Genomic DNA, 53,996 nt, shown 5'->3' with positions numbered 1-53,996 from the left:
AATAAATATGAGTTTTTAATTTATTTTAAAAATCACAACTTTTTGATGTATAAAAATTGGTGCGTTACGCTGCGTTACGCACCCTACATCTTGATTAACTAATTCATCCCAAATACAGAACCAACTGTAGATTTAATCGAGTTTCCGGCATCCTTTAAAGCTTGAGTAAAGGGTTGATTATTCTGCAAAAATACCCTTGCACAATTGCGTCCTGGCATACCGGAAATTGAACCGCCGGGGTGTGTTCCTGCACCTGTTAAAAAGAGATTATCAATGGGGGTTTTATAATTAGCTAATTCTGGCAAAGGTCGGAAAAAGATCATTTGATCCATAGTCATATCAATATGATAATAATTCCCTTTGTATGCGCCTAATCTTTCTCCTAATTCTGCTGGACTTTCCACTCTTCTAGCGATAGTTGCTTTTTTCACATTGGGGGCATAAGTTGCTAATTTGTCAATTACTCTATCTGCAACTTGATTTTTTAATTCATCAGTCCAACCTGTCCCTTTTAAACCTGTGCCGTTTGCATTAGCAATTTGATAAGGTGCAAAAAATTCAATCCATAAAGTATGTTTTCCCGGTGGTGCTAAACTGGGGTCAAGGGCGCTAGGCATGACCACATACATGGAGGGGTCAGAATCGGGAATTTCGCCTAATGTACATTTACTATGAGCCTGTTCTACATGATTCATAGAATCAGCAATTAAAATTGAACCAATGAGATATTCATCTTTATGATCATGATGAGAAAAATGCAAGGGTTCATCTAATGCTAAATCTATTTTGAGGATAGTTTCATTGTTGTTGATAATGCGGCGTTCTAATCTTTCCCATAAATCAGGATCAACGGCATCAATATCACTTTTTTCTGTCATTTGTAAGAATAATCTTTGGGCATCAATGTTAGAAATTACGCCATGTTTAGCCAAAAATTCTTTACCGCCAGCTACCCGGACACCGACAGCTTTAGCATCATTAATTAAAATCTTTTCTACGTGCTGGTCTGTGAGAATTACCCCACCTTTGCTATTAACTAATTTCACCAATGCTTGCACCAATGCACCTGTACCGCCGCGAGGTCTAGCCATGCCAGGATTATGACGCATGGCCATCATCATCACCCCAATAGCGAGATTTTTTTGAGAAGGTGGCGCACCTAATTCAGAAGAGAGTCTAGCTAGGGGTGCTTTGAGAAATTCTTCATCAAACCATTCATTGAGAATATCTTCGGCACTATTAAGCATTGTTCGCACAAAATCAAAGCTTTTTGCGGGAGAACCCACTACAGAAAATAAATCTTTAACCTGTTGAAGATTGTAGTTGCCAAAAATATCTATAATTGATTTGGGTGGAGCATTAAACATGGGTGTCATAGCGTTAATTGCCCGTTGCCAATAATCTGTAAATTCGGCATATTTTTTAGCATCTCTTTCATTGTAACGAGCTATTTCCGCACAGGTTTTTTCTAATGATTTATGAGCTAAGAAATATTTACCGTCGGGGTGAGGACAAAATACAACTGGGTCACATTCTAGATATTCTAAACCATATTTTGTTAGTTCTAATTCTTCTACAACTGGACCTAAATGAATAAATTCATGGTCAATGGCACACAAGTTAAATTTAAAACCTGGTGCTTTGTCTGGAATACATTCTTCTGTTGTGGCTGCACCACCCGGAACAGGACGTTTTTCTAATAGAAGGACGCTATAACCTGCTTTGAGTAAGTAAGCTGCACAAACTAAACCGTTGTGTCCAGCGCCGATGATGATAACGTCGTATTCTTGCATATCTCTTATGATATAAAAACCTGGCTTTTTTATATTATTATATTTAGAGGATGCAAGCAAGTATGGCTCTACCGTTTCCTTTATGTAAAACAATATTTATTGTAGGTTGGGTTAAGGAACGTTAACGAAGTGTGGCGAAGCGATAACCCAACACCCCTGACCATCTTTCTTCTAATGTTGGGTTATGCCTTCGGCACGCTACGCGAACACTTCGTTCAACCCAACCTACAAAAATTAAATTAATATTTTTTCCTATAAGGGTAGTAGTAGAAGCGCAAGTATTAAAAAAATAGATGATAAACCCAGATCCCCGACTTTTTATATGATAATCAGAATTTATTTACAAGATAAAATAAGAAGTCGGGGATCTTAATTGACTAGATTAAACTTTTACTGGTTCTAAATTTGCAGATTTTGGTTGACGAGTATTTTGAATTTCCAAATTTATAGGACTATTTGGACCTGTAACTAACCCCCGTCTTTGTGGTTTGATTTCGTGGGTATCAACTAGTTGCATAGACCATGTTTTCATGACTTTAGCTAATATCAATTTCATTTCCATTTGAGCAAATGCTAAACCTATACAACGTCTAGAACCACCACCAAAAGGTAGAAATTCATAGGGTGAAAATTGTCTTTCTAAAAAACGTTCTGGGTTAAATTTTTCCGGTTGAGGATAAATATCTTCGCGGTGATGAGTTAAATAAATTGAACCCATGATAACTGTACCTGGTTCAAGTTGATAACCACAAATAGAAATAGGCGTTTTAACCTTTCTGGGGAAAGTTAGCATGGCTACAGGATATATTCTTAGTGTTTCGTTGCAAACAGCAGTTAAATATGGCAATTTAAAGATGGTATTAGAATCAGGATTTTCTCCTAAACTATCCAATTCTGTTAATAGCTTTTCCCGAACTTCTGGGAGTTTATGAATCCAGTAAAAAGCCCAAGAAATAGCTGTAGCTGTAGTTTCATGACCTGCGACTAATAAAGTCATTAATTCATCTCTTAATTCTGCATCAGTCATAGGTTGATCATTTTCATCTTTAGCAGACATAAGTAAATTAAGAATATCCGTCCGCTGAGGATCAAAATTTTCTCTTCTTTCTTGAATTTCCTGATAAATGAGTTTATCAGCTTGTTCCTGTTTCTTCATTTGTCGTTTCCAAATTTCTGAAATCCCCAACATCTCTTTGAATTTAGGAAAATACAGAAAAATCACCCTCCAAGGAGTGCTACCCTGTTCTAAAATTTCACAAAGTAAATGTTTAAGTTTTCCTGCTCGTTCTCCTTCATAAATGCCAAAAACAGCTTCCATCATTACCTGAAGAGTGATATCTTGGGTAACATCTCTAGTATTAAAAGCTTGATTTTTTTGCTGCCGATTAAAAACTTTTATCGTAATATTCTCAATTAATTCAGCATAATTTCGCATTCTTTCCCCATGAAAAGGTGGCATAATTAATTGGCGTTGCCGTTGATGTTCTTTACCACTGAGACAAATGACAGAATTTTTGCCAAGTAAATATTCAAAAATACTATTCAATTCTCCTGGTGCTTCCAAGTCTTTATGATCATTACTTAGTATTTGCTGAATAGCTTCAGGAGAATGAACAAATAGAATTGGTGGTAAGTGACTTTGCAATTTTATAGTAAACAAATCACCATACTTTTTAGCACATTCCACCATATAAGGCATTGGTCTGAATATCCAGTTTAAAACTTGAATAGTAGATGGTACTTTTGGTCCTGGTAGTATTCGCATAGATTTCTCCCGGTTTGATTACACAATTAATCATATAATAACTCAACTTCAACTATAAACACTATTGAGGTAATTGAAACTTGTGATGAAACAAAAAACTGAAAATTAATGAATTTATTCTTGGTTTCCAGTTTCTGATGAATTTATTAATGATGACCTTTAAGTACCATCTTCACAGGCGGTTAATTTTTTGGTATCATCCGTGATAATTCTTGGTAATCCGCCTGAATTGCTAATGATAACTATCTTCTTCCTTCTTCCTTCGTGTTCTTCGTACCTTCGTGGTTCATTTAACCTACTTATGGTGATATTGCGAAAAAGCGATTAACTATTAGATCCGCAAAGATGTAAAATTTTGGTTACATTGAACAAACATTTCCGGGTTTTCCGATTTTATTAAGGTACTTATTAGCATGACAGTAATTACGACAAAGGCAGCTTCCGCAGTTCCAAATTTTTGTGAAGGGATACAATATTTTGGGGAAGCATTGCCAGATTTTGAAACTTATGGGGCAACTCCCGTGATAGAATCGGGCAAGAGTGCGATCGCCTCCCCCACAGATGCAAATGCAGTATATCAAACCCTACTCGCCGCTGATGCCCTGCGCTACCTAACGCTACAAGTCACTGGTAGTAAGGCTTCTGGACATCCCGGCGGTTTTGCCAGCCAAGCGGAAGCTTATGCAGCGTTGGTCATGCTGGGACATAAAAACATTATCACCGAAGTAGGACATCACGCCCCCGGTTTTTATAGTGCCATGTTCTTAGACCGTTCTTTAGAAGACATGGGCATTTCTACAGTACAACAATTGCGCGATCGCTTTCGAGAAAAGCATGGATTATTAGGACACCTATCCGGCTACATTCCCGGTATTCTCGCACCGGCTGGACCCCTGGGACAAGGACAACATTTCGCCATGTCTGCTGCCCTCTTGCACCGTGATAAACTCTTCCCCTTCACCGTGGGAGACGGGGGACTGGGTGAACCCTATATCATGAGTTCAATGGCACATTTCAACACCGCTTACCCCACCGTTACCAACTTCTTACCCGTGTTGGTGTGGAACGGTTACAGCCAAGAACACCACAGCATGGTATCATTGAAAACCAACGATGAAATGATCGCCTACTGGAAAGGTAACGGTTTTGCCGAAGTCGTGTTAGTAAATGCTAAAGATTTTGATGATCAAAACCAAGGGGGTGATTATGTTGATAGTACCGCTTTCTCCTTCCAAAAACGGTTAGAATTTACCAAAGCCGTATTAGTAGGCATTGATAAAGCTGCCCGTTCCGCTTTAAGTGGCACATTAACAGTATTTATTATCAAACAACTCAAAGGGGCAGGGGTTCATGCTTTAGGTGCAAAATCCCATAATTTATATCCTAAAGACACCTTAGATTCGCCACATATTGTAACTGCTTTACAAAAGCGGGCTTTATCTGCCCAAGCATGGCAAACAGTCCGCACAAATGCCGAACGGGCCGGAGGTGGACCAGCAGCGAAAACCGCAGTGACAGAATTTGAATTACCCTTAGCAGACATTGGCGAATTACCATTAGAAGAATATGCAATTGGGGGAGAACCAAAAGTTTCTACCACCGCAATGGGAAGGTTAGTAGGAATAGTCGGAAATAAAGATAAAAACTTCCTAGTGACTAACGCCGATGGTAACGAAGCATCAGGAATTGCTAACATTAACCAAGCATTAAAAATCAATCACCCCACCACCGATGATTTATATAATCAAGCCCCAGGAGGTCAAGTTTACGAACCTTTGAGCGAAGATGCTTGTGCAGGTTTAGCCGCTGGTTTATCCTTAATGGGTGCGAGAACTTTGTGGTGTTCCTATGAATCTTTTGCAATCAATGGATTACCAATTTGGCAAACCGTAACCCAAGCAATGGCAGAATTACGCCGTCAAACTCCCTCGACAATTACATTATTTACAGCCGGTGCTTTAGAACAAGGACGCAACGGTTGGACTCACCAAAGACCAGAAATTGAAGCTTATTTTGCTTCTTTGATGAGAACCGGAAATGTCTTCCCATTATTTCCCCCAGATGCTAACAGTATTCAAGTCTGTTATAACTGGGCTTTGCAAACAAAAAATAAGGGCATTGTCATTACTGCTAGTAAGTCTCCTTTGCCAATTCGTAGCACCTTTGCCCAAACTGAAAAAGGCTTAATTGATGGTGCGGTGTTATTACATGAAGTGGCTGGTGGGAAGACTGTTGTATTTGCTGTAATTGGCGATTTGACTTTAATTCCTGTGTTTGAAGCGGCGGCTTTTTTAGAAACTGAAGGTATTGGGGTGAAGATTGTTTCTATTATCAATCCTCGTCGTTTATATCGTCCTCATGATACTGCTTGGGATACTTGTTCTGAACCAGATAACGGTTTTTTAAGTGATGCCGATTTTGAGCAATTGTTTGGTGGAGATGCCTTAATTGGTGTGACAGGTGGCGCTGCGGCGATGTTAGAACCTATCATGTTACGCAGTAATTCAAAACGTGATTCTTTTGCCTGGAAGCGTGGGGAAACTACCGCCAGTGCGGGTGAGTTGATGGCTTTTAATGGTTTGACTGCGGAGGCGTTGACTAAGCGGGCTATTGAGTTGGTGCATTAAGGATTTTTGACCGCAGATGTACGCAGATAAACGCAGATGAACGCAGATGAACGCGGATGATTTTGTGTTTAGTTGCGTAGATTTGCGGTTGTATTATTGGTCAAACTACTAGACTAAAAATATCAAATTAAGCTATACTACTTATAGTATGACTGTGGGTAGGATATGGCTAAAATCTCAATTTCATTGCCAGAGGAACTACTAAATTACATTGACCAAAAAGTTGAAAACCGTAGTGCGTTGATTGAAAATCTCTTGAAACAATGGCAAGAAAAACAACAAGATGAAGCACTAGCCGCAGCTTGCGCTTTGGTTGATGAATTAGAATTAGGTTGGGAAAGTGAATGGCAAAACATAGCGATTACCGAATGGGAAGCATCTGGATAGTAACATTTGATCCATCTGTAGGTACAGAAATTCAAAAAACTCGTCCAGCACTGATAATTTCTGGGACTTTGTTTAACAACCAACGCAGCAAAGTCACAGTTTTACCTTTTACTTCCGTAAAACCGAATAACCCCCGCATTTCACCTGCGGTAGTTGAAGTACCTACATCAGCGCAAAATGGACTTTCTGTGGATAGTCTTTTAATCTGCGTTGAACCCATGACTTTTGACAAAATTCGTTTAACTCAACAATTAGGAGAATTAGAAGCAGAATTACTAGAACAAGCTCAAAATATTTTGCGGAGATATCTTAGTTTAAACAGCAATTAATCATTTTTGATTGATTCAGTTCATATTATCTCACTTAACCATTACTAGTACACTGCGGCGTAAATAAGCCAACCATTCTCAATCACTAAAAAGCCTATGAACTATTATTTTTGACTTTTGACTTTTGACTTTTGACTTCCGCCCTGCGGTGCTAGGGATTAATAGAGCGATTGTGTAAATAAGAGAAGACAATAGAAGCATCACAGATACACCACCGAAACATTCACATCACCAGAGAATTATCACCCGAACAAAATCAAACGCCCTATTGTGGCATAATTACCGGAATAACTTGATTTTTATTGCGCCGATAGATCAGAAAATCACTATCAAAAGTTAATAAAAAACTATCATTATAAAGCTCAGACATCCGCACCAAACAAGCATCTGCTAAAGACATCGGAACAGATTGATAAGTCTTGAGAAGTTCACCAATAATAACGGCTTCTTCATCTAAATTAAAAGGTATTTTAATAACTCCATTCTTCACCAAACCTATCACAGCATCTTGACCACCATAAACATTTCGCAACAAAAAACAAGCCTCAGAAATTACAGCCTCACAAGTTAATAAAGGAGGCTCAATATTATCCCATTGTGATGTTACCCAACCATGTAAATTATCACGACGGTTAATTACAGCCACCAATGGACCAGTATCTAGTAAAACACATCCCCTCATCATGCACCGTAACCATCCATATAATCTTTATTAGTAGATAAATCATCGGCTGCTTCCACACAACCAACGTATTCTTGAGCCATAGCTAAAGCTGAAATACATGATTTTTGGGTTTGATTAGATAGCTCTTGTTTTTGTATTTTAGCCAACAAAAATTCTACAAAATCTAACGCCTCTTGTTGTTTATCAGGAGGTAATATTTTTACCTTATCTATAATTATTTCTTCAACAGTCATTTGATTTCTACTTGAGGATAAATTAATATTTACTGCTCTGCTATTTGTATTTTATCATATCACTCACTTATTACAACCCAAAAACCCTGTATCTGTTCACATCATCTCACCTAAACATCACCAGCTATCATGTAAATAACAGAGGACAATAGAACCATCACGGATACACCTGGAAACATTCACCTCACCTGAGAATTATCACCTGACCATGAGTTATAATTAAGGTTAAAGTCATAACCATAAAATTACTATGACTATCCAAATCCTAGACAAAACCACCACAATTTCCGAACAGCGATTTCTTCTACCTGGTTATTACACCTGGAAAGAATTTGAAATAATAGAAACCTTAACCGCAGATGCAGGAAATTTGCGGATAAGTTATCTTGATGGGTACATCGAATTTATGACGCTTGGTGAACAACACGAAAATATCAAAAAAATTATCGCTATTTTGATAGAAGCATATCTCTTTGAAAAAGGTATAAATTTCATCCCAGTAGGTAGTGCTACTCGTCGCGCAAAAGAAAAAAGTGCTTCCTTTGAACCTGATGAATCTTATTACATCGGAGAAAAAAAGGAAAATCCAGATTTAGCAATTGAAGTTAATATTACCAGTGGCAGTATTGATAAACTAGAAAAATACAAAAGGTTTAATATTACAGAAGTCTGGTTTTGGAAAAATAATCAATTGTCTCTATATCATCTCAAAAATGATAATTATGAGCAAATTAATCAAAGTGAATTATTGCCAGATTTAGATATAGATTTATTAGCGAGTTGTATTTTAATGCCTTCCATTATTGATGCGAGAACAGAATTGATTAAAGGCATTAAAAAGTAGTAGTTTGTAGGTTGGGTTGACGCAAGGAAACCCAACATAACCCACCATTAATAACACTAAATTACAACCCAAAAACCCTGTATCTATTCACATCATCTCACCCAACCATCACCAACTATCATGTAAATAAGAGAAGACAATAGAACCATCTAATTTAGATCCCCGACTTCTTTTCAATATTTTTCTATCAGATAAATAATTAATCTTAGAAGTCGGGGATCTTTGCGGCGTAGTTTATAATAGAATCATACCGAAAAAATTTACTCAACTTAGGAGTTAATAATGGTAATAAAAATTGCCGAAATATCTAAAGATATTGACACTTTACCAGAAGAAGCGCAAATCTTACTACTAGATTTTATTCAATTACTCAAAAAACGTTATCCACAACCAGAAAATCATCATCAAGAAAAAAGTATCTATGAAAAATTTGATGAAATTGGATTAATTGGTTGTTGTGCTGTGGAAGAAAATTTATCAACCACATATAAAGAAGTTTTATCTAATACATTAACGCACAAATATGATCATAGTTGATACAGGATTTTGGTTAGCTCTTATTGATCAAAAAGACACCCACCACGAAACAGCAAAACAAGCTTTCAAAAAATACAATGAACCTTTAATTACAACATGGTGTATTATCACAGAAACCTGTTATCTTTTGCTAACTCGCAAAGGAGTTCAAGCTCAAGTTACTTTTTTAAATAGTCTGGAACAAAAATTATTTACAGTTTTTAATTTAGAACCTCACCATACTCCGCGAATTATTCAATTAATGGAAAAATATGCTAATTTGCCAATGGATTTAGCTGATGCTTCCCTAGTAATTTTAGCAGAACATTTAGGACATGGACGCATTTTTTCAGTAGATCAAAGAGACTTTAACACCTATCGTTGGAAGCAAACTTATCCTTTTGAAAATTTGCTATTTTGAAGTAATTACCTGTATCTGTTCACATTATCTCACTCAAGCATTACTAGGTGTTACTAGGTATTACTAGAGCGAATTATCACCTGAATTAAATCTTAGAAACGCCTTTCCCATTGTTGCGGATCACGTTTAACATGAAAACAACCAATAATAGAAATTGTTTCATCTATAATAATGTAAAGTAATCCATAAGGAAACTTGCGAATTAACTTTTTTCTAACTTGTTCGTGAACAATTGGACAAGCAAAAGGATTACGTTGAATAGTTGAAAAACTAGCATCAACAACACGAATAAATTCAGAACCTAATCCAACAGTATGCTGTTCATACCAATTATAAGCATCCTCTAAATCAAGTTCTGCTTCTGGTGTAATGAAAATTTTGTAAGTCATATATTAACTAACGATTAAATTTTTGTTTCACTTCCTCCCAGCTAGAAACTTGATGAGGATTTTGATAATAAAGTTCTAAACGTCTCTCCAATTCCTTTTTTTGAGCATCACTAATAGTTACATTATCAGCATCTACAGTGATACTATCCCAAATATCTTGGACTAGTTGGATTCTTTCCGCAATAGTTAATTGTAAAATGTTTTGAGGTAGTAAGTTCTCCATAAATCTTCCTATTTGAGTAGACAATATTTTTATTTTAACTCATCATTAACAACTAGTACCGCAAGGCGTTCGTCAAAAGTCAAAAGTCAAAACGAATATACAATGAGCTTTCCAGTAGTTTGGAATGGTCTATTTATTTCCGCCGACCTGTACTAGTCACATTTTTTGAAATTGCTCTGACCCGTTGTACCCAAGGGGCAAAGAATTTATTGGGTGAGAACTTCAGTGGCATTTTGAACTCTGACCGTCATGGGGCTTACAACTGGGTAGACCTGGAACGTCGGCAATTGTGTTGGGCGCATTTGCAACGGGAATTTATCAAAATATCGGAACGGACTGGAGTCTCGGCAGAATTGGGAACTGCACTGGTGAAACAGCAAGAGAAGTTGTTTGAACTTTGGTATCGAGTCCGAGATGGTACTTTGTCTCGTGGTGATTTTGTAGAGTTGGTTCGGGAGAATCGCTCATTCATTAACGCAACTTTACAAGAAGCTAACGAATATGAGATTACAGCACGGGAAAAACTCCCTTAGCAAAAACAGTTCGTACTTGTCGTCAATTACTCAAGGTTGAGTCGGCGATGTGGTTGTTTGTGACAACTGTTGGTGTAGAACCTACTAATAATGCTGCCGAAAGGGCTATTCGCCCTGCTGTGATTTGGCGACGGACTAGTACCGCAAGGCGTTCGTCAAAAGTCAAAAGCAATATTGGGCAAGCTTTTTGGCGATTAAGAATGGTTGATTTATTTACGCTGTGCTGTACTAGTTTTGGCTCTCAAACTCAGGCTAGTAGTGTTTTTGTAGCTCGGATGCTCACGGTGGTCACAACTCTCAAGTCCCAAAAGCGTAATGTTTTGGAGTTTATGACTTGTGCTGTTGTTGCTGCTCGTGGTGGTACAAATGCACCTTCTTTGCTTCCACAAGTTACTGCTGATTCTGATGATTCTGACTTGTTAAAAGCTGCTTAATTTTATTGCTTGATTTGGGGGTGGTTTTTCTTCTTCTTTACACCCCCTGAACGGTTACTAAAAAAGTAGTACATTAAAAGGTGCATCTAGTAACATTAAAATTTTGATTAAATCACCTGTGCGGAAAATCGTTATTGCTGGTAACTGGAAAATGTTCAAAACCCAGGCAGAATCCGCAGAATTTTTAAGCGGATTTTTGCCTCACCTGGAGGAAACCCCCTCAGAACGAGAAGTGGTAATATGTCCTCCCTTCACCGACTTAAGCCTGGTGTCGCAATCTTTACATGGTAGCCGTGTAAATTTGGGCGCACAAAACGTCCATTGGGAAGAAAGTGGAGCATATACAGGCGAAATCGCCGCCTCTATGCTAATAGAAATCGGTGTGCGTTTTGTCATAGTTGGACATAGTGAAAGACGGCAATTCTTCGGAGAAACAGACGTAAGTGTCAATCTCCGTCTCAAAGCCGCCCAAAAGCATGGACTCACACCCATTCTCTGTGTTGGGGAAACTAAACAACAGCGAGACGCGGGGGAAACGGAATCAATAATTAGCACCCAGTTAAAAAAAGACTTGGTAGATATTGATCAAACTCACCTAATTATTGCTTATGAACCAATTTGGGCAATTGGTACTGGTGATACCTGTGAATCTAAGGAAGCAAATCGGGTAATTGGCTTAATTCGCAGTCAATTAACTAATCCCCTCGTTCCTATTCAATATGGCGGTTCAGTCAACCCGAATAATATTGATGAAATTATGGCACAACCAGAAATTGACGGCGCTCTCGTTGGTGGAGCTAGTCTAAAAGCTGATAGTTTTGCCAGAATTGTCAATTATCAATAATGGGGATTGGGGATTGGGGATAAATCAATTAGAAATTAAAAGTTAAAAAATTTCATGTCTAACAACTTAACTATCCGAAATCATTGTTTTGATTGGGGAAAGCGGACTTATATCATGGGGATTTTGAATGTTACCCCTGATAGTTTTAGTGATGGTGGTAAATTTAACACCACCTCAGCCGCCTTAACCCAGGCAGAAGCCATGGTGGCTGCTGGCGCTGATATCATTGATATTGGTGGACAATCCACCCGTCCAGGGGCGGAGCAAGTCTCCCTAGAAGCAGAACTGGAGCGGGTGCTATCTGTTTTGGAGTTGCTGCGTCCAGTAGTTGATGTCCCTATTTCTGTAGATACAACTAGAGCAGAGGTAGCCAAAGCAGCGATTATTGCTGGAGCAGATATAGTCAATGATATTTCAGCGGGGACATTTGACCCCCAAATGTTGCCAACTGTGGCTAGTTTAAATGTGCCGATTGTGTTAATGCACATCAAGGGAACTCCCCAAACTATGCAAAAATGTACTGATTATGAGGATTTAATTTCTGATATTTATAAATTTTTATTTGAGCAAATTACAAATGCTAGGCTTTTAGGAATTGATCAAAGTAAAATAATTATTGATCCTGGTATTGGTTTTGCTAAAAACCATCAGCAGAATTTAGAAATTTTTCGCTGTTTAGAATCACTAAAAACTCTTAATTCTCCAATTTTGGTGGGAGCATCTCGTAAAAGTTTTATTGGTAATATTCTTAATCAACCAGATCCAACGTTACGGGTTTGGGGAACAGTCGCCGCTTGTTGTGCGGCTATTTTTAATGGTGCAGATATTCTCCGAGTTCACGATGTTCGAGAAATGCAAGAAGTTACTCTGGTAGCAGATGCTATTTTTCGTGAAGAGTAGGGGCGCGGGCACCGCGCCCAGTCAGGAGTCACCGCGTTAGGAGTCACCCAGTCAGGAGTCACCCAGTCAGGATGAAGAAGAAAGAAGAAGAAAAAAAGGAAGAATATATTAAAATTTAGGCGTTGCTGATTAAGGGTATGAATTTTAGTCTCACGCAAAGGCGCAAAGACGCACTGAGGTTTGAGTTTTAAAGATTCAATTTGGGAATTTCATACCTCAATTCAGCAACGCCGAAAATTTAATGGTATCAAACCTAATTAGATCCATTGCCATTGCCATTTCCTTTGCCATTACCGGTTCCATTGGCGGGATTTTTGCCATGATTTTCTTGTACTGAATCAGAAATCAATTCCTGAAACATTTCTGTTGAGTTAGCAGGATCTACAAATACAATTTTGGCATTATTGCTTTCACCTAGTTTTTGACTCGCATCTACATAATCTTGGGCAACAAGATACCTTAAAATATCCTTACTTTCAGGGTGAGAACGCAAGGCTTCAGAAATTATTTCTATTGATGTTCTAGTTCCTTCGGCTCTTTTAACTGCTGCTTGTCGCTCTCCTTCGGCTGCTTCTATTGCTGCCTTTTTTTTAATTTGTGCATTTTGTTGTTCTTCCATTGACTTGCGTACAGTCTCCGGTGGGGTGATCCGCTGAATGTCTAAACGGATAATTTCAATTCCCCATGCGGATGTAATTGGATTTAATTCAGCTAATATACTTCTGTCCATCTCGTCTCTGGACATATTAGTATCTTCTAAGGAATTTTGAGCGATATTTTCCCGCAGGGTTGTTGTAGCTAAGTTCGCTAAAGCTGTTTGTAAATCATCAATGGCATAAAAGCTTTTTTCAATGTCTTTGATGCGCCAGTAAATAATTGCATCAACTTCTAAGTAAACTCCGTCCTTAGTAATTACATTTTGCGGTTTAATATCTAATAACTGCTCTCTGGTTGTATCCTCCATCACAATTTGATCGAGAATGGGAACTATGAAACTCAGTCCAGGATTTAGTTTGCGATGATACCGCCCCAAGCGTTCAACTAAGGCGACATTCCCTTGATTTACCATCTTTGCAGATGCGAAGGCATAACCTACTAGAGCTAAAAATATGATAAAAATTATTGGATCCATTCAGTTATTCTCCTCTTTCAGCTTTGGGTAGAATTGATTGTTAGAGTTATGGCTGGCATTAACTGTAAATTAAAATGGGTTAAGTGCGTAATTTCCCGATTGTTAACTATAAAAATGATAAACCTGCGATCGCATTATAGGCGATCGCTATACCTCTAATCATGAGTTGCCGAAAAAAATAACCTAAGATGTATAATAATTATGTTTTGGGTCTAGATTTTTTGAGTGGAAACCTAGAAAACCAATCTTTCGACTTAAGCTAAAATCCAGTAGTAAATAGTCTGATAATCCCCAAGATAGTACCTAAAGGACCGGCTACAGTATTAACTCTATCACCAGTTTTAGCTAACACATTGCGATCAACTACGACAACATCATTGTTGCGAAGGATCGGATTGGTTTCCTCATTAATTCCCTTAGATAAATCCACTTTAATTGGACGTTTAGTAACTGTACCATTGCTATTGAGGCGAATTAATTCTACAGTTCCTTTACTGGCTCTACTATCATTAAAACCACCAGCGGCTAATAATGCCTGATTTAAAGAGCTATTTGGTTGTAATCTTACCGCCCCTGCTCTTTTGACTTCACCCACTACACCCACTTCAATAGTATTTGGGGACAGAGTTGTTGTTGCTAATTGGGTAGATTCGGCGGCACTAATATCCGTAGCTGTAGGAATGATGATAGTATCGCCATCTTGCACCACTATGTCTTGATTTATATCACCGCTTTGTAGTAATTCCCATAGGTTAATATCTATAGTTTGTTCCGTACCAGTTCGGGTAGGACGGCGTAATTTAATCTTCCGAACATCCGCAATGGACGTAATTCCCCCTGCTAGTTGTAAACTCCGCATTACAGTGGGTAAACCACCACCAGCACCACCACCCTCTGCCCCACCGCCATTTCCAGCAGTAACAAGATAAGAACCAGGACGGTAAACTTGACCAATTACCACCACTGTGCGCGGTGAACTTTGACTAGCTGCAAAGTTAGCTGCAAATAAATTCCGGGCTTCAGCCACATTTAAACTGGCGGCAGTAGGGACCACAATGGTATCTCCATCTCGTAAGGTAATCTCCTGGGATATTCTGCCTGTTTGCGTCAATTCCTTTAAGTTTAGGGCGACTGTCTGTTCTCCTGAACGTCCTACCTTGCGGCGTAATTGCACTTGAGTTACATCTGCTGCCAGTGTTACACCCTGGGCTATGGTGAGGGCGGCTAATACCGTTGGGTATTGGACACCGGGGTTATTTCCTGCTCCCCCTTCTAAGCTGAGGGTGTAAGCACCTGGTCTTGTTACTTCTCCAGCAACAAACACATTAATGGGACGGGGTGATAATAAGTTGACGGAAATGAGGGGACGTTTGAGAAAGCGAGCATATCTTCTGGCGATTGTATCAGCAGCTTGTTCTGTGGTTAAGCCCGAAACGGGGATACTGCCAATTAAAGGCATATTAATTGAACCACCGGGAGGGACTTGATATTCTCCTGTATATTCTGGTACTTCAAATACATTAACACGGATGCGATCGCCGCCGCCTAATAAATAATCTGTAGCGATACTACTGGATGTTGATGCTACTGGCTGTCTTTGTGCCAAACTCACAGATGGCAAAATGATATTCACTGTTGTTAACAATGCTAAACCCATCGTTGAGTGGGTGAGAAATTTACACAAATCTTTATTAAGCATATTTACCTGAGAATTGAAAATGACGATATTTAGAGTTATTCGGAAACATTTTAACAAGCTATCAGCTATCAGCTACTTCTGGGTTTAAGTAGGTGGGCGTTAAAAATTGTCGTTGGGGCAAGGGAACAGGGAACTCTTAACTGGGAACAGGAAGAGAGTTTTGAGTGATTTTACTTTTCTTCACATACCTTTAAATTTTTCTGTTCACCTACTTAGATCCCCTTTTCAACAACCTGCTGACGGCTGACGGCTGACCACTGACGGCTCTTTTAATATCGAGTATACTGAAGAATCGTAGTGACTCAACAATTTTATTTTCTAATAAATCTTTAGTTTTCCGGACATAAATAATTTGTTGCGTAAGGAATTTGATTTTAAATCTTCTTTGAGGTTAGGAAATATTTTCAGTGCTCTTTGCAAGTTAAGTTTCCTAACTTATAACAATTTTCGATTCTATATTAACAACAAATTTACCACCTGATGGTACATTCATAGCCCTAAATTGATTAGGAAGTATTAACACATAAGTAACTGATTTTTAGAATGATCAAATAATTCGCGAAAAATACTACTTATGGGTGATTTATTCCTCTTATTTGTCTAGTTGTTTGTGCTAATTAAGGGGATGATTTCGGATTTGAATTTGATGGATAAAAAACTCTTCTAGAGATTGACGTGACAGATTCATAGTGATAACTTTTCCCCCCATTAATCTCAAACTAGACAGAAAATCATAATAATCTTCTTGAAGTATACCCTGCCAAGAACCATCAGCCCCAAATTCTAAATTACCTATCCATTTTTTCAAGATTTCCCCGTCTCCGCCTTGACCTTTAACATGATAGGTGTTTTGATTACCTAAAAGTTCATTGAGAGAACCGCAGCAGATTAATTCTCCTTGAGCAAGAATAGCCACGCGATCGCAAATTTGTTCTACTTCACTCAACACATGACTATTAAAAAATATGGTTTTACCAGATGCTTTCAAAGCCAGAATAATTTCTCGCATTTGGTAACGTCCCAGAGGATCAAGTCCAGACATAGGTTCATCCAAAAAAACTAAATCTGGATCATTGATTAATGCCTGAGCTATACCCACACGCTGAAGCATCTCCTTGGAATAGCGCCGCATTTGCTTTTTGCGAGCATCGGCTTGGGATAATCCGACTAACTCCAATAATTGGGGAATACGTTGAAGTTGTAACTTTTGGGGAATTTGAAATAAACCCGCTGTTAATTGCAAAAATTCCCAACCGCTCAGATATTCGTATAAATAGGAATTTTCTGGTAGGTAGCCAATATACTGCTTGACAGAGCGATCGCCTATAGGTTTACCTAACAATAATCCCCTGCCAGACGTAGGGCGGATAATTCCCAACAATAATTTTAACAACGTGGTTTTACCCGCACCATTAGGACCCAACAAACCAAAGGTTTCTCCTGGGTACACCTGTAAAGAACAGTTTTTGAGCGATACAACCTTTTGATTGAGCCAAAACCCCGTGCGATAGACTTTTCGCAATTCAGAAGTCAGGACTACAGGTTGTTTGTCTAGGGGATTTTGTTGAGAATCGGGGTTGTCTACAACAGAATTCATGGTGATGAAACTACTAACTACTGACTATTTAGAGCTAACTACAGATTAACCGATGCTGAGAATTTTTATAACACCCCTTTAGAACTGGGAATTGTTTCTGCTCGCCGGGAATCAATTTCTACCGCTATTCGCATGGCTCTAGCAAAAGCTTTGAATGTGGCTTCAATAACATGATGGGAATTAATTCCATCCAATTGGCGAATATGTAGGGTCATTTGGCTATGATTCACCAATGCCACAAAAAACTCTCGCACTAACTGGGTATCATAAGTTCCCACCCGTTGAGTAGGAATTTCTAAACCATAACTGAGATGAGGTCTACCAGAAAAGTCTAAAGCAACTTGTACCAAAGCTTCATCTAAAGGCGCAAGAAAATTCCCAAACCGGACGATTCCCTTTTTACTACCCAAAGCTTGGAATAAAGCCTGTCCTAAAGTAATCCCCACATCTTCGTTAGTGTGGTGATCATCAATTTCCCAATCACCTTTAGCTTGAATATCCAAATCAAAAAGCCCATGAGAGGCAATTTGATGGAGCATATGATCTAAAAAGGAAATACCTGTCGAGACTTTACATATTCCTGTCCCATCAAGATTGATAGTAACGTGAACATTTGTTTCACCAGTAGTGCGGTGAACTGAAGCTATCCGAGGCGTTTGATAATTAGTCATTTGTCATTTGTCATTTGTTAGTTGTCAGTTGTCAGTTGTCAGTTGTCAGTGTTACTTCTGATTCCTGATTCCTGACTCCTGACTTCTTAATTCTGCCGTATTACATTCCCATAATTTCATATCCCGCATCTACATACAGGATTTGTCCAGTAATACCGCTTGCTAAATCACTGCATAAGAAAGCTGCTGTATTACCTACTTCTAATTGAGTAACGGTGCGACGGAGAGGGGCTAATTGTTCAACATGATGAATCATATCTAAGATACCACCAACTGCTGAAGATGCTAAGGTGCGAATTGGTCCAGCAGAAATACCATTAACGCGAATATTGTCGGGACCCAGTTCTGCTGCCAAATACCGGACACTGGCTTCTAAACCAGCTTTAGCAACACCCATGACATTATAGTTAGGAATTGCGCGAACTGCTCCCAAATATGTAAGAGTAATAATACTTCCACCTTCAGTCATCAAAGGTTTGGCTGCACCGCTTAACTGTACAAGTGAATAAGTGCTAACTTCTAACGCTGTATTGAAACCAGAACGAGAAGTTTGACTAAAACCTCCGGTCAAATCTTCTTTTTTTGCAAAGGCCAAACAATGCACTAGAATATCTATTTTCCCCCATTCTTGCCGGATGGTTTCAAAAGTAGATTGAATTTGCTCGTCATTTTCAACATTGCAGGGCAAAAATAGGCTAGGAGTGAGCGGTTCTACCAATTCAGAAACTTTTTTTTCCATTTTACCCTTGTCATCTGGCAAGTAGGTAATGCCCAAATTAGCCCCAGCTTTGTGTAGTTGTTGGGCAATTCCCCAAGCGATAGAACGGTTATTGGCAATACCTGTAACTAGGGCATTTTTTCCTGATAGATTGAGCATAGAAATTGCTAATTTAATTCATCATTAGGAGCATACTAGAATCTGAGCCTAGTTTGACTGCATTAGGCTAGGGATTTTTCAAAATGCTCCAGGAGTAGGCAGTAAGTCCCAAAAAACTATGCCCATGTTTACAAAAATTCTCAAGAAATTGACAATTTTTAGAGGCAAAACTTTTGGAGTATAATTAGTGAAACTACTTATCAATAATTACTAGCTAAACGGAACAACAATTATGTATCATAATAACCGAAAGGGGAGGAATTCTGCGTTTGAGTATAGGAAAAAACAGAAAGGTTAATGGTGATTTATTGATTTTTCGGGTGTATTCTTAGGTAATTAGTTTTTGTTTTTCTGGCATTGGGTAGGGGAAGGGAGAAATGATAGTGACACAAGATAAAGCCCTAGCAAATGTTTTTCGTCAAATGGCGACCGGGGCTTTTCCTCCGGTTGTGGAAACATTTGAGCGGAATAAGACGATCTTTTTTCCGGGAGATCCTGCTGAACGAGTTTATTTTCTTCTCAAGGGTGCTGTAAAACTGTCAAGGGTGTATGAGGCAGGAGAAGAAATAACGGTGGCTCTGCTACGAGAAAATAGCGTCTTTGGTGTGCTGTCGTTGCTGACAGGCAATAAGTCTGATCGATTTTATCATGCAGTGGCATTTACTACTGTAGAATTACTTTCAGCCCCGATTGAACAAGTTGAACAGGCACTGAAGGAAAACCCAGAGTTATCAATGTTAATGCTGCGAGGTCTTTCTTCGCGGATTCTACAGACGGAGATGATGATTGAAACTCTTGCTCACCGCGATATGGGTTCAAGGTTAATTAGTTTCTTGTTGATTCTTTGTCGAGATTTTGGCGTTCCTTGCGCTGATGGTATTACCATTGATCTGAAGTTATCTCATCAGGCGATCGCTGAGGCAATTGGCTCTACTCGCGTTACAGTCACTAGACTGCTGGGAGATTTACGCGAGAAGAAAATGATTTCCATTCATAAAAAGAAGATTACTGTGCATAAACCTGTTGCTTTAAGTAAGCAATTTACGTAAGCATTCAGCCGTCAGTGGGTTGTTGAGAAGGGTATTTAAACCACACCTCAACAACATTCAGCCTCTACGAGGTGGAAAAATTAAACTCAGAATTAGCTGAATGCTAAATGCTGATAGCTTGTTGAAAGCTATGGGTAAATGGAGTTGGCACGGCTTCTATTTTTGAGGTAATGGGGTCTTAGGGTCTCCCTAAGTAGCGTCACTACCAGAGAGATTAAACCGTTAATGTGGAGGAAAGTCTCAAAATTGTATAATTCCTACTTTGGCCTAACTCCATTTACTCACAGACAATGGTTGAACCTAGTAGGCTGTATCGGTCAGCATTGCGGTAGTTAAAAATGGCCACCGGGTACATCCTTATTGCAGCAATTCTTATTTTGGGAGGCGTAATTGCCACCGTGGGCGATCGCATCGGCACACGAGTTGGCAAAGCCCGTCTCTCACTCTTCAATTTACGTCCGAAAAAAACTGCTGTAATTGTGACTATTTTTACAGGCGGTCTGATTTCTGCATCAACTTTAGCAATTCTTTTTGCGGCTGATGAGGGATTGCGAAAGGGCGTATTTGAATTAGAAGATATTCAAAGAGATTTGGGGAACAAACGAGAACAACTAAAAATCGCAGAAGCGCAAAAAAGCCAGGTAGAAGGTGAGTTAAACAAAGCTAGAGAAGAAAAAAGTCAAGCACAAGAAGAATTACAGAAAATTAATAAGTCATTACAGGCAGCAAATACTAAACAAAAGACCACACAAGCTCAACTCAATCGCACTCTTAATCAGCAAGCTAAAACCCAAGCCCGACTTAATGAAACTCAAATCCGTCTTGGGGGAATTGCCATCATGTATCAACAGGCAAGAAGTGAATTACAAACTCTTTATAATCAGCGACAAACATTACAAACGGCAGTAGAAGAGTTAAAGGCGGAACGGAAAAGATTATACGCTGAAGCCAAACAGGCTATTGATGAAGCGAAGACGGTGATTGAAAAACGCGATCGCAAAATTGCTAAATTAGATAAACTTATTCAAAATCGTAACCTCGAAATTAAACAACGAGAAGAAGTTATTATAACTAGAGAATCTCGCTTGAAAGAATTAGAGAAACAACAACAATTTTTAGAGCAGGAAGTAGCCAGACTAGAAAAATATTATCAGTCCTACCGTGACCTCCGCTTGGGTAAACTAGCCTTAGTGAAGGGTCAAGTAATAGCGGCAGGGTTAATTACTGTGGACAAGCCTGATGCAGCACAGCAGGCAATTATCCAAATTCTTCAGGAAGCTAACCGCAATGCTAATATTCAATTAACCGAACCTGGTGGTACACCAGAGAATAAGGAAATACTCCGTATTACCAAAGATAAAGTTGAACAGTTAATCGCACAAATTAAAGATGGTCGAGAATATGTAGTGCGAATTTTCTCCGCAGGTAATTATGTCAGAGGCGAAAAGCAAATAGAATTTTTTGCAGATGCAGCGAGAAATCAACTCGTATTTTCATCAGGGGAAGTGCTGGCTACTACTACAGCGGATTTAAAAAATATGACATCTGAACAAATGCGTCAACGCTTAGATTTACTAATTTCCGCTTCCCAATTTCGCGCCCGCAATGCGGGAATTGTCGAAAGTGTCCAAATAGAAGGGACTTTTCTGCGTTTTATTAGCCAATTACAGCAGACGGAACAAGAAGTAGAAATCAAAGCTGTAGCCGCAGAAAACACCTATACTGTAGGTCCGCTGAGAGTCAAGTTAGTAGCCATCTTAAATGGACAAATTCTTTTTAGTACCTGAGTAATTGACAATTGACAACGAACAAATGACCAATGACCAATAATGACCAATGACTAATACACAACCTGCAATTTTAGGATTTGATCCCGGTCGTGATAAATGTGGGATTGCGGTGATGGGATTGGATAGACAACTATTTTATCATCAAGTTGTTTTGGCAGATGAGGCGATCGCTAATATTGAAACACAACTGCAAAAATTCCCTGTATCCTTAATGGTGATGGGAGATCAAACAACGGCTAAAAAGTGGAAACAGCAACTTAATCAAGAATTAAGTAAACCCACCAATATCATTTTAGTTGATGAACGTTATTCCACTTTACAAGCACGCGATCGCTATTGGCAGATGTATCCACCCCAAGGCATCACTAAACTATTACCCAAGGGTTTGCGTCAACCTCCCCGTCCAATAGATGACATTGTGGCCATTCTCCTGATTGAACGATATCTTAACCGACTAACTAACAACTAATTTACAATTCAGCCCGAATTGTAAAATCATAATCCCCCCCAGGTTCTAACTGATAGTCCTGTTGTTCCAAAAAGCGTCCTAGAGGTTCTTTGATTAAAGCACGACCCTGGGAAGGCTTTACAGAAAGTTCTCCCCGACGGAAATGCCATTGGAAATGCCATTGAAAATTACCGGCGCTAACTTCACCTTCAAGAAAGCCTTGTTGCCAAGATTGGCGGGTAACTCTCACATGAGCAGTAGTTTCTGGCAGACGTTTAGCACTCACGCTTATTTGATGTCAAGTATGGGATAAAAGCCAATTATTTATGTAGGCTACTTATTCTATGTACCAAAAATAGCTTAATTCTACAAACTAATTAAAACAAGATAAGTTAGTAAAGTCCAGTTTCGTAACTGCTCTTTTGTTGTCAATTTACGATAAATGCAAGATAACAATGCGATTATTACATAAAGCTATTTGTGAAGAGTGTGCTTTTTATATCAAATTAGAATGCACTCACCCTGATGAGTTCGGAGTTAATTGTGCTACTGTCACTTTCTGTAATTCGTTTACTCCAGCGGTAGAAATTGATAGTCCTTGCGTGTCTTTTGGTAATGATGATGAATATTAATTTATACAGTGCGTAAGTCCTATAAACTTACGAATCTCTAAGGGACTTCCAATTAAAAAAATACCCAAAAATTTCTCGTGGTGGGGGACGAAAAGCCCGCTAATCATCAAGGACGGGCAGGATGCCCATCCCACAAAATTGGGTAATTTATTTTTTGGTGTTCCCTAAGTCCAAATCAATAAACTCGCAATTTTCTAATAAATAATGTACAGTATAATGTATACACTAAGTATACTTCTAAATTGTGTCAACTAAAATTCGCAAACAGATTTATATCCAACCACGTCAAGAACATCTACTCAAAGAGATTGCACAACAAACAGGTATAAGTGAAGCCGAGATTATTCGTCAAGCCATTGACCTTCATCTTAGTGAAATAACTGTCCCCCAAACTGATATCTTACTGTGGGAAGCCGAAAGGGAATTTATTGCACAAATCAAAACTCGACCTGTTCAAGCTGGAGGTAGGGACTGGAAGCGGGAAGACCTTTATGAACGGTAGAGTTTTTATTGATACGAACATTCTTGTGTACATCTACGATCCATTAGATACCGCAAAACAGGAACAAGCGATCACAGTTGTTGATAGGTTAATTCGTTCTGGAAAGGCAGTAATTAGTACCCAGGTGATAGGGGAGTTTTTTATGGCTACAACCCGGACAAGAAGATCACTTTTAACTCCCGCTGAGGCACTGATGCGAATGCGTAACTACTTAGCCATTTGCCATATTGTTAATATGACAAAATTAATCTCCCTAGAAACTATTCGTGGTGTAGAAACCCATAACTTTAGTTTTTGGGACGCGCAAATTTGGGCAACAGCAAGACTTAATCAAATTGAAGAAATTTACAGTGAAGATTTTCCATCAGGTGCAACTGTTGAGGGTGTAAAGTTTACAAATCCTTTTAAGCGGAATGTGGGATAACATTCTCCTAGTGGCATCGGGATCGGCTTTGGGCGGAGTCGAAAAAACGCCTAAAATTTGGGATATTGCAGGGGTTTGTCCCATCCTACAGGCCGTAGGGGGAGATTTTATTTCCCTGGGGAAAGATCCAATTTTTCCCTTACAAGTGGGAGATAATTACGGCAATCGCCCTTTTCCCTGTTTAACGGTCAGTCGGTCTGAATTGGTTCCCCTTTTCTATCCCCTAGTGTCCAGTGTGGGAAAAAGAATTTGAACGATAACTTTCAGGCAAGAATTTTCATGATCAGGACTTACGCAAAAAGAACCGAATTTGGGGTAATTCATGAATTACCCCTACGCAAGAATAAGGTGTTCAGCCACATCTTACGTAAGTCCTAATGATAAGAAGTGCTAGTTTTCTATTGATTTCCAGAATCGCTAAATGTTATCATCACGAAGATACAACACTTACAAAAATCAAAAAACATTTGTATGAAAATTCATCGCACATCGGCATTAACTTGATTAGGTTTAGCCTTACTAACTCCCTTCACAATCGTATCTGTCCCTGAAGCTGCATCCGCAATTAATATATTATCGACTAATTTTAACGGACGTACTGTTTCTGGAGCGACTGCCTCAAATTTGAATTGGACAACCAATGAATGGCGTTAGTGATCCTGGCAATTTGACAGCCGATTTTAATTTGTTTGATACTACAGCAACCCAAAACCTATTTGCTGTTCAGCGCAACTTGCACAACCAAGGACCTTGGAAGGTTAATATTCCTGTGATTGTTGGTTCACAAGCGATAAACTTAACTCAAATTACTCTTAATGGCTATATTTTTAACGGTTCAGGAGCGAGACAACTAAATTCACGGGATTTTGATTTAACCATTGCCTTCAATTGATGCACTCTTGATTTCTGGAGATATCTATAAAGTTATGAGAATGAAGTAATGCAAACTAAAGAGAAGAAAAATATCTTTAAACCAACAAATAAAATTTTAGAAGCATATACAGATTTACCTTGGATGATACCTCAAGATAAGCAAAGTTTTAAACACTTTGTAGATTATCTCAACTTTATTTTTTACGAAGGAGCAGAAAAAGATAAATTACGCTTTTTAACTGAACATGGTGGTGTACTGGAAGGTTCAGATTGTGATTTTATTTGGTGCATTAAGCATTTAAGAAATAAGTGGCTACATCATGATGTAGAACATGGAAAAGAATCAGATATCAGAAAGTCGTGGAAAGAGGTATCAGATAAATTGACATGGCTTGGTTTAAACCATACACCGATTCAAGAAAAAGACTTTCGTCTACTACATCGCTTTTTATTAAAGGAAGCAGAGTCTTTCCTAGAAAAACTCTTGGAAAAATTGATTGAATAGAAATTTAAATCAAGACTATTTACCAGAACAACATTGATTTTTCCTTATCTTCCTTTGCGTCTTTACTCCTGCTACTTTGTGCCTTTACGCAAAATAAATCTATGAAATTACCATTATTAATTAAATATCCTATTTTTGGGATAATCAATTTTTTATTATTAAGTGTTAATATTCAACCCGTATTTTCCAGTTCTTACCCTACTCTAATACTGGCACAAAACACCAATAGCAAAGCAGCTACAGAGGCTTTAAATCAAGGATTACAAGCGATTCAGTCGGGAAAAATAGAAGATGCAATTACAGCTTTTCGTGAAGCTATTAAACTAGATCCTAAATTAGCAGCAGCGCACTATAACTTAGGTTTAGCACTACGACAATCAGGAAAGTTACAACCTGCGGCAGATGCTTTTTATCAAGCTACTCAAGCTGAACCTCAATTTGCATTAGCTTTTGCAAATTTAGGTGGGGCGCTATTAGAAGGAAATAATTTAGAATTGGCGAAAGACTATTTAAATCAGGCTTTGAAGTTAAATCCAAATCTGGGTTTTGCCCATTATAACATGGGGTTAGTTAAGAAACAGGAGAAAAATTGGTCAAGTGCGATCGCTTCTTTTGAAAAAGCCAGAACAATGAGTCAAAATGCGCCCGAACCTGCCTATCATTTAGGTGTATGTTATTTACAAAAAGGAAAATTTGAACAAGCCAAGGCAGCTTTTAAACAAGCAATTATAATCAATCCTAAATATGCAGAAGCACACTATGATCTGGGTTCAATTTTGTTTAATCAAGGAAAATTAAATGAAGGTTTAGCAGCTTTCAGAAAATCGGCCGCAGCTAATCCTAATTACGCTAATGCCTATTATGGTGCAGGATTAGTTTTCATGCAGTTAAAACAGTACAAGGAAGCTGTGCAAGTCTTCCAATATGCTAAAGATTTATATAATATTCAAGGTAATTTACAGTGGGTGAAAAATTCCCAGCAGTTATTACAACAAGCACAAAAATCCAAAAATTAGAGACGTTTCAGCGAAGCGTCTCTACTCAGAACATGGTATTTTCTCAGCTTTTGGACAGATGAATAACTCTAGAGAAATAAGTAGAAATTAGTTAAACAACTAACAGAGGCGAAAAATGACTAAAACTAAAACTCAAGAACCCATTACTAACTTAGAGTTTGATTTTATTAGTGTGCTGCATACTAAAGCCGTAGCAGTTCAAGCTTATGAAAATTATATCAAAGATGCCAAGGAAGCTAATTCTCAACCCTGTGTAGAACTTTTTCAAAAATTACGGCAATCGGAAATTGAACAGGCGCACGAGATTCGTCATCATCTCCAAGAAGTGATGCAGAAAGGCAAGATGTAATTAATGATAGGGGCAGGTTTAAGAGATTAATGACTTAAACCCACCCCTAACAATTAACGAATATACTCTTTCAATACACTATTCCGATTGGGATGGCGTAATTTACGGAGTGCTTTAGCTTCGATTTGGCGAATGCGTTCGCGGGTAACGTTGAAAATCTGACCGATTTCTTCTAGGGTTTTCATGCGGCCATCATCCAAACCATAGCGGAGTCGGAGAACGTCTCTTTCACGGGGACTGAGACTATCTAGGACTTTTTCTAGGTCTTCCCGCAGCAAGTTCTTAGAAACTTGATCTTCTGGAGTTTCACCATCAGATTCAATAAAATCGCCTAAACGAGAATCTTCTTCTTTACCGATAGGTGTTTCTAAGGAAATTGGCAACTGGGCTGATTTGGCAATAAACCGCAGTTTCTCGATGGTCATTTCCATCCGAGTCGCAATTTCTTCTTCTGTGGGTTTGCGTCCCATTTCTTGAGACAGGAGTTTGGTGGTTTTCTTAATCCGCGAAATGGTTTCGTAGAGATGAACCGGTAAACGGATAGTGCGGGACTGATCAGCGATCGCTCTTGTAATTGCTTGACGTATCCACCATGTAGCGTAGGTAGAAAACTTATAGCCTTTTTCGTGATCAAACTTTTCAGCCGCACGAATCAAACCCAAACTACCCTCTTGAATCAAGTCTTGGAAGGACAAGCCCCGATTCATGTATTTTTTGGCAATGGAAACTACAAGTCTCAAGTTCGACTGTACCATCTTGTCTTTCGCTCTACGTCCAACGTGCAGACGGTAACGAAAGGTTGGTAATGGTAATGATACTTCTGCCGCCCATTCGCTGTCTCTAGGATCGCGTTCTAGGCGTTCACAAAGCCTTTCGCGCGCCCGTTCTAATTCCAGTAACTCAGCGATTTTCCGCGCTAGTTCAATTTCTTCGTCTGCGCGTAACAAACGAATCCGTCCAATTTCTTGCAGGTACAGACGAATTGAATCTTCTGTATAGTGCTTTTTCTTGGCAATTGGTGTCCGACGACGCGATTTAGCGGCTTTTCCAGACTTTGCGTCGTCCTCATCAGACTGAGGCTCTAAAAAATCATCAATTTCGCCGTCATCAGTCAGCAATAAGTCCTCTTCTATTAAGAGTGCTTGTAATTCGATCTCAGGCGGATTTATCATTTCTAGGTCAGGCTGATAAATATTATCGAGTACGTTGTTAGCCTGGTTCATGCCGCTTTCCTCATGCTCCTTGCAGAATCAGTTACTGAAGACATTGCGATTACTTTTGGTTTTAAGTAATCTGTGAACCGAAAATTGGGTTTTGGCTGGTTACCCTCAGATATTTTCGGTGATTTTTTTTCCTGTTTGATGCAGGATTGTTTAGTAAAAGTGGCAAATATCACTTTGAAAGCGAATTGCCCGCTTTTTTAATTGTCATACCCGATCATCCTACATATCACTTTTGATTAACCGAATCTATAAACCTAGATCCATCTTTTTCAAAAAGTTTCCTGGTGCGGATACAATGTATGACATTTGGAAGATTTAACTGTAAATACTGTTCCAATTGTAGCCTATTTCACAAAAATTACACTCTTTTCGTGCATTATTTATGAACTTATTGACTAAGATTAAGCCACCTTTATCAAAAAGACATTAAAAATGGTGGTAATACCATTAAATCTTGTCGAAACCTTTTTGGTTGGTCAGTGGCATTCTCATTAAATTAAAAGGTAGGCACACTTGCTGCTTTATAAAACTTATACAAATTGTTCCTAACTGAACAAATAGTATTTATGTTCTGCTTGAACTTAATCCGAAGGCGGATGTTTGTTTACAGATATTAGTTCTGGTGGAACTAATTGTACATATTCACTATTAGCTAGTGATTGGTGTTTGTTTCCAGGCACTAACTCCTGTATATGCTATACCAAGAACTTGAACTAGGGAGTTAAAGTTATGGCATATTTTTAGCGAGGTAAGAGATGAATTAAGATTTCTCTCGATTTAGCCTTATTCACACATTAGCGCAGAGTTGAGATTTCTACCCTGTGCAACTTGACAAACTGTTCTTATGGTATACAACGATATTTTAATCAGGTGATAAATAATATTGCTGCTAAAGTTGCCCAAAGATATATTTGGGTAAATTAACGTATGTCAATTGTAATTATGAATACTTCGGATTTCAAGAAGGTGGCTGTCATCTGGTTATGAAAAGTTTTGTGTATACTTACTAAGCTTTGCTTTGTAGATAATATCTAGTTGCGCTTTATAAGCATAGCAAATGCTTTCCCCCTTTGTGGAGAAAATTTATGATTTTTCGGGAAAAATTTATGGGAACAGGGAACAGGCGAGGTAACCGAGTAATTACTAATTACCCATTACCAATCACCTATTAGCAATCACCTTAAATATCTAAATCTGTCATATTCAGTTTAGAACCATAGGTTTCAATGAATTCCCGGCGGGGTGCGACGCGATCGCCCATCAGAATGGTAAAAATTCGGTCAGCTTCGGCTGCATCTTCAATTTCCACTCGTTTGAGGGTACGGGTTTCTGGATTCATGGTGGTTGTCCAAAGTTGTTCCGGCATCATTTCTCCCAGACCTTTAAAACGTTGAATGGTATAGTTAGCATTGCTGGGAAGAGTACCTAGATGTTGTTGCAATTCCCGTTCGCTATAACAATACTGATAATTTTTTCCCCGTTCTACTTTGTACAAGGGAGGACAAGCGATATAGATGAAACCTTGTTCAATTAATGCCCGTTGATAACGATAGAAGAAAGTTAACAACAACGTGCGGATGTGGGCTCCATCTACGTCAGCATCGGTCATTAACACTACGTGATGATATCGTAATTGCGAGGGGTTGAATTCTTCGCCTTTAACACCTAAACCGAGTGCTGTAATTAAGGCTTGAATTTCGTTATTTTTATAGATTTTGGCATCGTCGGTTTTTTCGATGTTGAGAATTTTACCACGCAGCGGCAGAATTGCTTGGGTGCGGCGATCGCGTCCTTGCTTTGCGCTTCCACCCGCGGAATCCCCTTCCACGATGTATATTTCAGACTCAGCAGGATCACGAGAACTACAATCTGCTAATTTACCAGGTAAAGGCGAAGATTCTAATACTGATTTGCGACGGACTAATTCCCGTGCGTGTCGAGCAGCTTCAGCAGCTTTAAATGCTTGAATAGCTTTATCTAAAATAGCATCAGCGATCGCGGGATGAAAGTCCAGATACTCAGTTAGAACCTCACCGACAAAAGAATCAACAATCCCGCGAACTTCTGTATTTCCCAGTTTAGTTTTAGTTTGTCCCTCAAATTCAGGATCTGGGACTTTCACGGAAATTACAGCAGTTAAACCTTCGCGGACGTGTTCACCACTGAGGTTAGATTCATTCTCTTTAATTTTATTGCGTTTGCGGGCAGTTGCATTTAATGTTCGAGTTAAAACTGCTTTTAAACCTTCTAAGTGCGTACCACCATCAATAGTCCGAATATTATTAGCAAAACCGAGAACATTATCTGTATAAGCATCAGTACACCACTGCAAAGAAACTTCTACCTGGACATTATTACGTTCCCCTTGGACATAGATAATTTCTTCGTGGAGAGGTTGCTTCTCACGGTTCATGTAGGCGATATATTCCTTAATACCACCCTTGTACTCGTAAGTTTCGATTCTTGGTGTGTCGCTTTTAAGGATTTCTAAACGATGATCAGTAAAAGTAATCCTGACACCTGCATTTAAATACGCTAACTCGCGCAATCTTCCTGATAAAGTAATGTAATCGAATTCTATGCTGGTGGTAAAAATTTGTGTATCTGGCTTGAAGGTAATAGAAGTACCAGTTCTATCTTCTTTATAGGGCTTTGCTACCAATTCCGTAACGGGGAAACTCCGTTCATATCGCTGGGTATGTACCTTGTGATCGCGCCAAACCGTAACTTCTACAAACTCAGAGAGGGCGTTAACAACAGAAATACCAACACCGTGTAAACCACCGGAGACTTTGTAGCCACCACCACCAAACTTACCACCAGCATGAAGAACAGTTAACACTGTTTCTAACGCTGATTTCCCGGTTTTTGGGTGAATATCCGTAGGAATACCCCGACCATCATCTGTTACGGTAACAGAACCATCTGCATTAATATCCACCTCAACATGGGTACAGTGACCCGCCAAAGCTTCATCAACAGAGTTGTCCACTACCTCGTAAACTAAATGGTGGAGTCCTCGCGGACCTGTAGTACCAATGTACATCCCTGGTCGTTTGCGGACGGCTTCCAGACCTTCCAGAACTTGAATCTGATCGGCGCTGTAACTGCTCGTCATGAAAATTCTCCTGATGCTTGGGGTTAATATCGCCAAAAGGCGAAAAAAGTCAAATCACCCCAGCATTATAACACAAAAGCCTTCCTGCCGTCTGTAGCGCAATTTGATGGAAAATTTATAGAGGGGTTGTAACCCTACACCGCAGGGTGGAAGTCAAAAGTAATATGCAATAAGCTTTTTAGAAATTGATAGGGGAAATTCCCTATTTTTTGTTCTTCTTCCCACTGATAACTGACAACGAACAACTGACTAATGACTAAATTAATTGTAATTTGTGGAGCGACAGCGACGGGTAAATCTGGTTTGGCTTTGAGTTTAGCACAAAGGTTAAATTCTGTAATTCTGAGTGCGGATTCTCGTCAAGTATATCGTGAGTTTGATATTGGGACGGCTAAACCAAATGTGGTTGAACAAAAATCAGTTCCCCATTATTTAATAGACATCTGCAAACCAACTGAAATAATGACATTAGCAGATTATCAGGAACAAGCACAAGCTTTAATTGCTAGATTGGGGGTTGAAGCACTGTTGTTAGTTGGTGGAACTGGTTTATATATTCGTTCCATTGTGCAAGGAATGAAGATTCCTAGAGTTGCACCACAACCAGAATTGCGATCGCAATTAGAATCTTTAGGACAAGTTCAACTTTACCAGATACTACAACAAGTTGATCCCATTGCTGCCCGAAAAATTCATGCTAACGATTTGGTGCGAACTTTAAGAGCTTTGGAAGTTTATTATACAACTGGTATACCGATTTCTGAACAGCAAGGAGAAAACCCACCAGATTATCCAATTTTGCAAATTTGCTTAGATTCCGATGCAGAACATTTAGATGTGAGAATTCGCAAACGAACTGAGCAAATGATAGCAGATGGCTTAGTTGGTGAAGTTGAATATCTTTGTCAAAAATATGGTAGTGATTTATCTTTATTAAATACTTTGGGATATCAAGAAATTAAGCAATATTTAGCTGGTGAACTTTCTTTAGAAGAAGCAAAAGAATTAATTGTTTTACATACCAGACAATTCGCTAAACGTCAACGCACTTGGTTTAGACAATCTCCTAATCTTGAATATGTTAATATGGGTAATTCTGATTTATTAGAAAGTGTTTGGCAACGAATTAATCAATTTGTCGGATAGCTAACGGGATGTCAGCCCCTGACCCCTGACCCTCTGCCTTTATTTCATCTGATGCGCTCCACTGTACCATTTTAATAAAACTTTGGCTAATCTCTGCGGGTCATGGCGAACAGCACCATTTTCATCTTCAAAGAGAATATTAGCAGGAACTATTCGCCGTCCTAATTGGGTGACAGATTCTCGGTCTAAAAAAACTGGATGGGCGTTTTGTTGGGCATAACGGATAAGTGCTTGGGCTGATGGCATTTTTTTATGAACTAATACGGCATCGAATAACCTTCTATTGCCACAAGCGTCATCTATTGCTTGAATATGTTCAGCAACACTATATCCATCAGTTTCTCCTGGCTGGGTCATAATGTTGCAGATATAGATACGAGGTGCATTGGTAGCGGCGATCGCATCAGCAATTTCTTGAACTAACAAATTAGGAATTAAGCTAGTGTAAAGACTACCCGGACCAATAATAATGTAATCAGCTTCTTTAATGGCTTTAATTGCCGCAGGAACTGCCGGTGGATTTTCAGGAATACAGCCAATTTTGACAATTTTCCCCGCAGCTTTAGGAATATTGGACTCACCCTCAATGCGACGACCATCTGTCAATTCTGCCCAGAGACGGACATCGCTAAGGGTAGCAGGTAAAACTTGTCCTCTCACCGCCAATACTTTAGAACTGGCAGCGATCGCTTCCACCAAATCCCCAGTAATATCAGTCATGGCAGTTAAAAACAAATTACCAAAACTGTGACCTGTTAAACCATCTCCCGCCCGAAAGCGATATTGAAATAATTCCGTCAGTAATTTTTCTTCATCTGCTAACGCCGCCAAACAATTGCGGATATCACCCGGTGGTAAAACGCCAAATTCTTCGCGCAGTCTCCCAGAAGAACCGCCATCATCTGCTACCGTGACAATAGCAGTAATATTAGCACTATAAGTTTTTAAGCCTCTGAGTAAAGTTGAAAGTCCAGTCCCACCACCAATAACCACAATTTTCGGACCCCGGTATAAACGACGATGTGCCAATAGGACATCTATCAACTCCTCTTCATCACCAATAGGTCTGAGAACTTCCGTAATTGAACCAACAGTGCGGGATTGTCCCCACAGCACCAACAGCAGACCAGATAACAGGAGTACAGGACCGCTGATATAGTTGGGTAAAATGTCAGCCAGGAAACCAAAAAGACCTTTCAGCAATTCCAGTATCCAAAAAATCGGGGTTAATTTTACCCAAATAGCTAACCCCAAACTGGCTAAGAAAACACCCGCAATACTGATAAGTAACCAGCGTTTCACAGCTAATCCAGGAGACAACCATTTGCACCATTGGTTAATCCGATAGGAAGTGCGACCTTGGGACTGTAGCTGTAGCGAATTAATGGCTTGTTTCAGAAAACCGATAAACATACCTAATAAGGAAAGTTGGTACAAACAATATTTAACAAAAATCAGGAGTCAGGAGTTAGGAAGCAGGGGGCAGGGGCAGATTGCAGGGGGCAGAGTCCAAGAATTTTCCCATTACCAATTACCAATTACCCCAGTTATCAAGAATTTTATGAAAAAACGAATTTTAGGAATAGATCCAGGACTAGCAACTGTGGGATTTGGGGCAATTGATTGGCAGCAAAGTCAAACAAAAGAACAACAGACAACGGTACAGATGGTTGATTTTGGCGTAATTCGCACCAGTGCCGATATGGAAATGAGTCAACGACTATGTACATTATTTGACGATTTACACACCGTCATGGAGGATTTACAGCCGGATTTAGTAGCCATTGAAAAATTATTCTTTCATCGTATGGCAAATACCATTATTGTAGCACAAGCCAGGGGTGTACTTATGTTAGTTTTAGGACAGCGTAAACTCCCTTATGTGGAATTTGCACCTCCCCAAATTAAGCAAGCTTTAACGAATTATGGTAAGGCAGATAAGGCAGAAGTGCAAGAAGCTGTGATGCGGGAATTGGATTTAGATGAAATTCCTCGACCTGATGATGCGGCAGATGCTTTAGCGTTAGCATTAACGGCTTCGTTTCAGTTGTGACTCGTGTACAAAGAGAATAATTAACTAAACTGGAGAATAATTAACTAAAGCTGGTAAATTCCATTTTCCTATCTGACATTCTGGGGAAGCAAGTTCTTGATTGGGGAGTGGTTGTATGCCCACAATCAAACTAGTACCGCTTCGCGTCACGGCGGTACTAGCCATAAATATTGGTAAGCTAATAGTAATGTTGGCAAAATGCTGGCTATTCATTCATGGCTATTCATTCATGTTATGGTAGGTAGCAACGGCAGAAGGTGAAATCCGATTTAAGTAACGGAAAATCCAATATTTGAAGATCGTATCTAAAATTACGGGAAATGTGGCAATAAATAAGAAAATAAAATCACGATTGGCTGGTAATCCCCAATGTCGTGATATTCCTTCTAAGAGAACTTCCCAACCGTGAGGAGAGTGGAAACCGACAAAAACATCGGTAAATAAAATGATAATAAATGCTTTAGCACTATCACTTAAACCATAAACTACGTTATCAAAAAATTCTTTGAGGACTGCGATAGAACGCTTACTAACAAGTAATAAGATGGTGAAGGTAATTACTGCGAAAATATCAGCAAATACATTTTTAATAGCATTATCACTTTCTTTACGAAATTCCTCTTTGACTTCCTCTGCTTTCTTCTTTATTTTGAGTTCTAATTCTTCGGCAGTAAGGGGAGGTGCATTACTAATTAAGGCTTCAAATTTGATTCTTTCTTCAAATCTTTGTAATGCTAATAATCCTTCTTCTTCCATTTCTCCATTTAGGAAAACTTCTACTGTTTTATCATGGCGAAAATGTTCTACCAATGGACCAACAATTAAAGCCTTGGATAATTGATGAGTTAGAAGAGGAACGATAATTATTAAAAGTATAAACCGAATTGAGATAATACTTCTTTGTTGAGCTTTCCTAAAATTTTGAACTACATTTTGTTCAGATTCTGGATCTAATTCTACCTGTAGGCGAGTGATTGTGCTTAAAATTGAACGTGGTAAAATACCTGTTGTGTTAGTTTTTCCTTTTGGTGGGTTTTTGTTGGCTTGATTTGATGTTTTAGGAACAAATTGTTGGGAATTAACTAAATCTGTGGATGGTGCAACAGGTGAAGAGTTGGAGTTGTTATAATTTGTATCTATATCATTATTAGTATATTTGGAGGTAACTTGATCAATGAATTCTAGTTTCTCTAAAATTAATGCGGGGCTAGAATATTCTATACCCAATTTTAGGGCAGCTTTTTGTTTAGATTCATTCGCAAACCACCGACTAGCTTTAAATTCTGTCAGCCGCATTTGCACAGTTTTTAATAACTTTCGCAAATCTCCTTGAAAATAATCCATGACACTGGCACTGTGTATGGTAAACTCGGAGTCTATTTTGTTACCATTAAAGTGTTGATCTTCAATTTCCTTAATTTTTATAGCTGCTTGATAAGCTGTACCTAAAGAACGTTCTGGTGTCAGTAGATACCATTTGTAAGCAGACAATAAAAAGGGGTATATTTTTTGGCTAGACACGGTACTTTTCATCAAGACGATTATTTGGGATTATCTACTAAATTCTTAAACTTAAGTTAACGCAAAAACCATGGTTTCTGATTCTCTTTGGATTTTTGGTACTAGTCGTAGTGGTAAAACTACTCGCTTGGTCAGCTATTTTGATGCTTGGTTGCAAGTTAATAATCAAGTTTCTGGTTCATTTTATAATAAAAATATTAACAATTCTCAAACCCAATCTATAGATAAAAATTTAAATTTACACCAAAAAGAACTAGGTATTTTATTGTTAGTTGCTAATGATGATAATCGCAGGGAATTAGCTGATAGAGTTACTACTTTAACACTGGGAAAATATCCTATTCGTGTGAAAACGGCTTTGGGTTTTTTCCAAGATGAGGTAATTTTGTTTTGGCCTTTGCTAATTGATTTATTGTCAATCAAAGCACAATTTCCGCTTAGATTGCGTCCTGAAACGGAACAAGAGTTGGCGACGAAACTCTGGAGTTCTCAGTTAAATTCAGAAGTTTTGCGGCGTGTAGGTATGAATGATAATCGGTTGGTTAGAAGGATTCTAGATTTATGGCAATTGGCAGCTTATAGCGGTGTATCCTGTGAAGATATTCCTCAAATATTCCAAAGTGGTTTAGAAGATAATTCTATCAATTTAGAACCGGAATTTTTGGGTTTTTTACTACTAGATTGGCGAAATTGGTGTTTAGAAAAAGGTTTATTAACTTATGCGCTAATTACTGAATTGTATCACCAAAAATTATTACCTGATGGTAGCTATCAACAGCATTTAAAACACCGTTATCAAGGGATAATAGCAGATGATGTGGATGATTATCCGGCGATCGCCGCCAACTTATTTGCATTTTTGTTAGATGCTGGTGCTGTAGGGGCTTTTAGCTATAATCCTCATGGGGCTGTCCGTTGGGGTTTAGGAGCAGATCCTGAGTATTTATACCACTTATCTGGGCGTTGTCAAGTAGAAACTTTAACTTCACCTCCTGTAAATAGTTTGGGCTATACTCTGACTGAGAAAATGGTAAAATTGGTCACACAGCCAATGACGATATTGAGTTTACCCAGTTGTGTACAACCTATTCAAACTAATTCCCGCGCCCAATTATTACGCCAAACAGCCGAGATTATTATTGCTGGGGTGCAGTCCGGGGAAGTAGCAGCGGATGAAGTAGCGATTATTGCACCGGGTTTAGATGCGATCGCTCGTTATACTCTAGTAGAAATATTAACTAAACAAAATATTGAGGTAGAATCTCTCAACGAACAACGCCCTTTAATCAGTTCTTCAGTGGTGAGAGCATTACTTACCCTCATGGCTCTAGTTTACCCCGGTTTGGGGCGGTTAGTAGATAGGGATGCAGTGGCGGAAATGTTGGTGGTTTTGACTCAATATCAAACCCAAAATGGCGAGGAAAAAGAATTCCATCATTCTAAAATAGATCCGGTGCGGGCTGGGTTAATCGCTGATGCTTGTTTCGTTCCCCACCCCGACACACCCAATTTATTACCAGTGAAAACCTTTGAACGCTGGGATAGAATTGGCTATATTGCCACTCAGGCGTATGAAGATATATTACAATGGATTGGCAAACAGAGAGAGGAATATCACCAGCGACTTCTCCTCACCCCCATTTTTCTCCTCTACAAAGCCATTCAGGAGTTTCTATGTAAGGATAAAAACCCTTCATATCAAGAATTAGCAGCATTAAGAGAATTACTAGAAACCGCTCAACATTATTGGGAAGTAGATACTCGCTTAAAACAAAATAATAATCTATTGCTTTCACTAGATACACCTGAAACCCTTAGTATTACCATTAATGAATTTATTCAACTGTTGCGACGGGGAACAATTACTGCAAATCCCTACCCTATCCGTCCTCTCGGTAGCACTAGAAAAGCAGTCACTTTAGCAACCATCTTTCAGTATCGTGCCAGTCGTAAACATCACCGTTGGCATTTTTGGTTAGATATTGGTTCACCACTGTGGGCAAAAGGTGGTGCAGCCACTTTATTTGGTGCTACTTTATTTTTACGGGATAGGTTAGGACAACCTTGGACAGCAGCAGATGAACAACTAGCTGAAGCACAAAGATTACAAAAAATTGTCGCCGATTTACTGGCGCGTGTGTCTGATAAATTGTATTTATGTCATAGTGATTTAGCTATAAATGGACAGGAACAAATAGGACCATTATTACCTTTAGTTAATTCTTGTGAAGTAGTATAAAGAAGAATTCAGGAGTCGGAAGTCAGGAGGAAGAATTGAAGAGAGGCAAGAATAATATTAAATTGACCACATAATTAAATTCGGTAACCAAATGGATTACTATAGCTATAAATAAAACCTCCAGATTAATTTCTAGAGGCTGTCTATTCAAAATTTATTTACAGGCTTTTTTAGCAATCTGCACTTCCACTTCCATTAGCAGAACTAAGATCAGTAGGAATTATCTTAGTTCCTGATTGATTTAAACTAAATGAACCAGAAGGGTCTGCTTTGAATACGGCTGGGCTAATTCCGGGCGTTGATGCTGAAGAGTTATACAAAATAAACTCTCCGGGATAAGTACCACTCTCTCCCGGTTGTAAAGTTTGTTGTTTGAGGGGTGACTTCTCCCCAAAATTATAAAAAATCCTTGGTGCTTCTGTATTATTTTTAAGTGTAAATCCTCCAACAATATTAGAAGCTTGTTCCGAACTTAATTCCGATAAACAATTTTCATCAGAACCAATTAAAGAAGCATCTTTTTTTGTCTGAGAAGTCGTAAAATTTGCTTGCAACATCATCTTAATATCTCCAAAATAACATAGTTGGAATTAACCTGCTATAAACAGCTTATGCTTTAATTAAAGTAATTTAACTAATCCTAAGTTAGATATTTTAAATTAACCCTAAGTTAGATGACTGATATCAATATGATGAGCTTTTTGTCAGAAAATGCCGCAATAACAACGTAATTGGTAAGATATTTCTATTCATTAGGTATTGGGATTTGTAAAGAAAGTTGTTGAGGGATTGCAGTTTGTAACTATTTTGCACAACTCTCCAGCATATTCCTTTAGACTAAATTTCCATAGGAATATAAAAATATTGAAAATGGAGACAAAAACCAATGCCTACGGTAAATTTATGTTGCCATGAATTTGTGGTGGCTATTTCCTCAATCGCTTGTATTGTCGGTCTATGGTTATTAAAAGATGAAAATAAAGCCATAGATGATTTCCAAGAAACAGAACAAAGTCTCTTAAGAATGAGTTTTGCTTACTGGTTAGTTTATTGCTTCGCTTTTGGGATGGAAAAAGTATTTTTATTTGACTGGGAAGCTGTAATAATAACTTTGAGAATCACTACAGCTTTGTCATATTTCTTAACATTTTCTTGTATTTTGAGTTTACCATTACATAAGTTTGCAGTTCATAAAATTGAAGAATAATCAAAAGTCAAGGTTAGAACTGAACTTAGCTCCAACCTTGCTATTTGTAAATTCATAATTTAGGCAATTCTCATAGCAATAGCGATCGCACCTTCGAGTTCATCCTGTAGTAAAGTTGTGAGGATAAACACCTCCTGCACCGTCTTACCTTGACGAGCAATGATTTTATAGCCACCACGAATAGGTACAGACACCCGCAACTGCATTTTTGGTGCATGACCCTTAGCTCTACCAATCACCGCAGGTGTAACAGTCCCAATCCCATGCTGTTGACACAAACGTTCTAAAATAGGAATTAGACCAGGAATATGGGTAGAATGATTCCAAACAAGTCTACCATCAGTAGGTTTTGACATAATAATTAGGCTGCTTCCAGGGGAGCCATCGTCAACCCAGCCCGACGTAGTTGTTGGTGGTATAATTCCGCTGGTTCTTGCGGACCTGTCCAGACAATCGCTTGTCCTTCATAGTGTACCTGATTAGTGAGATCCCAAGCGCGATCGCCCGACATCCCCGGAATATACTTCATCAAGCACTCAGCCACGTGCTGGAAAGTATTGAAATCATCATTCAACACAATCACCTTATAATTAGGATAGGTTTTCCGAGTCACTTGATTAACCCGGTCAGGTGTCACAGTTGGTGCTGAAGCCATACTGTACACATCTACAATTCTTGTCACCATAGAAAAATCAGCCAAAAACGACATTGTAAAAACTGACATTACAAATAACTAGTTTAATCCATTGCTGGCTGAGTTAGTAGTCAGACACAAGCCAATAATGTGTAAAAATATTAATTTATATCTATGAAGTAATTGAAATTTTACCTTTTAATTACTTCGTATATGAGATATAGAATACAATTAAACTAAAAATAGATAAACCTATAATAGGTGCGAAAATGAACACCTTTCTCCTCTACACAAGCGACTTTCATGCTTGGACTCAAGAACAGGTTAATTTACTCAAAACCCAACAATGGGATACGTTAGATGCTGTCAACCTAATTGAAGAATTAGAAACATTGGGAAGAAAAGAAAGACAAGAATTTAGAAATAGATTAGCTGTATTGCTAGGACATTTATTGAAATGGCAATTTCAAGCAGAAAAACGCAGCAGTATTTGGTTGAGTACAATTCGAGAACAACGGATTCAAATAAAACTACTTTTACAAGATAGTCCCAGTTTAAAACCTTATTTAGAAGAAGTTTTTCTCACAGCTTATGAATTAGGTTTAGCATTAGCAATGAGAGAAACTCAATTAGGTCAACAGATATTTCCCCAAATATGTCCTTATACCTGTGAACAAACTCTCAATTCTGAATTTCTTCCAGATTAAATTTTAGATCCCCGACTTCTTGAAGAAGTCGGGGATCTTGTGCAATCATATTTTACCTACCGCCAATCATCCCAATTTTCATTAAAAATAGAAGTATCAGGAAAAGCCGTAGGATTCCCATTCGCTTCCAACAACTTTCTTAACATTTGTAATTTTGGTTCTTGTTGAGGTAAATCATCAACCAATTGATATGGTGCAATTCCTTCTTTTAGTGCAAAACTAGCCACAGTTCCCGCAGCCGCACCAGAAGACCATTCAAAAGAATGAACCCGATAAGCAGCCGCCGCAATATGACTAGTAGCAATACTTTTTCCCCCTACCAATAAATTATCAATTTTTTGGGGAATCATTGCCCGTAAGGCAATTTGAAAAGGATAAGCAAGTCCTGCACCCCGCCTTTCCCCCGCACGTTCCTGATTACCCTGTGCTTCGACTGGACTTTTTGCCATACAAGGATGAAAATCTATGGCATAATGACCAATACCCACAGCATCAGGGTAAATTGTCGAACGACTCCGGCGAATAACTTTTTCTGGAGTAATTTCTCCCCTAATTACAGATGTCGCTTCCAAACCAGACACCGTTGCTTTTAGATTGCGATACATATTTGCCGGCAAAGTTTTTCGATAATATTCATCATTATAATTACGCCGAGAAATATCAACTTCCCAAATACCAAAACCTTCCGGTTGTCCCCAACTTGGACGACCAATAATCCGTCTTCCTTCCCGCATATAAGGGTATTTAGATAAACCATGAACCGTCCCCATTGGCGAATCTAAACCTGTTAAAAATCTGATATTTTTTTGCGGTTTTTTCACACCATTACCCAACTGAGAATCTGTAGTTCCCCCATACAACCAATAAAAATAGGAAAATGCTTTTTCTTCAGCTTTACGCAAAGTTTCTGTGCGTAGTCCACCTTGCCAACCTCCAGGTTTTAACTGTCCATAATTTTCTAGTTGTTGACGAGAATAAATAAGATTATCTGCGGCTGTTCCTGGTCGGTAATCATTTCCCCAAGTCCAGTTTTGCATAGAAATATCCCCCGGTGTAGGCGCAGTAAATTTCACACCATTAAATGTAGTTGCTTGTCCTTTTTGCGGACTCCAAATTCGGCGATAGGTAAAGACTAAATCAAAGTTGGCTAATCGCTTTAATTCATAACTAAAATATGGTGAATATTGTAAATAAAATGGTGGCATTGTTTGGCTTTGGTATTCTTTTGTTGCCTCCATTGCAAAAGTATAAGTGAAACCTTGAGGACAATAAGGATCATTTGTCGTGCTAGAAGATGAAGGTTCAAGATAGGAACGGGCATCAATTCCTAGCCGATAAGGAACATCTGCTAAAGCAATAATTTCACCAGTTTCACTTGTGTCTATAACGTACCATTTTCCAGAATTATTTTGAGATTGTTTAGGCAGAAAACGAATAATAGTTTTACTCAATTGTGATGAATTTTTATAACTATAAGCATCTTCAATAGTTTGAGATAAAGGATGAGTATTTAAAGGTGGTTGATTCTTTGCTGGTTGATGTTGAATAGCTATGGCATTATTAATAATTTTGCCATCTTTGCTAATTCCTAAATCTTTAATTACTGTATTGGGAAACCATTGTAATTTTCCTCTACCTTTTTTTTCAGCATCTTTGAGCATTTGTGTCATGATCTTGTGAGCATCACGAGGCAGAAAACAGGAGTCACTTACCCAACAATCACCAGGATTAAGTTTGCCATATTTGCGTTCAATGCGGTTTCTTAATTCGGAATAACCGCGAGAATAGAATTGTTTAGCTCGTTGAGTTGGTCTTTCGTCTAACGCAGATGTCCCTTGGGAGGAGATTTGTCCCCCCAACCAGTCAGTTATTTCTGTTAAACAAACTGTGCGTCCTACAAGTAACCCTTCATAAGCTGTGGCTACTCCAGAGAGTCCACCACCCACAACGAGAAGCTCACAGTTGACGGTCTTATCTGGGGTACGTAGAGGGGTAGCGGTCACGGGATATAGCGTGATTAAGGTGGTAAATAGGCTAAAGCTGATGAATGATTGCAAGTCTTTTTTGTATCTACGTCTCATGGTTTCTGCACTCTATACACTACTACGTCAAATTGTAGACGGTAGCGCCGGGGAAAGGTTCATACCTGATTTTATATGATTATGGTACTTAAAGTCTGTGGACTTAAAAACATCAATGGCTTTTAATTGTCTTTATGACAACATCTAATAGTAAAAATATCCAAAAAAAATTTGGTAGTCGTCTACGTCAAATTAGGCAAAATATGGGACTATCTCAAGAAGAATTAGCGCATTTATGTAACTTAGACCGCAGTTATATGGGAGGTGTAGAACGCGGAGAAAGAAATATTAGTCTTGTGAATATCCATAAAATTGCAGATGCATTAAATATTTCACCTAGAGAGTTTTTTAATGACTAATATTCCTGATAATATAAGACTGAAGGAGCTTGCAATTATTGCCAACTCAAATAAGCTTTTTTTTGATGATTTTATCAATTTTATACAATCAGAAAGTTATAGAAATCTACATGAATTTGTTACTGAAAAGGATTCATCTAAAGCACAACAAGTTTTACTAAAATATTTACAGCGTAAAGTTGCTAACGACTTAAATTTATATGACGGAATTGCTCGTCCATATCCTCAAAGTAAAGCAAAATGGCTTTTTTTAGGTTGGATTTTTAGAGATGCTCCTATACAAAGATTACAAAACATACTCAAAAATATTGATGGGACAGCTAATGAGCGTAAAGCAACACTCTTAAATCATGTACGTGAATATGTATCTGCTATTTTACCTGAACCAGAAAGATGGGAATGGTTTCCTATCTGTGAAGTTATAATGGAACGCTTAGAAGGAAGCCGTCGAGCCATAAAAGGAAATTTATTTGAAGCAATTATTCGCACAAATTTGCAAGAAATATTTAAAACTAATAAGATCAAACTGGTAATTGGCGAAACTCAAATTAAACTTGGTGGTGAGACTTATGATGTAACAATTATGGGAGAAAAAGGAACTATATTAATTCCAGTTAAAACAAGAGAAACAACTGGTGGTGGTCATGCTCTACTTTTTACTAGAGATATTAATCAAGCCATTGAAAAAGCGAGAAATGATGGATATAAATGTATTCCAATTATCATAGCCGAAGCGTGGAAAATAGATTTTGATTCACTGAAATCTCCAGAATTTATTCACATTGATAAAAATCCCAATCAAATAATTGAAGTAGAACAATTACTCAATTATAAACTTAAAGAGATTTTACATATTTTTCAATCAATTGAATAATCATGTTGAAAAAATTCTCTTGGTAGCAATTTTACAGTAATCTTCATTGAGTTCAATACCAATAAATTTACGCGCTTTCTTCATAGATACTAACCCTACTGTACCAGCACCAAAAAAGGGATCAAGAACTATTCCCCCTTCAGACGAGCCTGCTAAAATACATGGTTCTATTAGTTGTTCTGGAAAAACAGCAAAATGTGCATCTCTAAATTTAGATAAAGGAACTTCCCAAACAGTTCTTTTATTTCTACCTTTGGGATGAAATGCTTGATCCCATCTTCCGTTATGTAAATTAGAATTACCTGAATTTTTGCCTTGTTCTGGAGTTCCTCCTTTTTTACCTAGATGATTGCGTCCTCCTCGCATTTTACTATTTTCTGAAAAAGTTACATGAGGTTCACGAATAGCATCTGCATCATAGTAATACTTGGAACTTTTTGCAAATAAAAACATATATTCATGATCAGTTGTCGGACGATTTTTCACAGAAGATGGCATAGCATTTGGTTTATACCAGATAATATCCGATCTTAAAATCCATCCTCTTTCTTTAAGAGCTAATGCCAGTTTCCAAGGGAGTCCTGCTAAACTTCCATCTATATATTTATCACCTAAATTTATCCAAAGTGTGCCATCTTCTTTTAAGACTCTTTTAACTTCATCAAATATTTCTAAGAGTCTGTTTATATATTCATCTGGATTTTCTTCAATGCCAATTTGCTCTTCTGTACAATAGTCACGTTGTCCATAATAAGGAGGACTGGTAATCACCGTTTGTACTAATGAATTTGGTAGCTTTTTCAGAGATTTTAAAGCTTCCCCATTGATGAGAAAATTTGCTTGCTCGAAATTAACTTCACCAATATCTTCTATTTTCACTATTAACTTTCGATCTAAATCCGCAAACAGTGGTAGATTTGCTGTTATGTAATCCAGCACAGAATTTACTTTAACTCTTAGATGGTATTTATAGTCATTCTAAACTATTCCAGCCTTAACAACAACCAGACGGTAAAATTTTTACTTTGTCTTGCTGCTGCGACTGAGAGCTAATTTAATTTCTACTAGTGCTGCTTCCTCTGGAGTTAGTTCCAGAAATTCTGTGACTGTTCCAACTTTCCAACCTTTAGTTTCTAGAAGTTCTCTCTTTGATTGTTCCATAATTCCATCCTCGAATAGCGAATAGCTCTCCCCAAATCTGTTAATATCAAAAAACCCCATAGAAATCCAGTCACCCTACAACAATCATCTATCATAGATGGCATATAAGCACACCGCTGTAAAAACTAACCACCGGATAGGGAAAATAGTGATGAAGAACAAAAACCCCTTATACTCAAATCTAGCTTTAAAAAGCGCCATTTTCTTGTCACCCTTGCTGCTATCAACGGCTTTTATCAGTGGGTATCTTGTACCATCTGCTACGGCTCAGGTACTATCAAATCAGGAACGGGAAGAATTAGCACGACTGCGACAAGAAACCCGCACTCAAAAACAAGTGCAATCTGATTTTGAACGAGCTTTTACTCGCACGAATACCTTACTCAATATCTGGTTGACTATTTTAAGTTTATTTCCTGTGGCTTTAATTGCCATATTATGGTTTTTTCGTCGAGCCGTAATTCGGGAAATTGGAGAAAGAGCAATGCAGCAGATTCAAGGAATTGAAAATTTGCAAACTCAATTAACTACAGTTCAAGCAGAAGCAAAACAACTGATTCAAAAATCTAAAAACACTACTCAAGAATTAGCACAGGAAGTTAATGCTCTTAAACAAAAAATTCAAGGTGAAGAAGAAAATTTATCTATTCTTTTATCTGATTTACCCAAGTCAAAACAAGAGTTTTTAACAGCTTTGGAAATTGAAGTTAAATCTGCTCAAGAGAATATCAGTAATTTAGAGTTTAGATTAAATACTCAACTAGAACAATTAACTTTATCTGCTCAACAGCAAAAAATTACAATTGACAATATCAAAAAGTTAGAACTTGAGTTATTTTCTCAATTTACCCAACTCAAATCAGAAGTTGAAAATCAAAAAGATATTGCTATTAGTGATATTGAAAAATCTCGCGCTGGGTTAATATCTCAATTTCAAGGGTTAGAGTCAGAAACTCAACAAGAGAAATTTCATATTGTTGAGAACTTAGCAAAACTACAATCAGAATTTAATAATGAATTATCTCAATTTGAATTAGATGTTAAAACTCAAAAAGATATAGTTCTAGATAATATCGAAACCCTTAATAATATATTTAAATCAGACATTACTGAATTAAAAACTGATATCCAAGTTCAAAAATATCAATTGCTTGAAGATTTAGCTGTATTACAAAGCGAATTTTCTCACCAACTAAGAGAATTACAAAATACAGCTATTCAACGACAACAGCAAATTATTGAGAATCTAGAAAAATCTGGAGGAGAATTTACATCTCAGTTTTCAGATTTACAAAATGATGTGCAAAAACAGCAAGTTACTGTTCTAGAAAATCTGCAAAACTTAGAAATTGAATTTTCTCACCAACTAAGAGAATTACAAAATACAGCTATTCAACGACAACAGCAAATAATTGAAAATCTAGAAAAATCTGGAGGAGAATTTACATCTCAGTTTTCAGATTTACAAAATGATGTGCAAAAACAGCAAGTTACTGTTCTAGAAAATCTGCAAAACTTAGAAATTGAATTTTCTCACCAACTAAGAGAATTACAAAATACAGCTATTCAACGACAACAGCAACTAATTGAGAATCTAGAAAAATCTGGGGGAGAATTTACATCTCAGTTTTCAGACTTACAAAATGATGTGCAACAACAGCAAATTACTATTTTGGAAAATTTGCAAAAGTTAGAAATTGATGCTCAACAACGTAAAGAGATAATTCTCAAAGAGTTAGCGGAAATTACACCTACAATAGAAAAAGCACCAGAAGCATTACAACCACAAGTTTCTATTGATGATTATCTCCAACAAGCAGAAATACTATTTTCAGAAAAACGTCATGAAGATGCTTTAGCTATTTATGAACAACTGATTAAAATTCAACCTGAAAGTCCAGAAAATTGGCTAAAGCGTGGAATAATCCTCAATAGATTGAAACGTTATAAAGATGCTATAGCCTCCTATAATCAAGCTATCAAAATTAATCCTGAATATCATCAAGCTTGGTGTGATATTGGTGTAGCTTGTGGAAATTTAGGAAAACATCAAGAAGCATTTAACTGTTTTGATAAAGCTACTAAAATTAAACCTGACGATGGAGTTGCTTGGATAAATCGTGGGTTATCTTTGCTAGAATTAGAACGTTATGAAGATGCAGTTGGTTCTTTTGATAAAGCTTTAGAATTTCAACCCAACTCTCCTAAAGTCTGGGATAAACGGGGTTACACTTTGGTAATGTTGGGAGAAGATGATGAAGCAATTACCAGTTTTGATAAAGCATTAGCAATTAAACCTGATTATCCTATTGCCTATTACAACAAAGCTGCCTGTTATGCACTACAAAGAAAAATTGAATTAGCTTTAGAGAATCTGCAAAAAGCTATTGAATTTAATCCCAGTTATCGAGAAGATGCTGCAAGTGATATTGATTTTGATGAGATTAAAAATGATCCAGGTTTCCAAACATTAATTCAGAGTTGATGCTAGGAAAACTACATTGTTAAAGTTTTTATCGGGTTTCCTTGTGTCAACCGCACGTACTGTTTTTTGAACTTAATAATCTTCATCATATACAGCAGTTTCCAATGATATGAGTTACATCTTAGCCGCTTCATTGTTTTACTCTCTATAGGTAGATGACAGTGAGAACCAAATTTTTATAGTACAAAATTACTATATTAGTGTTTAGCTGTCAACTACCACAGGGAACAGGTTAAAATCCGCGCAGTAGAACCAGCTTTGTTAGCACAAACAATCAACAATTGTTCTACCTTGACTAATTAATTTAGAAAATTTAGGATATACTGTTTTTTCAAGCATAATGCAGTCAGTTAAGACGCATATTTTTGTGACTTTTAATTGAGTTTTCACTCCTTTTTACCTATGACAATTAAACTCACTATCCCTGGAATGGCTTGTTCTGCTTGTGCTAGTAATATAACCAAGGCAGTTATAGCCATTGACGCTAATGCTATTGTGGAAGCTGATACCAAAACCAAGTTTGTCAATGTAGAAACTCAAGCTTCGGAATCTGTTATTAGAGAAGCTTTAATTGCTGCTGGTTATCCACCTTCTTAGCAAGATATCTCAAAGTAACAAACATTTCCTAACCAACGTTCAAATGATTTGATAAATTAATACATCACTACTGCTATCATAAAGCAAAGTTTTTATCTCCAAGCCTGTATGCACTAAAAAACCTGCTCTTGATTGCCTTTTATATCCCCAGCTTATTCACAAAGTTGGGGATTTTTGTATTTACAGCACTTCCTGATGTTATGAGGCACAGTTTTTTATCGCCAAACCAGTAGGGGTGCAAGGACTGCGCCCTCTATTGTATTTCATTAGAGCGGGAATTGTTGTATGACCGATAATAAATCATTATTTGTAATATCAAATAACCATGATTTTGTCATGAAATTATATTTTTGCTATATACAATTAATCGTTATGTCATCAAATATTAATTTATTTTTTCCTGGAATTATTTATTAAATATTAGTTTATTCGTGATTAAAATATCTTTTTATATTACCCGATTTATAGTAATAATTAAAAAGAAGAAATAACCAACAATTTCAAATTATTGTATTTGCAGATTTTGACAAAATCACTTTGTCAAAAAAATATTGCTATTCTTAAGGCTTAAATACTTATGTCATTGGATTTTTATCAAAACATCTCCTCTCAACAAGAAATCAGTTACACCGCTATTTCCCAAACAAATCCCCTTCAAAATCCCACCGACAATAGTATAAGTTGGGGTAATCATAGTAATTCTTCTCAACATAATCTAGAAACAAACTCCCCTATAGCTAGTAATAGCAGCTATAACTCTAATAATGGCTATGGCCTAGTTAACGCCGAATTAGCAGTCAGTAAAGCCGCAGGTGTTAGTCCCTATACGGATTCTCCTAACTTGGGTAGCAATAACTGGGGTGCGGATCTAATCAAAGCCCCCACAGCTTGGAATAACGGATATACAGGACAAGGAATTATTGTTGCCGTACTAGATACAGGCGTAGACTACAACCATCAAGACTTAAAAAATAATATTTGGAGTAACGCCAAAGAAATAGCTGGTAATGGAATAGACGATGATGGTAACGGCTATATTGACGATGTTCAAGGTTGGAACTTTGATAGCAGCAATAATAATATTTTAGACAACAATGGTCATGGAACCCATGTTTCAGGAACTATAGCCGCAGAAAACAACAGTATTGGAGTTACTGGCATAGCCTATAACTCTAAAATTATGCCAGTTAAAGTCCTAGATGCCAATGGCTCAGGTTCTTACTCAAATATCACCAAAGGAATTTATTACGCAGTTGATAATGGCGCAAATGTAATTAACCTCAGTCTAGGAGGTAATTCCTCTAAGGATACGCTCAAATCAGCCATTGAATATGCCAGCAGCAAACACGTAATCGTTGTCATGGCAGCAGGTAATAATGGTGATCCAGTGCCATCCTATCCTGCCCGCTACGCCTATAATTCAGGAATTGCCGTAGGTGCAGTCGATAAAAATAATAAGCTTGCAGACTTTTCCAACCGTTCTGGTTCTCAAGAAATCACCTATGTTACCGCCCCAGGCGTTGATGTCTACTCCACAATACCTAATAATCAATACGCCAATTACAATGGCACATCTATGGCAGCCCCTCATATTGCTGGCGTAGTCGCTCTCATGCTTAGTGCTAACCCTAACTTAACTGATATCCAAGTTCGCCAAATTATTATCAGTACATCTGCAAATAGCACTAATCCTCCAGATTCAACAACCCCTACACAACCGGGTTTAAAAATGCCATCTCTCTTCCCCCCTCTAGACTCTTTTTTTCCTCTAGAACTAATCAGTATAGTATCAAAATTACCTTTGGGTCTCCAATCCCAATCCCCAAACTCTATTCCCCTTGCTTCCGTCATCGTCTCCATTAGCAGCGAAAATAAGTTAAAGTTGCGTTTCGATAATCTGGAAACATCACCCACACAGCAGTCCAGCTACTCTAACGAAAAACCAACAAATCCCTTCCTTATTCAACTAACACTGCATTACTACGACAGCACTGCAAGCAACAACCTTGAAAATAGTCTTGAGAATCAAGATGATGAAAATTTTTGGACATAATTCAACCTACCTCACCGGAAAAAATACAGCACTATCCCCAAAAATGGACTAATCCAAATAAACTGTAGCCAGAGAAAATCCTTTCCAGTTAACCATTTCCAGCTTTCCGTCCCAACAAATTACCCATCCTCTAAAAAATATTTGCCAAACCCCTTGACAGAAAGAGAAAGGATTGATATATTAGATAAGTGCCGAAAAGAGAAACAACTTCCGGCAACTGAACCGAGAAAAAATAATACTTTGAAAGAATAGATTAAACCAATCCTCGTCGTAAAGATAATTGAAAGAGGGTTCGAGATTTTAACTAATTTCGGAGCCAACAAACTCGAAAGAAACAAAATGGAGAGTTTGATCCTGGCTCAGGATGAACGCTGGCGGTATGCTTAACACATGCAAGTCGAACGGTCTTTTCGGAGATAGTGGCGGACGGGTGAGTAACGCGTAAGAATCTACCTTCAGGTCGGGGACAACCACTGGAAACGGTGGCTAATACCGGATGTGCCGAGAGGTGAAAGGCTTGCTGCCTGAAGAAGAGCTTGCGTCTGATTAGCTAGTTGGTGGGGTAAGAGCCTACCAAGGCGACGATCAGTAGCTGGTCTGAGAGGATGATCAGCCACACTGGGACTGAGACACGGCCCAGACTCCTACGGGAGGCAGCAGTGGGGAATTTTCCGCAATGGGCGAAAGCCTGACGGAGCAATACCGCGTGAGGGAAGAAGGCTCTTGGGTTGTAAACCTCTTTTCTCAGGGAAGAACAGAATGACGGTACCTGAGGAATAAGCATCGGCTAACTCCGTGCCAGCAGCCGCGGTAATACGGAGGATGCAAGCGTTATCCGGAATGATTGGGCGTAAAGGGTCCGCAGGTGGCATAGTAAGTCTGCTGTTAAAGAGTCACGCTCAACGTGATAAGAGCAGTGGAAACTACAAAGCTAGAGTATGGTCGGGGCAGAGGGAATTCCTGGTGTAGCGGTGAAATGCGTAGATATCAGGAAGAACACCGGTGGCGAAGGCGCTCTGCTAGGCCAAAACTGACACTGAGGGACGAAAGCTAGGGGAGCGAATGGGATTAGATACCCCAGTAGTCCTAGCCGTAAACGATGGATACTAGGCGTAGCTCGTATCGACCCGAGCTGTGCCGTAGCTAACGCGTTAAGTATCCCGCCTGGGGAGTACGCAGGCAACTGTGAAACTCAAAGGAATTGACGGGGGCCCGCACAAGCGGTGGAGTATGTGGTTTAATTCGATGCAACGCGAAGAACCTTACCAAGGCTTGACATGTCACGAATCCTGTAGAAATATAGGAGTGCCTTAGGGAGCGTGAACACAGGTGGTGCATGGCTGTCGTCAGCTCGTGTCGTGAGATGTTGGGTTAAGTCCCGCAACGAGCGCAACCCTCGTTTTTAGTTGCCAGCATTAAGTTGGGCACTCTAGAGAGACTGCCGGTGACAAACCGGAGGAAGGTGGGGATGACGTCAAGTCAGCATGCCCCTTACGTCTTGGGCTACACACGTACTACAATGCTACGGACAAAGGGCAGCTACACAGCGATGTGATGCGAATCTCAGAAACCGTAGCTCAGTTCAGATCGAAGGCTGCAACTCGCCTTCGTGAAGGAGGAATCGCTAGTAATTGCAGGTCAGCATACTGCAGTGAATTCGTTCCCGGGCCTTGTACACACCGCCCGTCACACCATGGAAGTTGGTCACGCCCGAAGTCGTTACCCCAACCTTTTGGAGGGGGATGCCTAAGGTAGGACTGATGACTGGGGTGAAGTCGTAACAAGGTAGCCGTACCGGAAGGTGTGGCTGGATCACCTCCTTTTAGGGAGACCTAATCCATTTAGATTGTCGAGAGCAATGTCAATTGCTAATAGAAACTAAATTGGTCTAACCTAGGTCGGTCGAGATTGGTAGATATCTTTCAAAGTATTATTCGGCTTAGTTCAAAAATTGAATTTTGGATCATCACTGAATCAAAGTCAGCACCTAACCATAACAGTTAGACTGCTGGGTGAAATTCCAGCCAGAACCTTGAAAACTGCATAAGAGAAAGAGAAATAGCAGGCAGACACAGACATTGAATGGATGTGAAAGCAAACAAGAAAAAATTGTGGTCAAGCTAATAAGGGCTAATGGTGGATACCTAGGCACACAGAGGCGAAGAAGGACGTGGTTACCGACGAAATGTTCCGGGGAGTTGGAAGCAAACTATGAGCCGGAAATATCCGAATGGGGCAACCCTATGTACTACCTGTTGAATATATAGACAGGAAAGAGCCAACCCAGCGAACTGAAACATCTTAGTAGCTGGAGGAAGAGAAATCAAACTAGAGATTCCCTAAGTAGTGGTGAGCGAAAGGGGAAGAGCCTAAACCAAGGGATTTATCCTTTGGGGTCGTGGGACAGCAATATCGAATCACTGAGGTTAGACGAAACAGCTAAATACTGTACCAGAGGAAGTGAAAGTCTTGTAGTCAAAAACCAAAGGATAGTAGCTGAATCCCGAGTAGCATGGAGCACGAGGAATTCCATGTGAATCAGCGAGGACCACCTCGTAAGGCTAAATACTACTGTGTGACCGATAGTGAACAAGTACCGCGAGGGAAAGGTGAAAAGAACCCCGGAAGGGGAGTGAAATAGAACATGAAACCATAAGCTTACAAGCAGTGGGAGTCCGATTTAACGGATGACCGCGTGCCTGTTGAAGAATGAGCCGGCGACTTATAGGCACTGGTAGGTTAAAGCGAAAATGCTGGAGCCAAAGGGAAACCGAGTCTGAAGAGGGCGAAAATCAGTGTTTATAGACCCGAACCCTGGTGATCTAACCATGTCCAGGATGAAGCTTGGGTAACACCAAGTGGAGGTCCGAACCGACCGATGTTGAAAAATCGGCGGATGAGGTGTGGTTAGGGGTGAAATACCAATCGAACCAGGAGCTAGCTGGTTCTCCCCGAAATGTGTTGAGGCGCAGCGGTTGTGATTAAATCTGGGGGGTAAAGCACTGTTTCGGTGCGGGCTGGGAGACCGGTACCAAATCGAGACAAACTCAGAATACCCAGAGAACACACAGCCAGTGAGACAGTGGGGGATAAGCTTCATTGTCAAGAGGGAAACAGCCCAGACCACCAGCTAAGGTCCCCAAATCATCACTAAGTGATAAAGGAGGTGAGATTGCCTAGACAACTAGGAGGTTTGCCTAGAAGCAGCCACCCTTGAAAGAGTGCGTAATAGCTCACTAGTCAAGCGATCTTGCGCCGAAAATGAACGGGGCTAAGTGATGTACCGAAGCTGTGGGATTACTAAAAATAATCGGTAGGGGAGCGTTCCGTCGTAGGTAGAAGCAGTAGCGGCGAGCAGCTGTGGACGAAACGGAAGTGAGAATGTCGGCTTGAGTAGCGCAAATGTATGTGAGAATCATACACCCCGAAACCCTAAGGGTTCCAGAGCCAGGTTCGTCCACTCTGGGTTAGTCGGGACCTAAGGCGAGGCCGAAAGGCGTAGTCGATGGACAAAGTGTCAATAGTCACTTACTGTTCTGTGGGAGCATAAATAGGGACGCATGAAAGATAGCCATACCCTGATTGGTTTGGGAGGAGTTTACGAACTCCGAGTGGTGAAGGATAGTGCCAAGAAAAGCTATATATGTGATGAAGATAGAACACCCGTACCCGAAACCGACACAGGTAGGGAGGTTGAGAATACCAAGGGGCGCGAGATAACTCTCTCTAAGGAACTCGGCAAAATGGCCCCGTAACTTCGGAAGAAGGGGTGCCCACTGTATAAGTGGGTCGCAGTGAAGAGATCCAAGCGACTGTTTACCAAAAACACAGGTCTCCGCCAACTCGAAAGAGGACGTATGGGGGCTGACGCCTGCCCAGTGCCGGAAGGTTAAGGAAGCTGGTCAGCGAAAGTGAAGCTGGCGACCGAAGCCCCGGTGAACGGCGGCCGTAACTATAACGGTCCTAAGGTAGCGAAATTCCTTGTCGGGTAAGTTCCGACCCGCACGAAAGGCGTAACGATTTGGATGGTGTCTCAGAGAGAGACTCGGCG

The 53,996-nt window shown here is 38.9% G+C and carries 53 protein-coding genes, 2 rRNA genes and 1 pseudogene (1 of these 56 cut by a window edge); 32 read left to right on the top strand and 24 right to left on the bottom strand.

The annotated features are described in order from the left end of the window. Window positions 1-98 precede the first annotated feature (98 nt). Both crtO and CA730_RS17305 read right to left on the bottom strand, forming a co-directional pair. Complete coding sequence (crtO, locus tag CA730_RS17310; protein WP_096669170.1) at window positions 99-1,793, bottom strand: beta-carotene ketolase CrtO; 1,695 nt, start codon at window positions 1,791-1,793, stop codon at window positions 99-101. Window positions 1,794-2,175: 382 nt separating this feature from the next. Next, the gene (locus tag CA730_RS17305; protein ID WP_096669168.1) at window positions 2,176-3,558 is read right to left on the bottom strand and encodes a cytochrome P450; all 1,383 of its coding nucleotides are present in this window, start codon (window positions 3,556-3,558) and stop codon (window positions 2,176-2,178) included. A 413-nt stretch (window positions 3,559-3,971) separates the two neighbouring features. Between CA730_RS17305 and CA730_RS17300 the strand changes: the two genes are divergently transcribed. The 3 genes from CA730_RS17300 to CA730_RS17290 all read left to right on the top strand — a co-directional run bounded on the left by CA730_RS17300 (window position 3,972) and on the right by CA730_RS17290 (window position 6,901). After that, window positions 3,972-6,185, top strand: coding sequence for a phosphoketolase family protein (locus CA730_RS17300; protein ID WP_096669166.1), 2,214 nt, complete (start codon window positions 3,972-3,974; stop codon window positions 6,183-6,185). Between the two features lie 165 nt (window positions 6,186-6,350). After that, entirely contained in the window at window positions 6,351-6,572 is a 222-nt protein-coding gene (locus CA730_RS17295) for a ribbon-helix-helix domain-containing protein (protein ID WP_053538672.1), read from the top strand. After that, complete coding sequence (locus CA730_RS17290; protein WP_228039348.1) at window positions 6,530-6,901, top strand: type II toxin-antitoxin system PemK/MazF family toxin; 372 nt, start codon at window positions 6,530-6,532, stop codon at window positions 6,899-6,901. The genes CA730_RS17295 and CA730_RS17290 overlap by 43 nt, the downstream gene beginning before the upstream one ends. A 265-nt stretch (window positions 6,902-7,166) precedes the next feature. Here the strand turns inward: CA730_RS17290 and CA730_RS17285 are convergent, their stop codons facing one another. Further along, window positions 7,167-7,586 carry a type II toxin-antitoxin system VapC family toxin gene (locus CA730_RS17285; protein WP_231939870.1) on the bottom strand — a complete coding sequence of 140 codons (420 nt, stop codon included), beginning with the start codon at window positions 7,584-7,586 and terminating at the stop codon, window positions 7,167-7,169. Then, entirely contained in the window at window positions 7,583-7,819 is a 237-nt protein-coding gene (locus CA730_RS17280) for a DUF2281 domain-containing protein (protein WP_096669160.1), read from the bottom strand. Before CA730_RS17280 ends, CA730_RS17285 begins: the two co-directional genes overlap by 4 nt. Before the next feature lie 250 nt (window positions 7,820-8,069). Here CA730_RS17280 and CA730_RS17275 point away from each other — a divergent pair, with 250 nt between their 5' ends. From CA730_RS17275 to CA730_RS17265, 3 genes are all read left to right on the top strand, one after another. Further along, on the top strand, window positions 8,070-8,663 hold the full coding sequence (locus CA730_RS17275) for a Uma2 family endonuclease (RefSeq protein WP_096669158.1): 594 nt from the start codon (window positions 8,070-8,072) through the stop codon (window positions 8,661-8,663). 282 nt (window positions 8,664-8,945) lie between these two features. Beyond that, complete coding sequence (locus tag CA730_RS17270) at window positions 8,946-9,200, top strand: DUF2281 domain-containing protein (protein WP_096669156.1); 255 nt, start codon at window positions 8,946-8,948, stop codon at window positions 9,198-9,200. Further along, window positions 9,187-9,600 (top strand): type II toxin-antitoxin system VapC family toxin, encoded by a 414-nt coding sequence (locus CA730_RS17265; RefSeq protein ID WP_096669154.1) that lies wholly within the window; start codon window positions 9,187-9,189, stop codon window positions 9,598-9,600. Before CA730_RS17270 ends, CA730_RS17265 begins: the two co-directional genes overlap by 14 nt. Before the next feature lie 92 nt (window positions 9,601-9,692). On the opposite strand, the gene CA730_RS17260 is transcribed toward CA730_RS17265, so the two are convergent. Both CA730_RS17260 and CA730_RS17255 read right to left on the bottom strand, forming a co-directional pair. Further along, window positions 9,693-9,989, bottom strand: a complete 297-nt coding sequence (locus tag CA730_RS17260) for a type II toxin-antitoxin system RelE/ParE family toxin (protein ID WP_096669152.1) — start codon at window positions 9,987-9,989, stop codon at window positions 9,693-9,695. Window positions 9,990-9,996: 7 nt separating this feature from the next. Continuing rightward, complete coding sequence (locus CA730_RS17255) at window positions 9,997-10,236, bottom strand: addiction module protein (protein ID WP_370566862.1); 240 nt, start codon at window positions 10,234-10,236, stop codon at window positions 9,997-9,999. 95 nt (window positions 10,237-10,331) lie between these two features. On the opposite strand from CA730_RS17255, the gene CA730_RS26125 reads away from it, so the two are divergent. The 4 genes and pseudogenes from CA730_RS26125 to folP all read left to right on the top strand — a co-directional run bounded on the left by CA730_RS26125 (window position 10,332) and on the right by folP (window position 12,923). After that, the gene (locus CA730_RS26125) at window positions 10,332-10,745 is read left to right on the top strand and encodes an IS66 family transposase (RefSeq protein WP_269076479.1); all 414 of its coding nucleotides are present in this window, start codon (window positions 10,332-10,334) and stop codon (window positions 10,743-10,745) included. Between the two features lie 2 nt (window positions 10,746-10,747). After that, window positions 10,748-11,179: pseudogene (locus tag CA730_RS26120) on the top strand (IS66 family transposase); the annotation flags it as partial. A gap of 118 nt (window positions 11,180-11,297) precedes the next feature. Further along, the gene (gene tpiA / locus CA730_RS17245) at window positions 11,298-12,023 is read left to right on the top strand and encodes a triose-phosphate isomerase (protein WP_096671604.1); all 726 of its coding nucleotides are present in this window, start codon (window positions 11,298-11,300) and stop codon (window positions 12,021-12,023) included. A gap of 54 nt (window positions 12,024-12,077) precedes the next feature. Beyond that, window positions 12,078-12,923 (top strand): dihydropteroate synthase, encoded by an 846-nt coding sequence (gene folP / locus CA730_RS17240; RefSeq protein ID WP_096669150.1) that lies wholly within the window; start codon window positions 12,078-12,080, stop codon window positions 12,921-12,923. 253 nt (window positions 12,924-13,176) lie between these two features. Here folP and CA730_RS17235 read toward each other — a convergent pair whose 3' ends face one another. The 5 genes from CA730_RS17235 to fabI form a co-directional block, all read right to left on the bottom strand. After that, the gene (locus tag CA730_RS17235) at window positions 13,177-14,055 is read right to left on the bottom strand and encodes an SPFH domain-containing protein (protein WP_096669148.1); all 879 of its coding nucleotides are present in this window, start codon (window positions 14,053-14,055) and stop codon (window positions 13,177-13,179) included. 259 nt (window positions 14,056-14,314) lie between these two features. Then, window positions 14,315-15,754: a polysaccharide biosynthesis/export family protein gene (locus tag CA730_RS17230; RefSeq protein WP_096669146.1), complete on the bottom strand. Its 1,440-nt coding sequence runs from the start codon at window positions 15,752-15,754 to the stop codon at window positions 14,315-14,317. A 613-nt stretch (window positions 15,755-16,367) separates the two neighbouring features. Continuing rightward, entirely contained in the window at window positions 16,368-17,351 is a 984-nt protein-coding gene (locus CA730_RS17225) for an ABC transporter ATP-binding protein (RefSeq protein WP_096669144.1), read from the bottom strand. Window positions 17,352-17,416: 65 nt separating this feature from the next. After that, the gene (hisB, locus tag CA730_RS17220) at window positions 17,417-18,022 is read right to left on the bottom strand and encodes an imidazoleglycerol-phosphate dehydratase HisB (protein WP_096669142.1); all 606 of its coding nucleotides are present in this window, start codon (window positions 18,020-18,022) and stop codon (window positions 17,417-17,419) included. A 100-nt stretch (window positions 18,023-18,122) separates the two neighbouring features. Further along, entirely contained in the window at window positions 18,123-18,899 is a 777-nt protein-coding gene (gene fabI, locus CA730_RS17215) for an enoyl-ACP reductase FabI (protein ID WP_096669140.1), read from the bottom strand. 377 nt (window positions 18,900-19,276) lie between these two features. Here fabI and ntcA point away from each other — a divergent pair, with 377 nt between their 5' ends. The 3 genes from ntcA to CA730_RS17200 all read left to right on the top strand — a co-directional run bounded on the left by ntcA (window position 19,277) and on the right by CA730_RS17200 (window position 22,207). Next, window positions 19,277-19,948 (top strand): global nitrogen regulator NtcA, encoded by a 672-nt coding sequence (ntcA, locus tag CA730_RS17210; protein ID WP_027401174.1) that lies wholly within the window; start codon window positions 19,277-19,279, stop codon window positions 19,946-19,948. A 338-nt stretch (window positions 19,949-20,286) separates the two neighbouring features. Continuing rightward, window positions 20,287-21,735 (top strand): DUF3084 domain-containing protein, encoded by a 1,449-nt coding sequence (locus tag CA730_RS17205; protein WP_096669138.1) that lies wholly within the window; start codon window positions 20,287-20,289, stop codon window positions 21,733-21,735. A 49-nt stretch (window positions 21,736-21,784) separates the two neighbouring features. Beyond that, window positions 21,785-22,207, top strand: coding sequence for a pre-16S rRNA-processing nuclease YqgF (locus CA730_RS17200; protein WP_096669136.1), 423 nt, complete (start codon window positions 21,785-21,787; stop codon window positions 22,205-22,207). Between the two features lies 1 nt (window position 22,208). Here CA730_RS17200 and CA730_RS17195 read toward each other — a convergent pair whose 3' ends face one another. Beyond that, on the bottom strand, window positions 22,209-22,472 hold the full coding sequence (locus CA730_RS17195) for a DUF3146 family protein (protein WP_096669134.1): 264 nt from the start codon (window positions 22,470-22,472) through the stop codon (window positions 22,209-22,211). 169 nt (window positions 22,473-22,641) lie between these two features. Between CA730_RS17195 and CA730_RS24980 the strand changes: the two genes are divergently transcribed. The 3 genes from CA730_RS24980 (at window position 22,642) to CA730_RS17185 (ending at window position 23,744) form a co-directional block, all read left to right on the top strand. Next, entirely contained in the window at window positions 22,642-22,818 is a 177-nt protein-coding gene (locus CA730_RS24980) for a hypothetical protein (protein WP_172891206.1), read from the top strand. Between the two features lie 244 nt (window positions 22,819-23,062). Next, on the top strand, window positions 23,063-23,320 hold the full coding sequence (locus CA730_RS17190) for a ribbon-helix-helix domain-containing protein (protein WP_096669132.1): 258 nt from the start codon (window positions 23,063-23,065) through the stop codon (window positions 23,318-23,320). After that, entirely contained in the window at window positions 23,310-23,744 is a 435-nt protein-coding gene (locus CA730_RS17185) for a PIN domain-containing protein (RefSeq protein WP_096669130.1), read from the top strand. The genes CA730_RS17190 and CA730_RS17185 overlap by 11 nt, the downstream gene beginning before the upstream one ends. A 479-nt stretch (window positions 23,745-24,223) precedes the next feature. On the opposite strand, the gene CA730_RS24590 is transcribed toward CA730_RS17185, so the two are convergent. Further along, on the bottom strand, window positions 24,224-24,385 hold the full coding sequence (locus CA730_RS24590) for a hypothetical protein (protein ID WP_157750014.1): 162 nt from the start codon (window positions 24,383-24,385) through the stop codon (window positions 24,224-24,226). On the opposite strand from CA730_RS24590, the gene CA730_RS17175 reads away from it, so the two are divergent. From CA730_RS17175 to CA730_RS17160, 4 genes are all read left to right on the top strand, one after another. Next, on the top strand, window positions 24,385-24,636 hold the full coding sequence (locus CA730_RS17175) for a hypothetical protein (protein ID WP_096669128.1): 252 nt from the start codon (window positions 24,385-24,387) through the stop codon (window positions 24,634-24,636). The genes CA730_RS24590 and CA730_RS17175 overlap by 1 nt on opposite strands. Before the next feature lie 48 nt (window positions 24,637-24,684). Continuing rightward, on the top strand, window positions 24,685-25,122 hold the full coding sequence (locus CA730_RS17170) for a hypothetical protein (protein ID WP_096669126.1): 438 nt from the start codon (window positions 24,685-24,687) through the stop codon (window positions 25,120-25,122). 101 nt (window positions 25,123-25,223) lie between these two features. Next, the gene (locus tag CA730_RS17165) at window positions 25,224-26,138 is read left to right on the top strand and encodes a tetratricopeptide repeat protein (protein ID WP_096669125.1); all 915 of its coding nucleotides are present in this window, start codon (window positions 25,224-25,226) and stop codon (window positions 26,136-26,138) included. A 115-nt stretch (window positions 26,139-26,253) separates the two neighbouring features. Then, window positions 26,254-26,487, top strand: coding sequence for a hypothetical protein (locus CA730_RS17160; protein ID WP_096669123.1), 234 nt, complete (start codon window positions 26,254-26,256; stop codon window positions 26,485-26,487). Between the two features lie 53 nt (window positions 26,488-26,540). Here CA730_RS17160 and rpoD read toward each other — a convergent pair whose 3' ends face one another. After that, window positions 26,541-27,710, bottom strand: coding sequence for an RNA polymerase sigma factor RpoD (gene rpoD, locus CA730_RS17155; protein ID WP_096669121.1), 1,170 nt, complete (start codon window positions 27,708-27,710; stop codon window positions 26,541-26,543). A 1,180-nt stretch (window positions 27,711-28,890) separates the two neighbouring features. Further along, the gene (gyrB, locus tag CA730_RS17150; RefSeq protein WP_096669119.1) at window positions 28,891-30,828 is read right to left on the bottom strand and encodes a DNA topoisomerase (ATP-hydrolyzing) subunit B; all 1,938 of its coding nucleotides are present in this window, start codon (window positions 30,826-30,828) and stop codon (window positions 28,891-28,893) included. Between the two features lie 252 nt (window positions 30,829-31,080). Here gyrB and miaA point away from each other — a divergent pair, with 252 nt between their 5' ends. Further along, window positions 31,081-31,974, top strand: a complete 894-nt coding sequence (miaA, locus tag CA730_RS17145; protein WP_096669117.1) for a tRNA (adenosine(37)-N6)-dimethylallyltransferase MiaA — start codon at window positions 31,081-31,083, stop codon at window positions 31,972-31,974. Between the two features lie 39 nt (window positions 31,975-32,013). Here the strand turns inward: miaA and CA730_RS17140 are convergent, their stop codons facing one another. Continuing rightward, window positions 32,014-33,387 carry a gluconeogenesis factor YvcK family protein gene (locus CA730_RS17140; protein ID WP_096669115.1) on the bottom strand — a complete coding sequence of 458 codons (1,374 nt, stop codon included), beginning with the start codon at window positions 33,385-33,387 and terminating at the stop codon, window positions 32,014-32,016. Window positions 33,388-33,535: 148 nt separating this feature from the next. Between CA730_RS17140 and ruvC the strand changes: the two genes are divergently transcribed. Further along, complete coding sequence (ruvC, locus tag CA730_RS17135) at window positions 33,536-34,027, top strand: crossover junction endodeoxyribonuclease RuvC (protein WP_096671602.1); 492 nt, start codon at window positions 33,536-33,538, stop codon at window positions 34,025-34,027. Between the two features lie 24 nt (window positions 34,028-34,051). Here ruvC and CA730_RS17130 read toward each other — a convergent pair whose 3' ends face one another. Next, window positions 34,052-34,240, bottom strand: a complete 189-nt coding sequence (locus CA730_RS17130; protein WP_096669113.1) for a hypothetical protein — start codon at window positions 34,238-34,240, stop codon at window positions 34,052-34,054. A gap of 6 nt (window positions 34,241-34,246) precedes the next feature. Continuing rightward, window positions 34,247-35,560 (bottom strand): proton extrusion protein PcxA, encoded by a 1,314-nt coding sequence (locus tag CA730_RS17125; RefSeq protein WP_096669111.1) that lies wholly within the window; start codon window positions 35,558-35,560, stop codon window positions 34,247-34,249. A 58-nt stretch (window positions 35,561-35,618) separates the two neighbouring features. Here CA730_RS17125 and CA730_RS17120 point away from each other — a divergent pair, with 58 nt between their 5' ends. Further along, window positions 35,619-37,787, top strand: coding sequence for a hypothetical protein (locus CA730_RS17120; protein ID WP_096669109.1), 2,169 nt, complete (start codon window positions 35,619-35,621; stop codon window positions 37,785-37,787). A 170-nt stretch (window positions 37,788-37,957) separates the two neighbouring features. Here the strand turns inward: CA730_RS17120 and CA730_RS17115 are convergent, their stop codons facing one another. Then, window positions 37,958-38,347 (bottom strand): hypothetical protein, encoded by a 390-nt coding sequence (locus CA730_RS17115; RefSeq protein WP_096669107.1) that lies wholly within the window; start codon window positions 38,345-38,347, stop codon window positions 37,958-37,960. Between the two features lie 326 nt (window positions 38,348-38,673). On the opposite strand from CA730_RS17115, the gene CA730_RS17110 reads away from it, so the two are divergent. Further along, complete coding sequence (locus tag CA730_RS17110) at window positions 38,674-38,994, top strand: hypothetical protein (RefSeq protein ID WP_096669105.1); 321 nt, start codon at window positions 38,674-38,676, stop codon at window positions 38,992-38,994. Between the two features lie 59 nt (window positions 38,995-39,053). On the opposite strand, the gene CA730_RS17105 is transcribed toward CA730_RS17110, so the two are convergent. Both CA730_RS17105 and clpS read right to left on the bottom strand, forming a co-directional pair. Continuing rightward, window positions 39,054-39,350 (bottom strand): DUF2103 domain-containing protein, encoded by a 297-nt coding sequence (locus CA730_RS17105; RefSeq protein ID WP_027401012.1) that lies wholly within the window; start codon window positions 39,348-39,350, stop codon window positions 39,054-39,056. 5 nt (window positions 39,351-39,355) lie between these two features. Then, window positions 39,356-39,679, bottom strand: coding sequence for an ATP-dependent Clp protease adapter ClpS (gene clpS / locus CA730_RS17100; protein ID WP_096669103.1), 324 nt, complete (start codon window positions 39,677-39,679; stop codon window positions 39,356-39,358). A 218-nt stretch (window positions 39,680-39,897) separates the two neighbouring features. Between clpS and CA730_RS17095 the strand changes: the two genes are divergently transcribed. Then, window positions 39,898-40,335: a DUF29 domain-containing protein gene (locus CA730_RS17095; RefSeq protein WP_096669102.1), complete on the top strand. Its 438-nt coding sequence runs from the start codon at window positions 39,898-39,900 to the stop codon at window positions 40,333-40,335. Window positions 40,336-40,391: 56 nt separating this feature from the next. Here CA730_RS17095 and CA730_RS17090 read toward each other — a convergent pair whose 3' ends face one another. After that, the gene (locus CA730_RS17090; RefSeq protein WP_096669101.1) at window positions 40,392-42,416 is read right to left on the bottom strand and encodes an FAD-dependent oxidoreductase; all 2,025 of its coding nucleotides are present in this window, start codon (window positions 42,414-42,416) and stop codon (window positions 40,392-40,394) included. A gap of 134 nt (window positions 42,417-42,550) precedes the next feature. Here CA730_RS17090 and CA730_RS17085 point away from each other — a divergent pair, with 134 nt between their 5' ends. Next, window positions 42,551-42,775, top strand: a complete 225-nt coding sequence (locus CA730_RS17085; protein WP_096669099.1) for a helix-turn-helix domain-containing protein — start codon at window positions 42,551-42,553, stop codon at window positions 42,773-42,775. Beyond that, on the top strand, window positions 42,768-43,649 hold the full coding sequence (locus CA730_RS17080; RefSeq protein WP_096669097.1) for a hypothetical protein: 882 nt from the start codon (window positions 42,768-42,770) through the stop codon (window positions 43,647-43,649). Before CA730_RS17085 ends, CA730_RS17080 begins: the two co-directional genes overlap by 8 nt. Here CA730_RS17080 and CA730_RS17075 read toward each other — a convergent pair whose 3' ends face one another. Further along, window positions 43,650-44,528: a DNA-methyltransferase gene (locus CA730_RS17075; RefSeq protein ID WP_197705456.1), complete on the bottom strand. Its 879-nt coding sequence runs from the start codon at window positions 44,526-44,528 to the stop codon at window positions 43,650-43,652. A 141-nt stretch (window positions 44,529-44,669) separates the two neighbouring features. Beyond that, entirely contained in the window at window positions 44,670-44,810 is a 141-nt protein-coding gene (locus CA730_RS17070; protein WP_035081865.1) for a transcriptional regulator, read from the bottom strand. A 151-nt stretch (window positions 44,811-44,961) separates the two neighbouring features. Between CA730_RS17070 and CA730_RS17065 the strand changes: the two genes are divergently transcribed. The 5 genes from CA730_RS17065 to CA730_RS17045 all read left to right on the top strand — a co-directional run. Continuing rightward, complete coding sequence (locus tag CA730_RS17065; protein WP_096669093.1) at window positions 44,962-47,295, top strand: tetratricopeptide repeat protein; 2,334 nt, start codon at window positions 44,962-44,964, stop codon at window positions 47,293-47,295. A 402-nt stretch (window positions 47,296-47,697) separates the two neighbouring features. Then, window positions 47,698-47,892, top strand: a complete 195-nt coding sequence (locus CA730_RS17060; RefSeq protein ID WP_039202527.1) for a heavy-metal-associated domain-containing protein — start codon at window positions 47,698-47,700, stop codon at window positions 47,890-47,892. 577 nt (window positions 47,893-48,469) lie between these two features. Continuing rightward, a complete protein-coding gene (locus CA730_RS17055) occupies window positions 48,470-49,945 on the top strand; it encodes a S8 family peptidase (RefSeq protein WP_096669091.1) in 1,476 nt (491 codons plus the stop codon). Between the two features lie 336 nt (window positions 49,946-50,281). Then, window positions 50,282-51,768 (top strand): 16S ribosomal RNA (locus CA730_RS17050). 290 nt (window positions 51,769-52,058) lie between these two features. Continuing rightward, window positions 52,059-53,996: ribosomal RNA gene (locus CA730_RS17045) — 23S ribosomal RNA — on the top strand (it continues 888 nt past the right edge of the window). The 16S and 23S rRNA genes sit together here, the layout of an rRNA operon.

The sequence above is a fragment of the Dolichospermum compactum NIES-806 genome (assembly GCF_002368115.1).
GTDB lineage: Bacteria > Cyanobacteriota > Cyanobacteriia > Cyanobacteriales > Nostocaceae > Dolichospermum > Dolichospermum compactum.
Note: the sequence above shows the minus strand (reverse complement) of the source record. Positions and strands in the feature narration are given on the sequence as shown.

What these genes read in the sequence shown, in the direction of transcription:
- crtO (WP_096669170.1), bottom strand. Translation starts at nt 1,793, where the DNA reads ATGCAAGAATACGACGTTATCATCATCGGCGCTGGACACAACGGTTTA.
- CA730_RS17305 (WP_096669168.1), bottom strand. Translation starts at nt 3,558, where the DNA reads ATGCGAATACTACCAGGACCAAAAGTACCATCTACTATTCAAGTTTTA.
- CA730_RS17300 (WP_096669166.1), top strand. Translation starts at nt 3,972, where the DNA reads ATGACAGTAATTACGACAAAGGCAGCTTCCGCAGTTCCAAATTTTTGT.
- CA730_RS17295 (WP_053538672.1), top strand. Translation starts at nt 6,351, where the DNA reads ATGGCTAAAATCTCAATTTCATTGCCAGAGGAACTACTAAATTACATT.
- CA730_RS17290 (WP_228039348.1), top strand. Translation starts at nt 6,530, where the DNA reads ATGGCAAAACATAGCGATTACCGAATGGGAAGCATCTGGATAGTAACA.
- CA730_RS17285 (WP_231939870.1), bottom strand. Translation starts at nt 7,586, where the DNA reads ATGATGAGGGGATGTGTTTTACTAGATACTGGTCCATTGGTGGCTGTA.
- CA730_RS17280 (WP_096669160.1), bottom strand. Translation starts at nt 7,819, where the DNA reads ATGACTGTTGAAGAAATAATTATAGATAAGGTAAAAATATTACCTCCT.
- CA730_RS17275 (WP_096669158.1), top strand. Translation starts at nt 8,070, where the DNA reads ATGACTATCCAAATCCTAGACAAAACCACCACAATTTCCGAACAGCGA.
- CA730_RS17270 (WP_096669156.1), top strand. Translation starts at nt 8,946, where the DNA reads ATGGTAATAAAAATTGCCGAAATATCTAAAGATATTGACACTTTACCA.
- CA730_RS17265 (WP_096669154.1), top strand. Translation starts at nt 9,187, where the DNA reads ATGATCATAGTTGATACAGGATTTTGGTTAGCTCTTATTGATCAAAAA.
- CA730_RS17260 (WP_096669152.1), bottom strand. Translation starts at nt 9,989, where the DNA reads ATGACTTACAAAATTTTCATTACACCAGAAGCAGAACTTGATTTAGAG.
- folP (WP_096669150.1), top strand. Translation starts at nt 12,078, where the DNA reads ATGTCTAACAACTTAACTATCCGAAATCATTGTTTTGATTGGGGAAAG.
- CA730_RS17235 (WP_096669148.1), bottom strand. Translation starts at nt 14,055, where the DNA reads ATGGATCCAATAATTTTTATCATATTTTTAGCTCTAGTAGGTTATGCC.
- CA730_RS17230 (WP_096669146.1), bottom strand. Translation starts at nt 15,754, where the DNA reads ATGCTTAATAAAGATTTGTGTAAATTTCTCACCCACTCAACGATGGGT.
- CA730_RS17225 (WP_096669144.1), bottom strand. Translation starts at nt 17,351, where the DNA reads ATGAATTCTGTTGTAGACAACCCCGATTCTCAACAAAATCCCCTAGAC.
- hisB (WP_096669142.1), bottom strand. Translation starts at nt 18,022, where the DNA reads ATGACTAATTATCAAACGCCTCGGATAGCTTCAGTTCACCGCACTACT.
- fabI (WP_096669140.1), bottom strand. Translation starts at nt 18,899, where the DNA reads ATGCTCAATCTATCAGGAAAAAATGCCCTAGTTACAGGTATTGCCAAT.
- ntcA (WP_027401174.1), top strand. Translation starts at nt 19,277, where the DNA reads ATGATAGTGACACAAGATAAAGCCCTAGCAAATGTTTTTCGTCAAATG.
- CA730_RS17205 (WP_096669138.1), top strand. Translation starts at nt 20,287, where the DNA reads ATGGCCACCGGGTACATCCTTATTGCAGCAATTCTTATTTTGGGAGGC.
- CA730_RS17200 (WP_096669136.1), top strand. Translation starts at nt 21,785, where the DNA reads ATGACTAATACACAACCTGCAATTTTAGGATTTGATCCCGGTCGTGAT.
- CA730_RS24980 (WP_172891206.1), top strand. Translation starts at nt 22,642, where the DNA reads ATGCGATTATTACATAAAGCTATTTGTGAAGAGTGTGCTTTTTATATC.
- CA730_RS17185 (WP_096669130.1), top strand. Translation starts at nt 23,310, where the DNA reads ATGAACGGTAGAGTTTTTATTGATACGAACATTCTTGTGTACATCTAC.
- CA730_RS17175 (WP_096669128.1), top strand. Translation starts at nt 24,385, where the DNA reads ATGAATGGCGTTAGTGATCCTGGCAATTTGACAGCCGATTTTAATTTG.
- CA730_RS17170 (WP_096669126.1), top strand. Translation starts at nt 24,685, where the DNA reads ATGCAAACTAAAGAGAAGAAAAATATCTTTAAACCAACAAATAAAATT.
- CA730_RS17165 (WP_096669125.1), top strand. Translation starts at nt 25,224, where the DNA reads ATGAAATTACCATTATTAATTAAATATCCTATTTTTGGGATAATCAAT.
- CA730_RS17160 (WP_096669123.1), top strand. Translation starts at nt 26,254, where the DNA reads ATGACTAAAACTAAAACTCAAGAACCCATTACTAACTTAGAGTTTGAT.
- rpoD (WP_096669121.1), bottom strand. Translation starts at nt 27,710, where the DNA reads ATGAACCAGGCTAACAACGTACTCGATAATATTTATCAGCCTGACCTA.
- gyrB (WP_096669119.1), bottom strand. Translation starts at nt 30,828, where the DNA reads ATGACGAGCAGTTACAGCGCCGATCAGATTCAAGTTCTGGAAGGTCTG.
- miaA (WP_096669117.1), top strand. Translation starts at nt 31,081, where the DNA reads ATGACTAAATTAATTGTAATTTGTGGAGCGACAGCGACGGGTAAATCT.
- CA730_RS17140 (WP_096669115.1), bottom strand. Translation starts at nt 33,387, where the DNA reads ATGTTTATCGGTTTTCTGAAACAAGCCATTAATTCGCTACAGCTACAG.
- ruvC (WP_096671602.1), top strand. Translation starts at nt 33,536, where the DNA reads ATGAAAAAACGAATTTTAGGAATAGATCCAGGACTAGCAACTGTGGGA.
- CA730_RS17130 (WP_096669113.1), bottom strand. Translation starts at nt 34,240, where the DNA reads ATGAATAGCCAGCATTTTGCCAACATTACTATTAGCTTACCAATATTT.
- CA730_RS17125 (WP_096669111.1), bottom strand. Translation starts at nt 35,560, where the DNA reads ATGAAAAGTACCGTGTCTAGCCAAAAAATATACCCCTTTTTATTGTCT.
- CA730_RS17120 (WP_096669109.1), top strand. Translation starts at nt 35,619, where the DNA reads ATGGTTTCTGATTCTCTTTGGATTTTTGGTACTAGTCGTAGTGGTAAA.
- CA730_RS17115 (WP_096669107.1), bottom strand. Translation starts at nt 38,347, where the DNA reads ATGATGTTGCAAGCAAATTTTACGACTTCTCAGACAAAAAAAGATGCT.
- CA730_RS17110 (WP_096669105.1), top strand. Translation starts at nt 38,674, where the DNA reads ATGCCTACGGTAAATTTATGTTGCCATGAATTTGTGGTGGCTATTTCC.
- CA730_RS17105 (WP_027401012.1), bottom strand. Translation starts at nt 39,350, where the DNA reads ATGTCAAAACCTACTGATGGTAGACTTGTTTGGAATCATTCTACCCAT.
- clpS (WP_096669103.1), bottom strand. Translation starts at nt 39,679, where the DNA reads ATGGTGACAAGAATTGTAGATGTGTACAGTATGGCTTCAGCACCAACT.
- CA730_RS17095 (WP_096669102.1), top strand. Translation starts at nt 39,898, where the DNA reads ATGAACACCTTTCTCCTCTACACAAGCGACTTTCATGCTTGGACTCAA.
- CA730_RS17090 (WP_096669101.1), bottom strand. Translation starts at nt 42,416, where the DNA reads ATGAGACGTAGATACAAAAAAGACTTGCAATCATTCATCAGCTTTAGC.
- CA730_RS17085 (WP_096669099.1), top strand. Translation starts at nt 42,551, where the DNA reads ATGACAACATCTAATAGTAAAAATATCCAAAAAAAATTTGGTAGTCGT.
- CA730_RS17080 (WP_096669097.1), top strand. Translation starts at nt 42,768, where the DNA reads ATGACTAATATTCCTGATAATATAAGACTGAAGGAGCTTGCAATTATT.
- CA730_RS17070 (WP_035081865.1), bottom strand. Translation starts at nt 44,810, where the DNA reads ATGGAACAATCAAAGAGAGAACTTCTAGAAACTAAAGGTTGGAAAGTT.
- CA730_RS17065 (WP_096669093.1), top strand. Translation starts at nt 44,962, where the DNA reads ATGAAGAACAAAAACCCCTTATACTCAAATCTAGCTTTAAAAAGCGCC.
- CA730_RS17060 (WP_039202527.1), top strand. Translation starts at nt 47,698, where the DNA reads ATGACAATTAAACTCACTATCCCTGGAATGGCTTGTTCTGCTTGTGCT.
- CA730_RS17055 (WP_096669091.1), top strand. Translation starts at nt 48,470, where the DNA reads ATGTCATTGGATTTTTATCAAAACATCTCCTCTCAACAAGAAATCAGT.